Below are 56,344 nucleotides of genomic sequence, written 5' to 3'. Positions count from 1 at the left end.
CGGGTTTCTCCCGGCCTGCGCCGTTGTTTGTCTGCCATCTTTTACCCGTACCGCGTTTATCAGGTTCACAAGTGTACACATTAGACCGTAGAAAAACCCTTCCAGCTTGTCATTTCGAGCCAACACTCCGGGCAGGTAATTGTTGAAAGTCAAACTTGTGTGTACAGTCGTACACATTAGTGAACACTTGTACACATAGACCCGTACAAGGCACCCGACAAACACGGAGAACGAACATGCTGGCACGACTGACACAAACCAAGGCATTGCACTGGCTTGGCCGGCAATTACTGAACCGGGACGACCCCGCGGCGTGGCTGGACCCCCTCGCGGGTGCCATCAACCCGATGTGGGTACAGGAGTACACACCAGCCCGGGTAGAACGCATTATGGCCGAAACCGCCGACACCAAAACCTTCGTACTCAAGCCCGCCAGCCGGTGGACCGGCTTCGAGGCCGGGCAGCATGTGAACATCTGTACCGAGATCGACGGTATTCGGCGCACCCGCACCTTCAGCCTGTCCAGCTCACCGGAGCTGTGGCACAAACAGGGCCTGATTACCCTGACCATCAAGCGTCTGCCGGGCGGCCTGGTTACCAACTGGCTGCACGACTCCCTGAGCGAAGGCGACGTCATCGGCCTTGCCGATGCCTTCGGGGAGTTCCTGGTTCCGCAGCCCGCCAAACCCGTGCTGTTTATCGCCGGCGGCAGCGGCATTACCCCGGTTCTCAGCCAGCTGGAAACCATGGCCGCCAGCCACTACCCGGCGCCGGTTACCCTGCTGTATTTCGTGCGCACCGGTAACGACATTATTGGCCGGGAAAAGCTGGAGGCCATCGCCGCCCGTTATCCCGGGCTGACCCTGAACATCATTGCCACCCATGAAGGCAAGGAATCCCGCTTCCTCTGCGATGCAGACCTGGAAGCGATTGACGGACTAAAGGAACGCGAAGTCTACCTGTGCGGCCCGAAAGGCCTGATGGACCTTGCGACGGAATTGCTGCAGCAGCGTGGCCTTGCCGAATCGAAGATGCACAGCACGTTTTTTGCGCCCCCTGCCCCGGCCGCCCTGGATAACGACCAGCTGGGTGGCGAGGTCAGCTTTACCCGCAGCAGCGTGAATGTGGGCTCCGAAGGCGATGCCAACCTGCTGGAAATTGCCGAAGCCGCAGGCCTCAAGCCCCGTTACGGCTGCCGCATGGGCATCTGCCACCAGTGCAGCTGCCGCAAGACCAGCGGCACGGTGGTTAACCGTTTGACCGGCAAGGTATCCGGCCCCGGCGAAGAAAGCGTCCAGCTTTGTGTTTCCGTGCCCCGCGGGCCGGTTCAGATAGACGTATAACCCAAAATTTTTGCGTTGCGGCCGGAGCGCCGCATGGAGAAAGCATTATGAAAAAGCTTAGCGAAGAACAACTGAACGGCCTCCAGCAAGACCTGGATGCCATCCGCGATGAAGTGCTGGCTGACCTGGGCGAGCGGGATGCCACCTACATCCGCAAGATTATCCGCCTGCACCGCACTCTGGAAGTGGGTGGCCGGGTGATGATGCCTTTTGGCTTCATACCGCCGGTCTTTGTAGCGGCCACCGCCAGCCTGGGTATCGCCAAGATCCTGGAAAACATGGAAATCGGCCATAACGTGATGCACGGCCAGTACGACTGGATGAACGACCCGGCCCTGAATTCCCAGACCTACGAATGGGACACCGTGTGCACCAGCGAATCCTGGCGCCAGACCCACAACTACGAGCACCACACCTACACCAACATCATCGGCAAGGACCGGGATTACGGCTATGCCGTGCTGCGCTTGGGCGATGATGTGAAGTGGCACCCGGGGCACCTGCTGCAGTTCGTGAACTACATCCTGCTGACGGTACTGTTCCAGTGGGGCGTGGGCGTGCATGAACTGGAGAGCGAGAAAATTCGCCGGGGTGAGTTGCGCTGGCGCGACAAGCTGCCGTTCCTGAAGGACTTCGCCCGCAAGGGTGGCCGCCAGGCCTTCAAGGATTATGTTTTCTTCCCGCTGCTGACCCTGCCCGTGGCCCCGATTGTGCTGGCCGGTAACGTAGGCGCCAACCTGATCCGGAACATCTGGGCCTCCACGGTTATCTTCTGCGGGCACTTCACCCAGGATGCGGAAACCTTTACCGAGGAAGAGTGCGAAGGCGAGAGCAAGGGCCACTGGTACCTGCGTCAGCTGAGCGGCTCATCCAACTTTACCGGCGGCAAGTGGCTGCATGTGCTGAGCGGTCATCTGAGTTACCAGGTGGAACACCACGTGTTCCCGGACCTGCCGGCCCACCGTTACCCGGAGATTTCCGCGAAGGTACAGGAAGTGTGCAAGAAGTATGACATTCCCTATAACACCGGCAGCTTTGCCAAACAGTACGGCACCGTGCTGAGCCGGATAGCCCGATTCTCCCTGCCAGATGCGGTCAGAACCCGCCTGGAACAGCGGGGAAGTGGCCAGCTTCAGGCAATCTGAAGCAGGCGTACCAACTGTGGCCGGTGCTGATCGCGGATCACATCGGCCAGGGTGTATTTATCGAGCACATCCAGGAACGCATTCAAGGCTTCGCTGAACATGTGCTTGAGGCCGCATACCGGGGTAATCTTGCAGGCATTGTTGGAGGACAGGCATTCCACAATACTCAGATCCTGCTCGGTTTCCCGCACCAGGATTCCCACATTGATTTCGTCCGGGGACATGTGCAGGCGCATGCCGCCTTTCTTGCCGCGTACAGTCTCTATGTAGCCTTTCTTGTTCAGCTGGTGCACCACCTTCATCAGGTGGTTCTTGGAAATCTCGTAGCTGTCGGCGATTTCCTGGATAGTTGCCAGCCGGTCACCCTGTTCGGCCAGATAGATCAGAACCCGGAGTGAATAGTCTGTGTAACGGGTGATATGCATTTAATACTCCAAGGGGCCGTGCGGTTCAGCAGGACGGCCGGCTTATCAAGTAAGCGGCGATTGCCGAAAGACACAGGCCGGAAATTGTCAGTACCAGCAGGGGCGAGCCGAGTGCCAGCAGCATAGTCCAGCTCAGAACCATCATTCCCAGGGCCAGCAGTTTCGCTTTCAGGGGGATGGCTCGCCGTTCCCGCCACTGTTCAATGGCAGGGCCAAACGCCGGGTGCTGCTCCAGCCACAGGGCAAACGCCGGCGACCCTTTGCTGGCAAAAAAGGCGGCCAGCAACACAAAGGGCGTGGTCGGAAGCAGAGGCAACACTACGCCAGCTAACCCGAGCAATGCCGAGATATACGCAAGAATCCGGAAACCGGTTTTGTTTGGCTGTGCGGCCATCACGCGGGCCTCGTGACCGTTCATACCTGTATCCATTCTACCGTGATTAAGGAATAGGGTCTTGCTTTCAGTTTAGCGCCTATAACCTGCATAAAAAATACCCATTAATGGTTGTACGGTGGTAGCGGTGTTTATCCTTACTCAGGTCTCGGAATCTGTCTCAGGCTTTGCCATACTGCATCTATACTCATAACCATGTGTTGCAACAGGAATCCCCCAGATGCCCGCAAACCAACTGACAGACCGCTTCGGCCGCACGGTGAACTATGTTCGCCTGTCGGTGACGGATCGCTGTGACTTCCGTTGTGTTTACTGCATGGCTGAAGAGATGGTGTTTTTGCCCCGAAGCCAGATTCTCTCGCTGGAAGAGATTGCCCGGGTGGCCCGTAACTTTGTGGATCTTGGCACCGAGAAGATCCGCCTGACCGGGGGTGAGCCCCTGGTTCGCAAGGGTGTCCTGGACCTGGTCAGGGAAATCGGCAGTTATGGCCTGCGGGACTTCGCCATGACCACCAACGGCAGCCAGTTACCGGAGATGGCGGATGAGCTGCGCCGGGGTGGGCTGTACCGCCTTAATATCAGCCTGGATTCACTGGATGCTGACAAGTTTCACCGTATAACCCGCACCGGCAAATTGAGCCAGGTGCTTGATGGCATTGAAGCCGCCCGGGAGGCGGGCTTTCGGGGTATCAAGCTGAATACGGTGGTGATGAAGGGCCGGAACGACGTGGAAGTGCCGGAACTGATCGAGTTCGCCCGGAAGAAGCAGCTGGATATCACGTTTATCGAGGAGATGCCGCTGGGGGAAATTTCCGAGCACGACCGTGGGCTGGCCCTGTGTACCAGTGCCGAGGTGCGGGACATTATCCGCCAGCGCCATGAGCTGATTCCCGCTACCGAGGATTCCGGCGGGCCTGCGCGCTATTACCGGATGCCGGACAGTCCGGTTCGGGTGGGTTTTATTTCTCCGCATTCCCATAATTTCTGCGACACCTGTAACCGGGTTCGGGTTACGGTGGAGGGGCGGCTTTTGCTGTGCCTGGGGAATGAGCATTCGATGGATTTGCGGGAGGTTCTGCGGGAGTTTCCCGGGGACGATGAGAAGCTTCGGCAGGCGATTATTTCGGCGATGGATTTGAAGCCGGAGCGGCATCACTTTTCTTCGGAGGGGGAAGTGCAGATTCTCCGGTTTATGAATATGACCGGCGGCTGACCCTTAGCCTTCCAGATCCGAGGCTGGAGCGGATGAGGACAGACTGTCCAAAAACCGCTCCTTGCGGCACATCCTTGTGACGCTTCTGCTCCGCCATCCATGGCTCCGCACATTTTTGGACAGTCTGTCCTCACCCGCTCCCTCGAGCTTTGGTGGCATAGTCCGAAGAACAGACTACTACTGTATCCCTGCTCTATCCTGAACTGTTTTTCCCTGTTTCTGCTTCAGTGGTCCATATTGTGACCGCTGTGGTCTTCTTCCATGTTGTGGTCGCCAGCCATTCCGGCTTCTTCGGCCATGTCCATATCGTGTCCATCATGCATACCTTCCATGCCACCCATGTCGTGCATGGTCATGCCGGCGTTGAGGTGCTCCATGGTGATATCTGCAAAGGCGAAGACTTCTCCGCCATGTTCTGAGGCAAAGTCAGCCGCTTCGGTCTCGGTGGCGAAGGAGGCCAGGGTCGGGCCCATGGCGCCGGTGCGTTCGGAGCCGACGACGTAGAAGGCTTCACGGGCGTCGATCAGTTGGGTGTCGTCCGGGTGTTCCCAGTCGGTCTGGGCCATGTTGTGGACGTACAGGGTGTGATCGCGGTTTTCGTTTTCCGGCTGCAGGAACCAGGCGAACATGTCTTTGGTGGAGCAGAACTTGCGGGTGTGCTGTTCGCGCTCGGTGAAGGCCTGGCCTTTGGGGCCCGGGAAGTTGGTGATGACCATGCCGCATACGTGGCATTCGTCGCCGGATTCGAAGTGGACGGGGTCGGGCTTGGCGACGACTTCCTGTTCACCGCCGGAGCAGCCGGCGAGGATGACGGCAGCCAGGGCGGCGAGGAGCCATTTGCTGAAGTGGGTTGTCATGGGTCAGTGCTCTCCGGTGAGGGTCAGATTCTTCGGTTTTTGAACAGTAACAGGGCGCCGCCCAGGGGAACGGCACACCATACCAGCAGGCCGAGCCACAGGCCGCCGGCGCCGATGGGCAGGTCGGAGCCCAGGCTTAGGACGCCGCTCAGCTGGCTGCTGTCGCCGAAGGCGACTATGTTGAGCAACCGGTAGATGTCGGTGGGGTTGAGCATCAGCAGCCAGGGCAGTAATTCGGGGTTGAGTTTGCCTTCGCTGGCCACCAGGACGCCCAGCAGCATCAGGTCAAAGATCAGGACAAAGAAGAACCAGATCGCCAGGGCCATGCCGGCGGCGACGGGCTTTTCGCTGACCCGGACGCTGACCAGGTACGCCAGGGCGATAAAGCCCCAACCCAGCAGGATAGTGGAGCCGATGAAGCGCCCCATGGCCACGGCCAGGGCGCCGATGCCGACGTCTTCTACCAGGACGGCAATGGCAATGCCCGCTACGCCAAAGCCGATCAGGGTGGCGAGGGCCAGGGTCAGGCCATGGCCCATGAATTTGCCCAGCAGCAGCTGGCTTTTGCTCAGCGGGTAGGTCATCAGCAGCAACAGGGTGCCGCCTTCTTCTTCACCGACGATGGCATCGTAGGCCAGCAGCAGGGCGATCAGGGGAATCAGGAAGATACCCAGGCTGGCCAGGCTGGCGATGGTGGCGGGGGTGGAGGCATAGCCTACCTGCCCGGAAGCGGCCGCGCCGAACCAGGCAATGCCCAGTGCCAGGGTGGCGAAGACCACAGAGATTGCTACCAGCCAGCGGTTACGCAGGCTGTCGCTCAGTTCTTTTCGGGCGATGGTCCAGATTGCGTTCATTGGCTGCCTCCACGATGTGCCAGGCCGCCGGAGCCGATGAAGTGCACGTAGATGTCTTCAAGGCTGGGCTGGTGAATACCCAGGTCGGCTACTTCGCCGGAGTTCATCAGGGTCTGGATCAGGGGCATTTTTTCCAGGGGTCTCACGTCTGCCTGCAGTCGTCCGTTATCGGTTTTCATCATCAGGCCGGTGCTCTCCCCTGCCTGTTCGATCACTTTTTCGAGCGCCGCCAGGCTGTTGCTGGGCAACAGGCTCAGGGTAACCGGCATGTTGGCTTGCTGTCTCAGGGATGGCAGGTCGCCGGCGGCTTTCAGGGCGCCTTCGGTCAGAATGGCGGCGCGGTCGATGTAGGGTTCAACACCCGGCAGTACGTGGGAGCACAATACGATGCCGGTGCCTTCGTCGCGCAGATCACGCAACAACCGGTACAGGTCTGCGGTGGCCACCGGGTCCAGGCCGACGGTGGGTTCGTCCAGCATCAGCAGTTTGGGCTTGCCGAGCAGGGCCTGGGCCAGGCCCAGGCGCTGGCGCATGCCTTTGGAATAGGTTTTGGTGCGGGCGTCCATGGCGTCACCAAGGCCCACCTGTTTCAGCAGTTCCGGCACCTGGCGCAGGGGTGCGCCTTTCAGACGGGCGAAATGGCTGAGAATTTCCCGGCCGGTCAGCTGCGGGTAGAACATCACGTTCTCCGGCAGGTAACCGATATGCTGGGTCACATTCGGGTCGCCGGCCTCGCCATCGAGGACTGACACTTTGCCTTCGGTAGGCTTCATCAGCCCCAGGATCAGTTTGATCGAGGTGGTTTTGCCAGCCCCGTTGTGGCCGAACAGGCCGAGGATTTCTCCCGGTTCCAGCCGCAGGTCAACACCGTGCAGCACCGTCGCCTTGTCGTAACGGTGGCTGACGTTATCAAGTCGAAAACAGTTCATCGGATCTCCGATTCCAGGTACTCGGGAATTCGCATCAGCGGATGGGGGTCACTCACACCGGCAGATTTCACTACCGGGAAGGCATCCTGCACCCAGCGCAGGGTGTCGACCGCAGGGCTGAACATCAGCACCTTGGCTTCCGGGTATTTCCACAGCAGCCGGTCCACGTTGTCGTTGGGCTCATAGGGTACATCGCCCAGGCCGTCCTGGTTGCGGTCCCAGCCCAGGTAGTCACTCCAGAAATTGCCTTTGCCCTCTTTGGCCCAGGACTGGGTGCGGGTGGCCACATACTTGACCTGGCGCTCGTTGTTCACGAAGGCGTTGTCGAAAACTTCGTTGTCTTCAGAGCCGGCGGTCAGGTGAATGCCGATGTTGCTGTCGGCAAACAGGTTGCCTTCGAAGGTGTTATACAGGGAGTTGTAGATAAACACCGCCTTGCCTTCGCCCCCGGTAATCATCACGTCACCGGTCTGCCCTTCAGACACACCCTTCACCACGTTACCCCGCAAGGTGGAGTTGGTAATGAAGTTCATCAGGATTCCGTAGTTCTGGTCGTCTTCCGAGCGGTTGTTGATGACGGTCAGGCGCTTGCTCTGCATCAGGGCATAGCCGGTGCGGGTGCCTCGGGTAAGGTTGCCTTCCAGCAGGTTGTTCATGGAATACATGTAGTGGATGCCATACCGCAGATCCGTCATCACATTGTTGAGGATCTTGTTGTTATTGGCGGTTTCGATGTAGATGGCATCACGGGTCTGGCTGATGTCGTTGTCTTCAATCAGCGCCCCGGTGGTATTGAACAGGTGGATACCGTTGCCCCGGTCCTGGGACCGCAGGCTGATATCGCCTCGAATTCGGTTGTTGCGCACCGTCACATCCGGTGTCGCATCCAGCCAGATGCCGAAAGCCGGCCCCTGCAGCTGGTTGTTCTCGATGGTGGATCCCCTGGCTTCCCGGGCGACAAAAATGCCCGCGTCCAGTTCGTTCAGGTCCTTGCCCCAGTTGCGCACCGTGCAGCCGGATAAAGTGACTTCCTCGGCCAGGATATGCACAGCGTTGCCCTTGCCCCCGCCATCAATCACAGTGTCTGGCGCGCAGGACACAGTAACACCCGGCACCCTGACAGCCAGTGGCGAAAGTGTTTCGGGAGGAAGTTCGATGGCCGAACCCGGTTCCAGGTTATCAAGCTGCTGTTGCAGGTTCGCATGAGCGGCAAGCGATAAGAGAGCGACTGACAGGGCCACCCCATAACGCAGAATCTGGTACATCAAATGTTCTCGGAAAAAGGTGAAGGCAGGAGCCCCGAAACCGGGACTCCTTGCCAGGAGCAGTGATCAGGCCTTTTCGACCAGCATACGACCGCCCATTTCCATGTGCAGCGCATGGCAGAACCAGTTGCAGTAGTACCAGTACACACCGGGCTTGCCGGCCGTAAAGGTAACAGACGACGTCTGCTGCGGGCTGATTTCCATGCTAACACCGTGGTTTACCATACAGAAGCCGTGGGTTACGTCTTCAATGGTATCCAGGTTGGTTACGGTAACCGTCACTTCGTCACCTTCTTTCACCTTGAACTCGGTCATACCGAACTGCGGCGCTACAGAGGTCATGTAAACACGAACCTTGTTGCCGTCGCGGATAACCTTGTTGTCGGCTTCCAGGGTGATGCCGTCTTTCTTGGCACGCTCCACAGTCGGGGCGAAGAAGGCATCGTCACGGTCCCAGATCTTCTTGGTCTTGATCTGGTCACGACGCACCAGGATACAGTCGTGCGGCTCGGCAAAGGTCGGGCCATCGTGTACCAGCTTCATTTCCTCACCGGAAATGTCGATCAGCTGGTCGTTCTCCGGGTGCAGCGGGCCAACCGGCAGGAAGCGGTCCTTGGAGAACTTGGACAATACCACCAGCCACTTGCCGTCGGCGTCGCGGGACTCGGTCAGAGACGCGTGGTTGTGGCCCGGCTGGTAGTGAACATCCAGCTTCTGGCGGATGTAGTTCACCTCTTCGCCATTGTAGTGCTTGATGGCATCGGCAATGTTCCACTTACATACCTGGCTGTCGATAAACAGCGTGGTATAGGCGTTGCCACGACCGTCAAAGGTGGTGTGCAGGGGCCCGAGGCCCAGCTCTGGCTCGGCCACGATGGTGTCACGCAGCTCGATCTTGTCATCGAACAGGTCGTCCAGCTTGTCGATCTGGATGACCGAGGCGGTCGGAGACAACTTGCCGTTGGCGATGAAGTACTTGCCATCCGGAGAGGTGTTCAGACCGTGCGGGTTCTTCGGTACCGGGATGTAACGGGTAACGTCGGACTTGCCGCGGCCGTCTACAACCGGAACCTTGGAGTTACCGATGGTCTTGAAGTTACCGGCCTTGATGGCGGCTTCAATGCGCTCGACGTTGAACACAACGACCCAGTCGCGGTCGTTACGCATGGTGCCAGCCAGGTCGTTGGCTTTCTCGGAGTTGTAGCAGGTAGAGGCTGCGTACTTACCGGTGTAGTCGGCATCGGTGTTATCCAGGTTGCCGTCTACGATGACCTGCCAGGCTACTTCCATGGTGTCCGCGTCGATCGCGTTGAACATGGTGTAGCTGTTTTCCAGGCTGTATTCGCTGCCGTCGTTCGGCTGCGGAATGACAAACTCGGCGTTGCAGAAGACATACTTGGTGCGCGGCACTTTCTGCAGACGCAGACCGTGAATGGCCTGGACGTTCGGAATATGGGTAATCTTGTCCGTCTTCATGATGTCCAGACGGATACGGGCTACACGGGTGTTGGCCTTGTCGTTGATGAACAGGTACTTGCCATCATAACGGCCATCTTCCATGGAGATGTGCGGGTGGTGGCAGTCGCCGTTCAGGTACTGCTGGTCGCCGCCCAGGATCTCTTTACTCTCGTTGGTGATACCCCAGCCAGTCGCCGGGTCCACGTTGAATACCGGAATCCGCATCAGTTCGCGCATGGACGGCACGCCCAGAACACGTACTTCACCCTGGTGGCCACCACTCCAGAAACCGTAGTATTCGTCCAGTTCGCCGGGCTCGACGTGAATCTTGTTCTTGGCTTCCTTGGCGGCAGCGGCGAACGATTCACGGGTCATGATGGATGAACCAAGACCGGTTGCGCCGGCTACGCCTGCGAGCGCTGCGGCGCCCATAAAGCGACGACGGCTCAGACCACCTTCCGGTGCCTCCGGCGTATCCTTGGTCAGATCATCTCTTTTTTTCATAGCATCCAACTCCGTTATTGGTTATGGCGGTTATTGCTTCTCATGGCTTTCCGGGGCCTTATGTTTGGCTCCTCGGGACTACTCAGCTCACCTGTACCACCGGGATTTCTTCCGGGCGGCCGGGTGCGTTCTGACCACGGCGCTTGCCACGGCGCTTAACAATCAGTGGCGGGCACTTGTGGTCATCGAAATAGGTCATCTGGCAATCCAGGCAGTAGTGGCATTCCATGTAGTTGATGGTGCCATCCGGGTGGATCGCCTGTACTTCACACTCGTGGTCACACAGCCGGCAAGGGTTACCGCACTCCTTGCGGCGCTTGAGCCAGTCGAACACACGCAGCTTGGTGGGCAGCGCCAGCGCGGCACCCAGCGGGCACAGATAGCGGCAGTACACCTTGCGGGTGAAGATATTCACCACCAGCAGCAGCACGGCGTAGGTCACAAACGGCCAGCTACGGTCGAAATGCAGGGTGATAGCGGTTTTGAACGGCTCCACCTCGGCCATCTGCTCAGCGGTGGCCATGGACTCCAGGGACACACCGAACAGCACCAGCAGGATGATGTACTTGATCGCCCACAGCCGCTCGTGCCACACGAAAGGCACGGTGTACTGGGGCACTTTCAGTTTGCGGGCAATTTCGTTGATCAGCTCCTGCAGGGCGCCGAACGGGCACAGCCAGCCGCAGTACACCGCACGGCCCCAGAGCAGCACGATGCCGGCAACCACAGACCAGAGGATGAACAGCATCGGGTCGATCAGGAAGGTTTCCCAGGTAAAGCCGCTGATCAAACTGTTCACGAAGGTCAGCACGTTCACGATAGATAGCTGCCCGAGCGCGTACCAACCGATGAAGAACAGGGTGTAAACCAGGAAGCCGTGACGGATCCAGCGCATCATCTTCGGCTTCTGCACCAGCCAGTCCTGGAAGAACAGTATGAACAGCAGCACGGCAATGCCTGCGCCCAACACCATCAGCTGGAACTCTTTCTGGTACCACACCTGCACCCACAGGGGCTGCTCTTCCAGCCATTCCTCTTCGGTCAGAACCGGCTCGGCACGGGTGTAATACTGGTCCGGCAGCTGGTATTCCAGCGGGAATACCGCGAATTCGCTGTCCAGCGGGCCGGTCTGGCGCTTGACCGTCAGCTCCAGGGACCAGGGAGTACCCGGGTCAAACTTATGCTGCTGCCGGGCAATAAAAATGGCCATCTCGGAAAAGTCAGGCATGCCCTCGGCATAGACATCGCTGAGGCGGTAAAAGTCGAGATCCCGGAAGTTGAAGGTGTCACCAAACTGGCGAATCTGCACCCGGTCAAAGATACCGCCACGAACGTAGCCGGAACCTTTGAAGGAGTACTCACCATTGGCCATCACCGCGATGGCATGCTCACCGTCTTTCAGCTCGGACATCAGCCACTGGTACTGGCTCTCGCCCAGCAGGTTGCGGCCGATGGTGGGGGCATTCAGATAGGTGGCGTACAGGTCGATCAGCGGGTCATCCCGCTCATCCGGTGCGGCAGCTTCCACACCTTCAGCGGGGCCGCCCTTGAAAGCGTCGTCTACGGTACCGCGGGCCAGCAGCAGCCGGCGAACGGAACCATCTCCGGTCAATTCTTCCCAGGTCTTGTCCTGGAACGATTCGGTGTCTACTTCCGCTACCGGCGGGCGCTTGCTGCCTGCATTCACTTCGATCAGGCCCAGCTCGCCACCTACGCGGTGGGCGGTGCGCATGATCACTTCGTTGATCACCATCACGGTCACCGTGGCACCGGACAGGCCATCTACCGCCACACGGCGCTCGGATGACTTGCCACCTACCGTTACACGCTGGTCTGCTTTCAGCCCGGCGTACTGGTCAGTGAAGTCATGCATTTTTTGCTCGGGAATACCGATCAGCAGGATCGGTTCGTCGTGGTGGATAACCTTGGAGCCTTTGATCACCCCGTCGGTATCCAGCACCACCATGGCGTTCAGGGGCTTGCCGGAGTAGGCCGGAGTCTGGACAAAATCGATCGTCTGGTAGGCATAGCCCACCAGCTCTTCCCCGGCATAAAGTTCCTGGACGGCCCGGTTACCCTCAACCGGGCTGAAATCAGTCACCCCGGAAATGGCTCTCTCGATCACCTGGCGCCCGGCCAGCGGGTCGTATTCAGAGAGGGGTTGAGCGGAAACGGCGCTGGCCAGAAACAACAGCAAAAAAGACAAAGCAATCCGGGTGACAGCAATCACAAAGAATTCCCCAAACATGTTTGAATGACTACAAGGTTGGACGAGATTCCTGAAAAATCAAATACCTCTATGGGCATAGAGGCCCGAGGGCCTCAACCGGAATCAGAGACTCAGATCCATCAACCGCTGGGGGTCGGCGATGAACAGGCGGCTGCGATTAACCCGCACCAGCCCGCTGGATTTCAGGTCGGCCAGAATCCGTGAGAAGGTTTCAGGCTGCATGGCAAGGCGGGAGGCTACCAGGCACTTGGGCAACGGCAATTCCACTTCGCCGCCGTTGCGAGTTCCCTCCGGCAGCAGATCGATGAGATAGCGCACCAGGCGGTCACGGGCGCTCTGTACCGTCATGATTTCCAGGTCATGGAACCGGGTTACCGCACGCTGGGCATAGTGGCGCAGCGCAGCCTGTGCGTATTCCGGGTGCTGGGTGAGCAAATTCTGGTAGGCCTTCACCGGGATCATCAGCACTTCGCTGGATTTCAGCGCTTCGGCATAGCAGGCGTACTTGGGCGGGTCTGCATAGATCATCACCTCGGCAAAGCAGTCACCGGGCGCAAGGCTGTCCAGGGTGCGATCGATGCCGGAGGAGTCCAGGCGGTACAGCCGCAGCCGGCCGGAGATGACAAAGAAAAAATGGTGAGCCGGCATATCCTGGCGATACAGCAGCTGGTGATGGCCCAGGCGAAGCCGGCGGGACTGCTGGATCAGCCCGTCGAGATCTTCGTCTCGCAGAGTGCGGAACAAGGTGTGGTTACGGAGCGCATCAACGCCGTCCTGTTCGCTCAGGGTCTGGTTTACGGCTACCAGTACGGGCTTGGAGTATCGGTTGTCTGCAACTTGCATCATGGCCATCGGTGTATCCCCTGTGCATTTTCATGCATACAAAATCATTGTTTTAATACTAGAGGGTAGACACGCCGAATTCCCTCCCCCGATGGGGGTATCCGGGCAATTACCGCCTGACATTTGATCTAACTCAAATATTGATAAACGCGATGGCGGGTGCCTACCGCAAACATCAGCAGGCAAAGCCCTAAAAGACCGAACAACAGCATGAAAACCGCCGTGCGGATGCCCAGCCACTGGTTAATGGCACCAAAGGCCACGGGCAGCAGGAAGGCCACGGAGCAAGCGCTCACCAGCAGCAGGCCGGCAAACAGCGAGGCCTCGGCCCGGTTGGCCAGTATGACCTCCCGCTGCAAACTGCCCATGGCGCAGCCCAGGGCCACCCCCAGCAGGATTACCAACCCCCGTTCCAGGATAACCGGCAACGCGAAGTTGACCACGATATCCCCTTCCACCCCGCGGATGTGCAGGGTCATGGGCGGGTAGGACAACACAAACAGGGCAACCAGGCTGGCAATCAGTGCCAGGGCGGTCACCGGGGTGCTGCCCAGCCGGTCTGACAGCGCACCGCCGGCAATCTGGGCCAGCGCGCCGGGGATAACAAACCACTGGGCCATGCGGGCACCTGCCCCCAGCTGCAAGCCGAACTGGGCAGAGAGAAAGTCCGGCAACCAGAGGGCAAGGGCAAAAAAGCTGCCGGCCACCACGCCGAAATACAGGCACAGCGGGAGCGAGCGCCCGTTACGCAACAGCTCGGATACTGGCCGGCCCGTGGAACGAGCACCCTCCCCGGCGCCGTACTGGCGTGCGTCCGTGAGTAGTAGCACCAACGCAATCACCAGCAGCAGCACGGTCAGGTAGGCAAGGGGCACCCCCTGCCAGGAGTATGCTTCGTGGAACAGCGGAACCAGGTAATAGTTGAAGGCCGCACCGGTAACCCCGGCGCCAAAAATTCCGAGAACCAGCCCCAGCCTTTGCCGGCAATGGCTGGTCACATAATGCAGGCCGGCACTGTAAAAACCGCCCGCCAACCCAAGGCCCGCGGCCACAATCAGGTGTGCAGGGTAACTGTTGGCCACCAGCAGAAGCGCCATACACAAGGCCAGGCCGGTAAGGCAAAACAACATGACTGCCCGGGCACCGAAACGCCGGGCACACAGGCCCGCCGGAATGGCCAGCAGGGCGCTGACCGCCATCGGCGCCGCCAGCAGCACTCCGAACTGGACACTGGACAGCGCCAGCTGGGCCTTCACATGCACGCCCGCCACCGCAAACAGCGTCCAGCAACCGGCAGCCACCACAAAGCCTGCCAGTGCCAACGGCAATACCACCGCCAGCGAGGCCAGTTCTTCGTCGTCCTGTTCCGGAAGCGCGTGCATTTATTCACCCTGCAAAAAAACCAATTCTCAGTCTCGGCTTTTACGTAGCGCAAGGTCAAAAGCTATGATGGGTTACCAACTATCGGGGTAATTGACTATCCTCAAAGAGGTATCCCGAGTAGCGGCTTTCAGCCATAATCCGCCCGAAGCTGCCTTTTATATGACCATTATCCGGAACACCTGCTACGAATGACTTCCAGAAGCCCGCTGGTAAACCGACTGGCCGTTGCGATCGGCGCTATTGTCCTGACGGCTATCGTCAGCATGGCCACTACCCTCGGCATTTCCAGCAGCATCGAGGGCAACGCGACCGCCATTAACCAGGCCGGCGCCCTGCGCATGGCAGCATTCCAGCTTGCAGCCCGCTCCGCCACTACAGACCTGACCAACGGCGATGCCAGTATCGAAGCCCAGACAGCCAGTTACCAGAACCGGCTGGAAACCTCCGCCATTGTGCGCTCCATACCACGCAGCACCGACCACCCGCTGGCTCTGCAGTACCAGAAGGTCAAGCAGTTGTGGCTGACCCGGCTGAAGCCGGAAATCGAGCAGCATGAGGCCGGCACACCGCTGACCCCCGCTATCGTGGCGTCCATCGAACAGTACACCAGCGAAGTCGACCTGCTGGTTTCCATGCTGGAGCAACGCACGGAAGCCCGTATCGACCTGCTGCTGCTGATCCAGATCATCAGCATGATTTTTTCCATCCTGATTGTGATGGCACTGTTCCTGGACCTGAAAAACCGGGTACTCCGCCCGCTGCGCAAACTGATCCACATTGCCACTGCCGTGGGTGAGCAGGACTTTTCCCACAAGGCCAACCTGAAAGGCAACGACGAACTGGCCCGGTTGGGCCAGGCCTTTGACCAGATGACCAGCGAACTGGCTCTGACCTACTACGAGCTGGAAAACCGGGTACAACGGAAAACCGAAGAACTGGAAATCAGCCACTCCGCCCTGCAGGCCATGCACGTTGCCAGCCGCGGCCTGTTCGCCAACCACGACCTGTGCAGCGGTGCCATTCCAATCCTGCAGGAGCTGGAGCGGCTTCTGGGCATCGGCCCTATCCGCCTGTACCTGCATGAAAAAGGCTCACCAGAACCCATCGAGGCGGTAACCACCGCCACCAGCAAGCGCCCGTTCTACTGCCGGGACCACCACTGCAACGCGTGCCTGGTCACACCCGAGGTGTACGACGACCTGCCACTGGAAGGCAACGACGGCCGTCGCCTGTTGCTGCCCATCCGCACCCCGGGCCAGTTGCTGGGCACGCTGGAAGTCTGGTATCCCGCTGACAAGGGCTTGCCGGATATGTCACGCCGACTGCTGGAAACCATGACCGACCAGCTGGCCACGGCCATATTCCTGGAACGCCAGATTACCGAAGAGCAGCAACAAACCCTGGCCGAGGAGCGCACCGTCATCGCCCGGGAACTGCACGATTCCCTGGCCCAGTCCCTGTCCTACCTGAAAATGCAGGTAACACGGCTGCGCCGGCTCAATATCAGTGGTGACCAGGAAAAACTGCACAGCGAGATCCTGGACGAACTCAGCACCGGCCTGAACAGTGCCTACCGCCAGTTGCGGGAGCTACTGGCCACCTTCCGCCTGAAACTGGATACACCGGACCTGGCCAGTGCCCTGAGCAAAACCATCGATGAGTTCTCTGAACGGCTGGGCCGGCCGGTGGCACTGGAGTACAACCTGCCGCCCCAGACCCTGTCGCCCAACGAAGAGATCCACACCCTGCAGATTATCCGGGAAGGCCTGGCCAATGCCGTCAAGCATGCCGATGCCACCGACATTGCTGTAGAGGTCGTATTTGAATCTCCCAGAGTCTGTGCCCGTATCAGGGATAACGGCAAAGGCCTGCCCGGAGGCGGACAACCCGTGAACCACTACGGCATGGTGATCATGCAGGACCGGGCCAGGACTCTGGGCGGAACCGTAGAAGTGAAAAACCGGGAGGAAGGCGGCGTGGAAGTTGAGTTAACATTCGTTCCCAAAAGCCGGAACCTGATTGCCGTGCAGTCATCAACCGCCTGAACCGACAAATGCCTTAAACGAGAAAGAATATGTCTGAAACACCCGCAAGTATCCTGCTGATAGACGATCATCCCTTGCTGCGCCAGGGCATCAAGCAATTGATCAGCATGGAACAGGATATGGAAGTTGTCGGCGAAGCCAGCAACGCCGCCGACGGCATCCGGATGGCGACCGAGATAGAGCCCGACCTGATCCTGATGGACCTGAACATGCCGGAGATGGACGGCATTGAAGCCCTGAAAAGGCTCAGGGCCCAGAACATCAGCTCCCGCATTATCATGTTCACCGTTTCAGACCAGGAAGACGACGTGGTTGCCGCCCTGCGCGCCGGCGCTGATGGCTATCTGCTCAAGGACATGGAACCGGACGACATGATCGCCCAGCTGCACCAGGCAGCCGTTGGCAAAATGGTGATCAGCGACCGGCTGACCACCCTGCTGGCCGAAGCCCTGCGCTCCAACAAGCCGCAACAGGCCTCGCGCCCGGATTTCGACAGCCTGACCCCACGCGAAAAGGACATCCTGAAACTGATCGCCGAAGGCCTGTCCAACAAGATGATCGGCCGCAAACTCGACATCAGCGACGGCACAGTGAAAGTCCACGTAAAACACCTGCTCAAGAAACTGAGCCTGCGCTCCCGGGTAGAGGTTGCCGTGTGGGCTGTGGAAGAAGGCCTGCACAAGGGCTGAGTTATATCAAATCACCCCCGGGTTTTTTGCTTTACTCTGGGCGGGTTTCTGACCGCCCGGAGTAAACCATGGCCTTTTCGCTACCCCCCATTGCTGCCCTGCACAGCCCCTTGATGGATCAATCCCTGGCAGTGCTGAAAGAGTTCCTGCCCTCGCCGGCACCGGCTCTGGGCACCATTGAACGGTCAATCCCCATACCTTTCAAACAGCTGGTCGCGGAAGCTCCGCTTAACCGGCTGTTTGCCGAGGCCATGGCCGAGGGGGAATTTGATGACTTCGAGGGCCGGCGAATCCGGCTGGAAGTAAACGGCGGCCACCCCGGGATAACCTTCGGTTTCTGGGCCGGGCGTTTGCGCATTGTCGACGGCCCGGGCGAAGCCACCATCCGTGGCTCCCTGGCCGCGTTCAAAACCCTCGCCGAGCGCAAGCAGGACCCGGACCAGCTGTTTTTCCAGCGCCGCCTGGTGATTGAAGGCGACACCGAACTGGGGCTGGCCCTGAAAAACCTGCTGGACAGCCTGGAATGGGATTTCAGCCCACGGAAACTGCTCTTCACCAAGTCCTGAACAAGCTCAGGCGCGGCTAAGCGCCTGCAGCTCGTCCAGCGACAAAAGGTCTGACCGGGACAACTGATCAAGCGCCGTTTTGCCCATCAGCGAAAGTGTCAGCTCGGTTTCATACCGGATATTGGTCAGCAGGTTTTCAACAGCCGCCTGACCACCGGCCGCCAGGGCATAGCCCCAGGGGCGCCCTATCAGGCAACCACTAGCCCCCAGGCACAATGCCCGGACAACATCCTGGCCGGTCTGAACACCACCATCCACCAGCACCTGGCATTCCCCGGCCACTGCATCCACCATGGCGGGCAAGGCGCTCAGTGAAGCCGGCGCGCCGTCCAGCTGACGACCACCATGATTTGATACCACAATGGCGTCGGCCCCGACCGCCACCGCCGAGCGGGCGTCCTCCGGCTCCATCACGCCCTTGATCACCAGCTTGCCCGGCCAGTTTTCCCGCACCCAATCCAGGTCTTTCCAGGTAACCGATGGATCAAACTGACTTTCGACCCAGGCCTTGAAGTCCTCAGGTTTACGCCCGGAGGGCACCACACTGGCCAGGTTTCCGAAGGTCAGCGGCTTGCCGCCAAGAGCAACACGGGACAGCCAGCGCGGATGGCCCAACAGGTCCGCTGCCTTGCGCAGCTTGCCAACGGCAGACAGGCCTCCGTTCATACCGTTACGGACATCCCTGTATCTCAGCCCCAAGCGGGCCAGGTCGACGGTAAACACCAGCACCCGATAACCGGCCTGCCAGGCCCGGCGCAGCAGGTCTGCAGAGAAGTTTCGGTCCTTCAGGACATAAAGCTGGAACCAGCGGTCTGTCTCCGGCGCAGCCTCGGCCACTTCCTCGACAGAACAGATAGAGACCGTGCTCAGGCAGAAAGGTATTCCTGACTGGCCCGCGGCCCGGGCAGCCTGGGTTTCGCCCCGGGTAGCCAGCATACCGGCCAGCCCCATGGGCGCCAGGCCCAGCGGCAAGGCCACCGGCTGGCCCAGTAACGTGGAGGAGGTATCCACCGCCGAGACATCCTGCATGACCCGCTGCCGGAAACGCCATTGCCCAAAGGCCTCACGGTTTGCGCGCTGGGTGGATTCAGAAAAGGCGCCGCCATCCAGGTAATCAAACAGCATGCGGGGTAAACGGCGCCTTGCAAGCAGCCGGTAATCATCAACGGAGGCCGGAGCCAGCATGGAAAACTCCTGTTTTTATTGTGTTTGCTACGGAATTCTCTATAACCGCGTTCGCGAGCGCAAGCCTGCCGAAACAACCAGTCAGTTAATCGGTTTTTCCTCCTTCAACCCCATTTTCTTGAGGATCATCATAGCCGGGCACCACTTGGTGAACGATGACTGAATCAGGTTCAGGGCAATAAAGCCGGTGAACAGCAGCCAGTAAGGGCTCACATAGTGGGCGAGCAGAATGGAAATCAGGATGAACACGCCTGCCATCAGGCGGAGTCCTTCGTTGATTGTCATAGCAAACCTCCTGAAGAAACTGGAATTACAGTTATACACCCGGGTGCCGGTCAGCGCATATCAAAAAACTCCCGGTGCATCCGCCGGGCCGGCATACCCCATTTCCGGAACTGGTTGAACAGCGTATTGGCCAGCCCCACCGGGCCGCAGTACCACAGGCTGGCATTCTGCCAGTCGGGTACCGCATCCCGGATTTCCTCCGGCGTCAGCCGGCCTTCGGTGCGGCTGCATCGAATGACCAGGTTAACGCCCGCGGCTTCCGCATCTGCCCGCAACTTTGCGAGGGCCTCCTCGCTGACATCCGCAGTAGGATGGAACAGATAGACAGTGCGGCTGTCAGGACGGCCCGCCAGGCGACCCATCCGGGCAATAAAGGGAGTAATACCGATGCCCGCCCCTACCCAGATCTGGGTGCGGCAATCATCTTCAAAATCAAAGCCGCCATAGGGCCCCTCCAACGTAACAGGCATACCCTCGCCGATCCGGCGGCTGGCCCGGCGGGTGTGGTCCCCCAGTTCCTTGACCACAAACTTCAGGCACCGGGTTTCCGGGTTCCAGTCTGATGCAATGGTGTAAGGGTGCGGGCCTTCCGCAGCATCCGACGTGATAAAGGCAAACTGCCCGGGGTTATGGCCAGACCACCCCTGCGTTACCTTCACCAGAAATTCGAAAACTTTCAGCTCCGGATATCGGGTGACCGAAACCACCTCCCCCGGTACCTTCCGAACCTTGCCCGGCCAGCCCACCAGCAGCAAAACGGCTGCAACACTGCCAGCCACAACAGCGGCCTGAGTCAGCCAGCCAATGGGCGCTGCCCAGTAATCAAACTCCATCAGGATAAAGCTGTGCCAGGCTAGGGGCAGGAACACCACCGCCAGCAATTTGTGGGTTTTACGGAACAGGTGGTAGGGAAAAGCCTTCGCCAGCGCCAGCACAATCAGCACCGCAGCCGCATAGAAGGCCCACTCGCCCAAAGTTTCTGCCAGCCCCCTTTGGCTGCGGAACCAGGCTTCAAGACCGGTGAGTTGCTGCCCGGCCCCTTTGCCGGCCGGCTTCTCCAGCCAGCCCCAGCCCACCATCCACTTGGTGCCCTGCGCCCACCACCAGTGCAACGTGGCCAGTACCAGCGAGCCAATGCCCAGCCATTTGTGCAGCCGGTACACCTTGTCCAGGCCACCAACCCAACGCTCCAGAATCCGGAGCCGCAGCACCAGCACCAGAGCCACCGCCATCATGACCACAGCAAGAACCCCCGAATACTGCACAAACACCGACCGGAACGGGAAGTAAGCAAACGGGCTCACCCAGAGGCTATCGGCTACGAACCAGACAGCACTGACGACTGCAACCAGCCCCCAGAAAAACAACGGAATACGCGACATGGCAATTTCCTCTGCGTCGCCATCAACAAATAGCAAACTACGCTTACCACCGATCGTAATGCTTGAGGTAAATCAAACCGGGTGACCTTTACACGGCTTTTACCTACACCCTGAACCACGGCTTGTTCACCTTGCTTCTTGCGTAATCGGCAATCACCTACCAGAATAAAGCAATTGATTACTTTCTTTCAGGGAAGCTCCAATGGCAACCACAAAAGCGCCCGATAAACGCACCTACCAAAGCACCGAACTGCGCCAGTCCGCCACTATCGAAGCGGTTATTCAGCTGTGTGCCGAGCAGGACCCGGCTACCCTGACCACCGCCCGGATTGCCGATGAAGTGGGGCTGTCGCAGGGGGCGCTGTTCAAGCATTTCCCGAACAAGAACCGGTTGTGGGAATCCGTGGCAGGCTGGGTCTCGGAGCAACTGACCAGCCAGGTGTTCCGGGAGGCGGACCGGCACGAACACGCTGATCAGGCCCTGGAAGCCATGTTTCGCGCCCATGTGGGCTTTATCGCCCGACACCCGGGCATTCCCCGCCTGATGCTGGGTGAGCTGCAAAAACCCGGCAACGGCCCCGCCAAAACCATCGTCCGCCAGGCCCTTGCCCGCTACCGCAAAAAGGTGGTCGGTTTACTGAAGCTAGGCATCGAACAGGGGCGCATAGCCGCCGGTATCGATACCGAAGCGGCGGCGGTGTTGTACCTCGGCGCCATTCAGGGGCTGGTGGTTCAGGCAATGGTCAGCGGAGAGATTGCGACGCTTGAGCAGACTGCCCCCCGAGTTTTCAAACTTTACAGCGCCAGTTTTCAGGAGATGAGCAATGACCCGGAAAAATAAACTGACCCTGGCGCTGGCCCTGATTGTCGGCATTGCCTTTGTGGTGATCATGATAAAACTGAAACAGCCACCGGAAAGGGGCGAGGCACAGGCAAGTGCAACGCCGGTGCGGATAATGGAAATCACTCCCCGTAAGTTCCGTACCGAAGCCCGCGGCTATGGTCAGGTGCTGCCGGCCCGAAGCTGGAATGCGGTGGCCAACGTGGGTGGCCGGGTTATCTGGAAACACCCGGATCTGGAGAGCGGCAATATGATCCCAGAGGGCACGCGGCTGCTTGAAATCGACCCTACCCGTTACGAGCTGGCCGAAGCTTCCGCCAGGGCGGACCTGACAGGCATTGAAGCGGAACTGCGACAGCTTGAGCAGGAAGAACTCAATACCGGCGAGTTACTGAAGCTGGAAGAACGCCGGTTGACACTGGCCCGTCGGGAGCTGGACCGGGCAGAAACCCTGGTGGCGCGGGGTGCCCTGTCGCAAACCCGGTACGACGAGCAGCAACGGGCCACCTTGCAACAGGAGCAGGCGGTCCAGTCCCTGCGCAACCAGCTGAACCTGGTTCCGGTCCGACGTGACACCCTGCAGGCCCGCAAGGCCCGAGCGGAATCTTCCCTGGCCAGTGCCCGGGAAGACCTGGACGACACCCGTTTTGAAGCGCCCTGGGATCTGCGTGTCCACCAGGCCGACATCGACACTGGCCAGCATGTCAGCCCCGGGCAGACGCTGTTTATTGCCGACGACATCACCCGCGCCGAAGCCACCGTGCAGCTGGTAGTGGCGGAACTGCGCCGGGTGCTGTCGCAGCTGTCCGGGCGCAGCCTGCCGGAAACGGGCTCCACCAACCACTTCACCGACTTTCATGACCAATTGCCCCTGGGCGAACTTGATATCCGGGTAACCCCCACCAACGTGCCGGATGCCCACTGGCCCGGCAAACTCACCCGGGTCACCAGCAGCCTGGACCCGGCCACCCGCACAGTCCAGGCCGTTATTTCTGTAGACGAACCCTACCGCAACGCCAATCCGCCAGCACGCCCGCCCCTGGTCCGCAATATGTTCGTGCAGGCCAGCATTACCGCGCAGACTCCCGAGCCCGTCATCGTCATCCCGGCCAGCGCGGTGCATCAGGGTGTGGTCTACCTTGCCGATGAGGACAACCGCCTGCAGCGCCAGCCAGTGTCTGTCGCCTGGCAACAAGGTGAAGATGTCATTATCGATGACGGACTGGCACCGGGAGACCGGCTGGTTCTGGATGACCTGGTTCCTGCCATCGACGGCACCCTGCTTGCTCCGGGAGATCAGCCATGATCCGCTGGTTCGCGGGGCATCCGACCGCCGGCAACCTGCTGCTGATCCTGATTCTGGCAGTAGGCCTGTTCGCTGCCCCCAACCTGACCCGGGAAACCTTCCCCGACTACCTGCCGCCGGAAGTCAGCATCACCATGGAATACCGGGGTGCCACCGCTGCGGATGTGGAGGAAGCCATCTGCCAGCGGCTGGGTGAAGCACTGCAGCGGGTGGATTACATGAAGGAGGTTTCCTGTACCGCCCGGGACAACCAGGCCCAGACCATAGCCAGCATGGAACCCCGGGGCGACATGGGCCGGTTCCTGGATGATATCCGCACGGAAATCGAAGCCCTGACCGACCTGCCCGAAGAAGCCGAAGACCCGGTCATCCGGGAGCTTTATCGCACCAGCCTGGTGGCGGCCATCGCCGTGTACGGGCCCATGAGTTTCTCTCACCTGGAAGCCTACACCAGCCAGCTGGAAGACCGCCTGTTCGCCATGGACGGTGTGGCCGATGTGATTCCCGTGGGCCTGTCCCAGCGCCAGTGGCACATCGAAGTATCCCGCGACCAGCTACGCCAGTATGGCCTCGGCGTACGCGACATAGCCCGGGCCATCAACAGCCAGAACCTGGACATGCCCCTGGGCACCATCGAGACCGACAGCCAGGACATCCAGCTGCGGTTTGTGGATGAACGCCGTTCCCTGCAGGCCCTCGCCGAGTTGCCGGTTATAGGCGGACAAGCCGGCGCTGTGCTGACGCTGGGCGACATTGCCACCATCACCGAGGCCCACGAACGGGAAGAAGAACGGGTGGATTTCAACGGCCAGCGCGCCATCGTTCTGGAGATCCACAAGAACCGCCACGACGATGCCCTGCGGGTGATGGATTCCCTGGAAGCCTTTATCGACGAGGAAAAAGCCCGCCGTGGTGGCAATGTCGAGCTGGAAATCACCCAGAACATGACCTCGATTGTGAAGGACCGCCTGCAAATGCTGGTGGGCAACGGCATCACGGGGCTGGTGCTGGTGGGCCTGGTGATGGCCCTGTTCTTCCGCCCCCGCCTTGCCTTCTGGGCCCTGTTCTTCCGCCCCCGCCTTTGCCGGTGCCTTTGTGGTGATGGCCCTCACCGGCCTGTCCCTGAACATGATTACCCTGGTGGCACTGCTGATGGCCATCGGTATTGTGATGGACGATTCGGTGGTGATCACCGACAACATTGCCCAGTGGCACGCCGACGGCAACAGCCCGCTGGAGGCGGCTGCCAAAGGAACCCAGGAGATTCTGCCCGGGGTGTTGTCCTCCTTCCTGACCACGGTGTCCGTGTTCATCCCGCTGGCGTTTCTGGCCGGAGAGCTGGGAGCGGTGCTGGAGGTACTGCCAGTGGTGCTGATTGCCGCGCTGGCCGCCTCGCTGATCGAAGCCTTCTGGATACTACCTCACCATCTTAAAAGCGGCCTGGGCAAAAGGCGCGAGAAGGCCCCTTCCCGCTTTCGTTCCGCCTTCGACAACGGCTTTGAAAACGTCCGGGAGAAAGTGGGGCAACTGGCCGACCGCGCCATCCGGTTCCGCTACGGCGTACTGGCCGCCATGCTGCTGATACTGCTGGGTTCGGTGGGGCTGATGGCCGGCGGCCATGTGCGCATGGAAGCCATGCCGGAAATCGACGGCGATGTACTCGAAGCCCGGGTACTGATGCCCCAGGGCACTCCCCTGCACCAGACCCGGGCCATTACCGAACGCATAACCTCGGCCATGCTGCGGCTCAACGAGGAATACACGCCAGACCAGCCCGACCAGCAAGCGCTGGTGCAAAACATCCAGACCCGCTTCAACCAGCACGCCGGCGCCGGTGAAAAAGGCGCCCACGTGGCCACGGTGATGGCCGATTTGCTGACCGCGGAGCTGCGCACCGTGGACCTGGCTACCCTCACCGACCGCTGGTATGAAGAGATCGGAGATATCCCCGGCCTGATCGCCCTCAACATCCAGGAACCCGGTTTCGGCCCCGCGGGCATCCCCATTGAAGTGCGCCTGCAGGGTACTGACCTGGATGAGCTGAAAGCCGCCGCCCGGTATCTGAGCGACGAAGTTGCCCTTTATAACGGTACCTTCAACGTGCTGGATGATCTTCGCCCCGGCAAGCCCCAGCGCACCCTGTCGCTGAACGACCGCGCCCTGTCGCTCGGATTGACGGCATCCGACGTGGCCAGCCAGATCCGAACCGGGCTGCTCGGGGATATTGTGGATACGGTGCAGATTGGTGATCAGCACATCGAAATCCTGGTGCGCCAGACCAGCGCCGAACGCAACACCCGCCAGTTCCTGGAAGACACCGTGATCACCACCGGCAAGGGCCAGATGGTGCCCCTGCGGGAGGTGGCCGATATAACCGAGGAACGCCAGTGGGCGCAGGTGACCCGGATTGACGGCCTGCGCACGGTCACCGTGTCTGCCGATGTGAACGGCCGGACGACCAACGCCGATGCCATCGTGGCGGATTTGCAGAGCCAGGTATTCCCGAAACTTCAGGAGCAATGGCCGGAAATCACCCTGCAGGTCGAAGGCCAGACCGCCCGCTCCCGGGAAACCGGCCAGTCCATCGCCCGGGGCTTGCTGATCGGCCTGCTGGGGATCTTCCTGATTCTGTCGTTCCAGTTCCGTAGTTACCTGGAGCCGGTCATCGTGATGCTGGCCATTCCGGTCGCATTTATGGGTGCCGTCTGGGGCCACCTGCTGATGGGCTACAACCTGTCCATGCCCTCACTGATCGGTGCCGCGTCACTGGCCGGGATTGTGGTGAACAACGCCATCCTGCTGGTGCAGTTCATCAAGAGCTACCGGGAACAGGGCATGAGCGCACAGGAAGCTGCCGGTGCCGCCAGCCGGGCTCGCTTCCGGGCCATCCTGATTACCACCAGCACTACGGTCGCTGGCATGCTGCCGCTGCTGGCGGAAACCAGCACCCAGGCCATGGCGGTGATTCCACTCGTGATCTCGGTGGTGTTCGGCTTGCTGGTATCCACCGTGCTGATCCTGGTGGCCTTGCCAGCGCTCTATGCCATTCTTGAGGATCTGGGTTGGGCCCGGAATAACGGGCCCTGACGCAAAAGGCCGGGTTCAATGCCCCGGCCTTTTGCTAGTGCTCAGGCACCTACCAGGTCCATGCCCGGCTTGCCATACCAATACCCGTTGCAGGGTGGTGCCTCTACCAGCTGCAGCGGGTCGGCGGCCGGCACTTGCCCCCGGCGGACCTGATCAAAACGTTTGACCACCTCGTCCATGCCCTGATGTTCCGGGCTCAGGCGCACAGTGCTGACCCCCATGCGCTCCATATCCGGTAGCTCCCGCATCAGGTCATAGCGGGAACCGGAGAGTGTGGAGATGCCGTTAATGCGGAACAGTTCCTGGCTCTCCCGGGAGCGCAGTTCCATGCCATCCGGATGCTCCAGGCAACGGAACTCGCAATTGTCCTTGGGCAGGTTGTAATGGCGGGCGGTAAAGCAGCGGGACGACCAGGCCAGCGGCAGGAAGCCCCAGGAGAACACTTCGGCAGGCAGGTCCAGGCCTTCAGCCTTCAGCTCGCTGATTAACTGCCCCAGGGTTTCCTTGCCCAATTCCACCGGCAGGTTCCAGCCCTGCAAGCCCTGCCTGGCCAGGATTTTCAGGGTGGCCACGTTGTAGATGTTCATGGACGGGCCGGTGATAAACGGAATCTTGTTGCGGACAGCCACCTGCAGGGCGCTCTGGTCGTTCGCTTCCACCAGGAATTCGTCCTGTTCACAGAACCGGCGCAGACGGCGCAGGTCCGCTTCGGATTCAATCAGCGTGAGGGTGGAGAGCACCACATTCTTGCCACAGGCTTTCAAATCCCGGGCCAGGTCCAGCCAGTCATCAGGTTTCAGTTCCCGGCGGCGGGAGCACACCACCTCGCCAAGATAGATGGTATCGACCGGCCATTCCGCGGCCTTGGCATAGAAATCAAACACGCTTTGCTTGGACCAGAACCAGAGGATCGGGCCCAGGGATAGCTTCATCATGATGGATACAACCTTATTTCCACTTGCGATGGTAGGCGCCGATGGTGGTCAGGCCACCTTCGGAAAGGCCAGACAGGGTGTTACGCCAGGCATCCTCTACCGTGAACATGCCCGGGTGCGCCGCCAGCCCGTCCAGCGCCTGGCGCCAGGTGCGGGCCACGTCGGCAATGTAGGCGGGGCTGCGTTGCCGGCCTTCGATTTTCACCGCGCTGATGCCCAGTTCCTGCAGCTCCGGCAGGATATCCATGGTGTTCAGGCTGACCGGTTCTTCAATGGCGTGGTACACACTGCCTTCCACTTCAAAGCGGCCTTTGCACAGCGTGGGATAACCTGCGTTTTCACCGGGGCCGTAGCGGTCGATCAGCACATCGTTCAGGCGCGACTCCAGCCCCTGCGGGGTTTCCTGCCAGCGCACGGCCTTGGCCGGAGAGCAGGCACCACGGGTGTTCGGGGATTCATCGGTGAGATAGGACGACAGATAACAACGGCCTTCCGCCATGATGCACAGACTGCCAAAGGCAAACACTTCCAGTTCAACAGGGCTGTGTTTAGCGACACCCCGTACCTGGTCCAGCGACAATACGCGGGGTAATACGGCGCGGCGGATATCGAAGTTGTCTTTGTAGAACGAGAGGGCCTCGTGGCTGGTGGCCGACCCCTGTACCGACAGGTGGCGGGGGATGTGCGGGTATTTGTTGGCGGCGTAGTCCAGCAGGCCCATATCGGCCAGGATGATGGCATCCACACCAATGGATGCTGCCCGGTCTACCGCACCTTTCCAGTGCTCCCAGCCGTCTGGCTGCGGATAGGTGTTGATGGCACAGAACACACGGCTGCCTTTGGAGTGGGCGTATTCAATGCCCTCCCCGGCGCGTTTCTCGTTGAAATTCAGGCCGGCAAACTGGCGGGCGTTGGTGCTGTCTCGGAAACCGAAGTAAACCGCATCGGCACCATTGTCCACAGCGGTTTTCAGGGCCGGCAGGCTACCGGCAGGGCAGACAAGTTCCATTACACTCCTCCACGTGGTGAAGGAGCTAACCTACTGCCCCGGGCCTGCCGGCGCATTGACCATTGTCAGACCGGGGTCAGATCAGGTCATCATCGTTGTTGCGGGCCTGGCGGACATCCCGGGCTACCGCGCCGCAGATCACGCCCAGCACCACCAGGGTGATGGCCGGCCACACCAGGATATAAGCACCGTAAACCAGTTCGTTTGTCATTTCGCACCCTCCGGAATCAGGCCGGCAGTGCCTTCACTGTCGGCGTCGTCATAGTCACCAACCCGTTTCTTGATCAGGTCGAAGTCAAAGCGTTCTTCCTTGCTGAGCAGGGTCATGGCGGTACACACCACGGCACTGGCACCGTAGGCCGTCAGTGAGGCTACCAACACCATGTAGTCCCTCAGGAACCCGGTGGCGAACATCAGCATGGCCACCAGTGTTATGGCACCGGCAACCAGTCCTGCCGCGCGGCCAAAGAAACCGAACACCATCATGCCGATCACCACGGCTCCGCCGACAGACGCCAGGATCTCGAAGGCCAGTACGGTCATACCGGTCATTTCCAGCAGCTCAAAGCGGGCAATACAGAACAGCGCCATGGCCACCACCACCGACCAGGTGAAGGCGGAATTGGTGACCCTGTCCCAGTAGCAACTGACGATCACCGGAAACACGATGGCACCCCAGAGTGCGCCGACGAACACCAGCATCACCAGGATATCCAGCGAGAAGCTGGCAAAGATCAGCCCCGCCACGGTAGCCACAATCATGGTGATGCGGCCAACCAGCATCATCACTTTCGGGTTTGGGTTGTCCTTGGCGATGTTCTTGCCGTAGACATCCGCCATCATGATGGTAGACAGCGCGGACAGGTCAGAATCCGCGGTGGACGACAGCGAGCCGATCACCAGGATAAAGAACAGGGCCACGAAGAACGGCGACAGGTAGGTAGACACCATCTGCGGAATCAGGTTATTCATCTTGCCGTCGATGGGCTCTACACCAACCGACAGCGCCATCAGGCCAATCATGCCCAGGCCGATCACAATTGCACCGTAACCGATGGTGGCGGTCACGAAGGTAGACTTGATGTTCTTCTCGCGCACCGCAAACAGGCGCTGGGAAATGGTCTGGTTACCGATGGCATAGGCCAGAACCGCCACAAAGAAAGGTGCGCCCTGGTTCATGATGGCTTCCACCGAGAACAGGTTGGCCTGCTCGTCGGTCATCTTGCTCAGGCCTTCCACCATGACGCTGGGGCCGCCTGCAGAGTAGAGAACCGCAGGGATAATAATAATGGCAATCGCCATCAGCGCCACCAGCTGGGCAAAGTCGGTAAACACCGAGGCCCGGAAACCGGACGTCAGCGTGTAGGCCAACACGCCCACACCGGCCACAATCACACCGGTTTCGAAAGACAACGGCGACAGCACCGACACCAGCGCACCGGCGGCCGTGAAGTTGACCATCAGGCTGATAATGCTGCCCAGCACGTTGGACCCGGCCAGGATCAGCTGGCTGGAAGAACCATGACGGGCGTGGATCAGCTCACCCAGGGTATGGCCGTTGGGGGCCAGCTTGCGGAACCGGCGGCCGAAGGGGTAGATGAACAGGATCATCAGCGCGCCCCAGAGGCCATAATGGATCGGCCCGGACACCCCGTAGGTGTACCCGGAGGTGGCTGCCGCGTAGAAAGACGCAGCCCAGATCCAGGTGGCGGTCATACTGGCCGCGCCCATACCGAAACCGACATGGTGACCGGCTACCATAAAGCCGGAGGTATCTTCTTTTTCCTTGCGAATCAGCAAGGTAAGCAGGTAGGTACCGCCGTAGAAGGCGGCAAGCAGTAACAATACGGTGATTGTCGAAAATTGGGTAAATCCGTTCTCGTTCAAATCTCAACCTCTGTTCAAAACGACAGAAACCCACCGGCAGTCTGCAACGCACAGGTTGCTCGCCAGGGTGGAGCCATTCGTCTGGAAAGTCCGCACACGCGGAGGTGTTGCAGCGGGGCAACGAAAGGTGGGCAGGGGCGCCCGGAGGTCAGACTTGCTAAGGGAAGCTCAGATGGGCCAGCTGGCCACGAAAGTCTTTAGATGTCATGGTATTTTCTGTCCTCTTCACCACAAATAGAAACAGCCCGGAGGAGGGAGCGCCAAACCATACGCATTTGGCACCCCCTAGTCCAGTCTTTAGAGGACAGAATATTAGTGTACGATCAGATAATCCGTGAGAACCGCTGGCTGGCGCCCTCTTTACGGTACAGATCGAAGATCTGGCAAATGGCCCGGATCAGCAGCCGTCCGGCCGGCTGAACCTGCAGCACGGAACCGGAATCCGCAATCAGCTCGTCCTGGATCATCGGCTTCAGGCGGCTCATTTCATCCGCGAAGTAGCGGTCGAAATCTTCGTTCCATTTATCGGCAAACTGCTTGCGATCGAGCCGGAACTGGCAGATCAGCTGGCCGATCACCCAGCGGCGAATACGGTCGTCGCGGGTCAGGCCTACGCCACGGATGATGGCCAGCTGGCCGGCATCGATGGACGCTTCCCACGACGGCAGGTCGTGGTTGTTCTGGAAGTAGGCATCGTCGGTCTGGCCGATAGCAGACACACCCAGAGACACCAGGTCGCAATCAGAGTGGGTGGTGTAACCCTGGAAGTTCCGGTGCAGGCGGCCTTCGCGCTGGGCCACCGCCAGGCTGTCGTCCGGCTTGGCGAAGTGGTCCATACCGATGTATTCGTAGCCGGCTTCCAGCAGGCGATTGATGGTGTTGTGCAGAATGGTCAGCTTCTGCTGCGGGCTCGGCAGGGTGTCAGCCTGGATACGGGTCTGCGGGTAGAACCGGTCCGGCAGGTGCGCGTAGCTGAACACCGAGAGGCGGTCCGGAGACATCTCGATCACCGACTCCAGGGTTTCGGCAAAGCTTTCCGGAGTCTGGTGCGGCAGGCCGTAGATCAGGTCCAGGTTGATGGAGCGGAAGCCGATACGGCGGGCTTCGTTCAGCACTGCTTCGGTCATCTCCCGGGGCTGGATGCGGTTCACCGCTTTCTGCACTTCCGGGTTCACATCCTGCACGCCCAGGCTGATGCGGTTGAAGCCCAGTTCCCACAGGGTCGACAGGGTATCTTCGTCCACTTCACGGGGGTCGATTTCCACGCTGTAGTCCCGCTCATCGCCAGACTGCAGGTTAAACAACTCACCGTAACCAGCCATCAGGTGCTGCATCACATCCCGGGGCAGGAAGGTGGGTGTGCCACCGCCCCAGTGCAGCTGCTGGACGGGCCGGTCGGCACCGAACAGTTTCGACTGGATGGCCGCCTCTTTCAGTACCCGCTCAACATAAGGCATGGCCTTGTCGCGCTTCTTGGTAATCACCTTGTTGCAGGCGCAGTAGTAGCAGAGGTGCGCACAGAACGGCAGGTGGGTGTAGAGCGAGATTGGCCCGCCGGAGGCCTTGCTGCGGCCTGCCGCTTTAACCATGTCTTCAATGGAATAGTTCGGGGTGAACTCCACCGCCGTGGGGTACGACGTGTAGCGTGGGCCGCTCAGGTCATAGCGGCGGATAAGCGCCTCGTCCCAAATAAAAGCGGGCAGGTTGTTTGCTGCAGCAGTATCAGAAGCCATAGTAAAACTCTAACGTCGAATAGGATTGGCAAGCCGGAAAGCGCGGATTATGCCTGACCGGCGACAGTCACTGTTTGATGCGAATCAGCTGAGTGTACCAGCTTAACCAATGAACCACCCTTGCGCCCATGGCGTATTCTGCCTACCTCTAAAGGATAAACTCAGCCGGAGCCCGACATGGCCAATCTCATCCTGATTCTGGGCGATCAGCTCAGCCCCCGACTCTCTGCCCTGGATGGCGCAGACAAGGAAAACGACCTGATCGTGATGGCCGAAGTTCACAGCGAAGCCAGCTACACCAACCACCACAAGAAGAAGCTGGCATTCATATTCAGCGCCATGCGGCACTTTGCGCAGGAGTTGGAACGCGAAGGCTGGCGGGTGCATTACCAACGCTACCACCCGGACAACCCGGCTCAATCTGTTGAACAGGTGATAGCGGAGCTGGCCCGGGAACACCGACCGGAACGCGTGATCACCACGGAGTGCGGTGAGTGGCGTTTACACAACCAGGTCAGCCAGTGGCATAAAACGCTGGGCCTGAATGTCGAAATCCGCCCGGATACCCGCTTCGTGTGCGCCATTGACGAGTTCGCCCGCTGGGCCGAGGGCAAGAAACAGCTGCGCATGGAGTTCTTCTACCGGGAGATGCGCAAGAAAACCGGCCTGCTGATGACGCCAGATGGCCAACCCGAAGGTGGCCACTGGAACTTCGATGCGGATAACCGCAAGAAATGGACCGGCAAACCTCCTGCCCCGGCTCCGTTCCGGGAGGAACCGGATGCCATCACCACTGACGTAATCGAACTGGTGAACGAGCACTTTTCGGAACATTTCGGCACCACAGACGACTTCCACTACGCCGTCACCGCCGAACAGGCCCGCCAGGCCCTTGGCCACTTTGTCGACTTTGCCCTGCCCTGCTTCGGCGACTACCAGGATGCCATGTCAGACAACGAAGACTGGCTGTTCCACTCCATTCTGTCGCCCTACCTGAATACCGGGCTGCTGGAGCCGACGGAGGTTTGCGAGGAAGCGGTACGAGCCTGGCACGCCGGCCGGGCGCCACTGAACGCCGTGGAAGGCTTTGTCCGCCAGGTCATCGGCTGGCGGGAATTCGTGCGGGGCATCTACTGGCTGCTGATGCCCGCCTACGCCGAGGAAAACCGCCTGGGCAATACCCGGGAGCTACCCTGGTTCTACTGGACCGGCGATACAAAGATGCGCTGCATGCACAAAGCCATCGACGCCACTGCCCGTAACGCCTATGCCCACCACATTCAGAGGCTGATGGTGACCGGCAACTTTGCCCTGCTGGCCGGGGTGAAACCGGAAGCCATCTGCGACTGGTACCTGGCGGTGTATATCGACGCCTTCGACTGGGTGGAACTGCCCAACACCCTGGGCATGGTGATGCACGCCGATGGCGGCTACCTGGGCTCCAAGCCATACGCCGCCAGCGGCAAGTACATCCAGCGCATGTCTGACCACTGCCAGAACTGCCACTACCGGGTGCAGGACGCCACCGGCGATAAGGCCTGCCCGTTCAACAGCCTGTACTGGCACTTTATCGACCGGCACCGGCAGGATTTTGCCAACAATCCGCGCATGACCATGATGTACCGGAACTGGGACAAACAAGCCCCGGAACGCCGGCAAGCGATTCTGGCCCGGGCCGACGAGCTGTTAAAGGACATCGAAAACCTGTGAACCGGGGCCCCGCTGCCAGCAGAAATATTGGGCAATCACTGCTATGCTTCTGGCACTTTTCACAAATTGGTCACAGGGATGCTCGCCAAACTATGCAGATTCGGTCTCTGACAATCGGATTGTTTCTGGCTGTGGCTGCCGCCCAGGCGGCAGCGGACCATCGGGTTTACACCCTCTACACCTTTCATTCCCCGCCCTACCAATACGCCAATGAGACACCCAATGGCCCGGAGGTTGCCGGGGAAACCGCAGACACCATACGCTGCGCCATGGAACAGGCCGGAGCCCATACCCAGATCAGACTGGTCCCCCAGAACCGCGCCCTGTATTCGCTGAAGCGCAACCTGGTGGACGGCTACTTTGCAGTCGACCGCTCACCGGAGCTGGACCAGAGCGCCTGGGCAAGCCACCCGGTTGCCCTGGAGAAATGGCACTGGTTCTACACCGGCGAGCAACCGGTACCTGAAAACGCCCGCATTGGCGTGGTGGGTGGCAGCAATGAAGAACTCTGGCTGAGGCAGCAAGGGCTCGAAGCCTTTGTTGCTGTGGGCAGCGCCAGCCAGTTGCCGGCATTGCTGAAACGAAAACGCATCGACCTGGCCCTGCTGGACGAGCGAGTGATGTCCGGGCTGCGGGAAAACCAGCCGGAGCTGCATCAGGGTATTCAGCACACCTTTCTGCGCTACGCCCCGTTACACCTGTACCTGAACCCGCAATTTGTCACCCGGCACCCGGATTTCATGAACCGGTTTAACCTCAGCCTGCCCGCCTGCATGGGTTCCCAGACACAATTATCCGGCGAGGAGCACCAGCAGGTAACCAGGATAGCCGGAGAACTGGCCCGCAGCCTGGCAGGCGAGGTAGACCTGCAAAGAGCCCTGCACCAGGGCAGCCACTACAACACCGTTACCGACATCCTCACCCAGGACACCGTCTGGCAGGCACTGGCCCCGGCCAGCATGACACCCCTGGCCCGCCAGATCCTGGAACTTCCAGCCTCCCGGGCCCTGGCAAACTGGCAGTCGAAGCAAACCCCTCTGGTTACCGAGATTCTGTTGATCGACAGCCAGGGTGCCCTATCAGCCATGAGCCAACTGTCCTCCGATTACTGGCAGGGGGATGAAGCAAAGTTCCAGGACCTGGTTGAAGAAACCAGCCAGGGCTTAACCCGCAAGCAAGACTTCTGGGTATCCCCGATTCGCTACGATGCATCCACCAGCCGGTTCCAGGTGATCGTCAGCTTTCCCCTGCCGCTGGACGAGCCGAACAACGGCGTAGAAGGCGTATTGTCCATCGGGCTTGCCATCGAAGAAGCCCTGAAAGGCGCCAGCGATTAAGGCGGGCCTACCTCACAGGCCAGCACCAGCGCCCAGAACTCCGAGAAATAATTCACCACCACATCCGGTTTATCCGGATGTTTGTGGGTGCCCGGAAAAATCCGGTTCAGCCATGGCAAGTCCCACTGGGCACCGTTAAAGAATACCGCCGTCATCCCTGCCCGCTTGGCCGCAATCACATCCGTGGTGGAGTCTCCCACGTACCAGACGCTGGGGTCCGGCGGGTAATCCAGTTTCTGTACCGCCAGTAACAGCTGGTCCGGGTGCGGTTTGCGCAAGGGGGTGTCGTCGCCGCAAACATCCACCTCAAACAGGTGGGTCCATCCGGTGTCTTCCACCGCTGCCAGTTCGTGCTCGAAAAACTCCCGGTCCCGGTTGGTAATTACCCCCACCTGGATGCCCAGCCGGCGCAATCCCTCCAGCACATCCCGCACCCGGGGCTCGAATGCTTTCACCGTACCGTAGTGGTTACGGTAGTGATGGTTGAAGGCCTTGTGGGCAATCTGCTTGGCGTCCTGGTCGTCGCCGAACAGCACTTCAAAAATATCCGTGCGGGAGATTTTCCGGTCTGCCTTCACTTTCGGGTGTAGCTTGGCAAATTCCCGCACGTACGCCACCAGCCGGGCATCTTCCGGGGTCTTGCTGTCTTCCGGCGCCACCATCCGGTCCATCAGTCCCAGCTTGTGGAAGTCCGGCAACATGTCGTCCACGGCGTGGTACATGGCATCGAGGGTATCCACCAGCGTGGCGTGCCAGTCGAAGATCAGGACCGATGGGGGCTGCAGTCCTTCGTTCAGTTTGGTCATAAGAAAACCTTTGCCGTTTCAGTCACGTATATCCATCAAAACCCATACCCTCAGTAAAAACCAAAAACCGCGGATGCACAAAAAACCACACCTACCCGAAAAAACCTGCCCGGTCTGCCAGCGCCCCTTCACCTGGCGCAAGAAGTGGGCAAAAGACTGGGACAATGTTCGCTATTGCAGTGAACGCTGCCGCCGCGCCCGGAGCACGCAGCCATGACCACCGTGGCCTGGTTCAAGCGTGATCTACGCACCCGCGATCACGCCCCGCTGGTGGCTGCCGCGACTCTGGCTGAACCGGTGATTCCGTTGTACGTCATTGAAGACGAATACTGGCAGCAGCCAGACACCAGCGGCCGGCAATGGGGTTTTATCCGCGACTCCCTTGATGATCTGGATCGACAATTGCGAACAGCGGGCAACCAACTGGTAGTCACCCGGGGGTCGGTTATCGAAGCGCTCCGTCAGCTCAAAGCCAGCCATGGCATCCGGAGAGTGTTTTGCCATCAGGAAACCGGCGGCCAGTGGACCTTCGAACGCGACAAGGCTGTTCTCCAGTGGTGTTCCGACAACCAGGTGGAGTTCAGAGAGTGGAACCAGTTCGGCGTGATTCGCCGGCTTAAAGACCGGGACATCTGGGACAGGGCCTGGACAGAACTGATGAGACAGCCCGCGCTTGAGGCACCCCGCCGCCTACCCGCTGTCGGCTCTATTCCGTCTGTGGCATGGCGTAGCCTTGAACCGGGCGCCACCGGAGCAGACCCGTGCCCGGGCCGGCAAACCGGCGGCAGCAGCCCCGGTGAGAAGTTACTGGCGTCGTTTCTGGAACGCCGGTGCGTGGGTTACCAGTACAACATCTCCAGCCCGAACACGGCGGTTCGCGCCTGTTCCCGGCTGAGCCCCCATATCGCCTACGGCACCGTCAGCCTCCGGGAGATCTACCAACAGGCCAAGGCGGCCGGCAATCATCGGAATACCCTGCCCCGGAAACAGAAAAGCCTGACCAGCTTCCGCTCCCGTCTGCACTGGCATTGCCACTTCATCCAGAAACTTGAAGACGAGCCGGAGCTGGAGTTCCGCGCCATGCACCGGGAACTGGAGGGCATGAAAACCGGGCCGAACAATTCCGAACGGCTACAGCGCTGGCAGCAAGGGCAAACCGGTTGGCCTTTGGTGGATGCCTGCATGCGCAGCCTGCAGCACACCGGCTGGCTCAACTTCCGGATGCGGGCAATGCTGATGGCCGTGGCCAGCTATCAACTCTGGCTGCACTGGCGTGACCCGGCCCTGCACCTGGCACGACTGTTCACCGATTTCGAGCCGGGCATTCACTATTCCCAGGCCCAGATGCAATCCGGCCTGACCGGCATCAATGCCCTGCGAATCTACAATCCGGTGCTGCAAAGCCAGAAGCTGGACCCGAACGGCGAATTTATCCGGCGCTGGATTCCCGAGCTGGCCGGGGTACCCCGGGAAATGATCCATACCCCCTGGTTGATGACGCCCACCCAGAAAGCGAAGTTCGGCGGCAACACCTACATTGCCCCGGTGTGCGACCATGAACAGGCGGCCCGGGCAGCGCGCAAGGCGGTGGGCGACTTCCGGAAACAACACATAAGCCGGGAAGAGACTGGCCGGGTACTGGATCGCCACGGCAGCCGCAAGGGGCCGCATCAAACACGGCCGAAAGCGGCAGCCAAGCAGACACAGGACAACCAGCTGTCTTTATTTGATTAAATCACTCAACGGAAAAACAACAAACTCCAAGTTTGTTTACCGCCCTCTCTGGCTCTGCGCCTGGTGCTCCAGCATTTGCTCCATCATCAGTTGCATATGCTCCATACGCTGCTCCATCATTTCCAGGCGCTGTTCCGGATCCATACCGGCACCGCCGGAACGGGGGCCCATACCACCGGCCTGGCCTTTGGGCTGGTTACCCATGCCCTGACCACCATCCGACGGCCCCTGGCGCTGTCCCATCATGCCCGGGCCTGCGCCTCCACGCATCAACTGCATGTGCTGCTGCATGGACTCCATGTGCTGCTCGCGGATACGCTGGCGCTCGGCGTCGGACTTGGCGTTGCGCATTTCCTGCATCATCTCCTGCATCTGAGACATGTTCTGATGCATTTGCTGCATCTGTTCCTGGTTCATCATGCCCCCCTGATTCATCATGCCTCCACGGGGCATTTGTCCAGAGTTGCCCTGGGCAAAAACCAGCAAGGGGGCTGAAACCAGAACGGAGCATGCGACTATTCGCGTAAACCTGTTCATGAGATCCTCCTCTTCATCATTATTGATGAGCATCTCTTACAGTTAAGACCATGATCCTTCTTTGCGCAAACTGTCTTGACCCTGCAGTAACTAACAGGTTTTCTAATAGGATGACCCGATTCATGAACCGGAGCTATGAATGAGCACTTCCTGCAACAACTGCTGCAGCAACAGTAAACCTGCAGCAGGCGAAACGGCCCGGAGCGATATCAATGACGCGTCCGGCGATTGGCTGAGCACCTACCGGATCCCCAGGATGGATTGCCCCTCCGAAGAGCGGATGATTCGCATGGCGCTGGGCGGTTTCAGCGCCGTTCAGGGCCTGTCGTTCGATTTGCCGGGCCGCACCCTTGAGGTACTGCATAACGGAGAGGCCTCGCCAATTACCGACAAGCTCTCCACCCTGGGGCTCGGAGCGGAGCTCCGGGATACCCGCAAGGCCAGTACGGAAACCATTCAGGCAGCTGCCGATTCCGGGGCAAGCCAGCAACAGGAAGCCGGCACGCTTTGGATCCTGCTGGCCATCAATGGCCTGATGTTCGTGTTTGAGATGGTGATGGGGCTGATCGCCCAGTCTGCCGGGCTGATAGCAGATTCGCTGGACATGTTTGCAGATGCCGCAGTCTATGGCCTGGCGCTTTACGCCGTGGGCCATGGCGTGAAGATGCAGGTGCGGGCAGCCCATGTTGCCGGCATTTTGCAGCTTATCCTGGCGCTCGGGGTGTTGCTTGAGGTGGGCCGGCGGTTTGTCTTCGGCAGCGAGCCGGAGTCCACGCTGATGATGGCTATCGCGGTAGTCGCCCTGATCGCCAACACCGCCTGCCTGCTGCTGATTTCCCGGCATCGTGAAGGTGGCGCCCACATGAAGGCCAGCTACATCTTCTCCGCCAACGATGTGATCATCAACCTGGGCATCATTGTTGCCGGCGCCCTGGTGGCCTGGACTGGCTCCAATTATCCGGACCTGGTCATCGGCACCATTGTCGGCTTCATTGTACTGAGCGGAGCCCGGCGCATCCTGGCACTGAAGGGCTAAGCCGCCGCCAGAACATTCCCCAAACGAGGAAACCATGCACAGCCACGACCATAGCCACGGCCACGATCACAGCCACCAGTTCGACACCCACAACCGCGCCTTTGCCATTGCGGTGATCCTGAACACCCTGTTTGTAGTGATTGAAGCGGTGTACGGCGTGCTGTCCGGCTCCCTGGCGCTGATTGCCGATGCCGGGCACAACCTGAGTGATGTGATGGGCCTGCTCCTGGCCTGGGCCGCAAGCTGGCTTGCCAGCAAAGCGGCCACCACCAGCAAAACCTATGGCCTGAAGAAAACCACCATCCTGGCAGCCTTGTTCAATGCCCTGATTCTGATTGCCGCGGTGGGCGGTATCACCTGGGAAGCCCTCCAGCGGCTCGGCAATCCGGGAGAAATCGCGGGCCTTGTGGTGGTTGTGGTGGCCGGCATCGGCGTTGTGATCAACGGCATCACCATGATGCTGTTCATGAAAGGCCAGAAGGGTGACCTGAACATTCGCGGGGCCTTCCTGCATATGGCCGCCGATACTGCGGTATCGGTCGGGGTGGTGATTTCAGGCACGATACTGATATTCACCGACCTGGCCTGGATCGACCCGGTGATCAGCCTGATTATTGCCGTGGTGATCTTCCTGGGTACCTGGCAGTTGCTGAAAGAATCCATCAACCTGGCGCTGGATGCCGTTCCCAGGGGAATCGACCCGGCTGCCGTGCGGGAACACCTGGAAAACCTGCCCGGCGTGCAGTCTGCCCACCACCTGCACATATGGGCCTTGAGCACCACCGAGAATGCCCTGACGGTGCACCTGGTCAAGCCAGATCCCGAGGGCGATGACGAGGCCATCCACCAGGCCTCGTCCATGCTGGCGGCCGAGTTCAACATCCATCACACCACCATTCAATGGGAGCGGGGCGGCGCCCCTTGCCCGAACGGGACAACCCACTAACGGATGCCCTAGAACGCCAGTGAGATCATCACCGGGATAAACGCCAGTGCAAACAGCGTCGTCAGCAGTACCGTGCCCGCGGCTTGCCTGGGCGAAGTATCCAGCAGGGTAGCAATCACCACCGTGTTGGCCGCGATCGGTGTAATGGAAATCAGGAACATGGCCTGGTGCACGGCCGGCTCGTAGACGCCCAGAATTGTGGAATCGACCCACCAGAACAGGATCGCCACCAGCGGCCAGACCACAAACTTGCCGAAAAACGCCAGCGCCGTGAACCGGACGTTACCCGCCAGCCCCCGGAAGCTGGTAATGCTCATGCCAATAATCATCATGCCCAGCATGCTGTAGGCGCCGCGCAGGTTGTCGAACAACGGCACGAAGATATCCGGAATGCCCACCCCCGCCAGGTTCAGGGCCACGGCCGCCAGGAAAGCGTACACCGAAGGCAGCTTGAGCACCCGCCAGAGCGCATCCTGGATACTGTATCGGCCCCGGGCCGCCAGGTAGAAGCCCACCGAGTTCTCGAACAGGGTGGTGCCCAACATGCACACGATATAAAGCCCCAGCCCTTCTTCTCCGAACAGCAGCAGCGCCACCGGCACCCCGAAGTACCCGGTATTACCGGAACCCACGCACAGGGGGATGATGTTGGCACTGCCATCGGTAAGGACTTTCCTCGCCAGCTTCAGCTGAACAATGCCCAGTAACGAGGAAATTCCAAACACCAGGAACGGCAACAGGATGACTTCCGGCGACAGCGGCGCCGCCATGACACCGGAAAACACCACAGACGGCGTGACGATGTAGAGCATGATGCCGGCAATGTGCCGGCCGCTGGCCTCCAGGTAACGGCCGGCAATCCAGCCTAGCCCAACCGTGACGTAAAGCGGGATCAGCTTGAAGAAAAGGGCAAGTGCAGCGGCCATCGACACTCCATATGGGCAGATTGTTTACAGACAGGACGGCGGCGAAGTCTAACACCTACCCATCTGGAGGTAACTCCCCGGCGCAATAGAGAAACACCGGGCATTCTTTGATAATCATCAACAGCATTAGGAATGCATCTTTATATCCTAGTGGGGCAGTCAGGTATTTGAAACAACCAAGGAGAGAGACCAATGGCCGAGCGCTTTACCAAAAGCATGGCCAGGAACATATATCTGGGGGGAAGTACGTTCTTCGTCCTGTTGTTCCTGGCCCTGACTTTTGACACTCAGCTGCGAGCTATGCCCGAGCGGGATAACCGCGACCAACTGACCGAGCAGGTAGTCAGGGGCAAACACCTGTGGGAGAACAACAACTGTGTTGGCTGTCACTCCCTCATGGGCGAAGGTGCTTACTTCGCTCCGGAACTGGCTAACGTATTCGACCGCCGTGGCGGTGGTGATACCGAGGTCTTCAAGTCCTACATGAAAGCCTGGATGAACGCCATGCCCACCAATATCCCGGGCCGGCGCCAGATGCCTAACTTCAATCTGAGCGATTCCGAGATCGAAGACCTGGCCGCCTTCCTGGAGTGGACATCCAAGATCGACGACAACGGTTGGCCACCCAACATCGAAGGGTAAGGGAGCAGACATGAAATACGAATCTCAAAGGGTAGCAATGCCCTACTTCATCTTTGCCCTGATTCTGTTTGCCGGCCAGATTGTGTTCGGCCTGATTCTGGGTCTCCAATACGTTGTGGGCGATTTCCTGTTTCCGGAAATTCCCTTCAACGTTGCGCGGATGGTTCATACCAACCTGCTGATTGTCTGGCTGCTGTTCGGCTTTATGGGCGCAACCTACTACATGGTTCCGGAAGAAGCTCAAACTGAATTGCACAGCCCGCTGCTGGCGTGGATTCTGTTCTGGGTGTTCGCTGTAGCCGGCACCCTGACCATTCTGGGCTACCTGTTCGTGGACTACGCCACCCTGGCGGAGGTCACCATGAACAAGCTGCTGCCCACCATGGGGCGGGAGTTCCTCGAGCAGCCCACCATAACCAAGATCGGTATTGCCGTTGTGTGTGTTGGCTTCCTGTACAACATCATAATGACTGCCCTCAAGGGCCGTAAGACCGTCGTTAACATCATACTGATCACCGGCCTGATCGGCCTCGCAGTACTGTGGCTGTTCTCCTTCTACAACCCCAGCAACCTGGCTACCGACAAGTACTTCTGGTGGTTTGTGGTACACCTGTGGGTAGAAGGCGTGTGGGAACTGATCATGGGCGCTATCCTGGCCTATGTGCTGATCAAGCTCACCGGTGTGGACCGCGAAGTGATCGAGAAGTGGCTGTACGTGATCATTGCCATGGCACTGATCTCCGGCATCATCGGTACCGGGCACCACTTCTTCTGGATCGGGCCGCCTGAATACTGGCTGTGGCTGGGCTCTGTGTTCTCTGCCATCGAGCCTCTGCCGTTCTTTATGATGGTGGTGTTTGCCTTCAACATGATCAACCGTCGCCGCCGCAACCACCCCAACAAGGCCGCCATGCTGTGGGCCATGGGTACTACCGTGATGGCGTTCCTGGGTGCTGGCGTGTGGGGCTTCCTGCATACCCTGGCCCCGGTGAACTTCTACACCCACGGCAGCCAGATTACAGCGGCCCACGGCCACATGGCGTTCTACGGCGCCTACGTGATGATCGTGCTGACCATCATTTCCTACGCAGTGCCGATCATGCGTGGCCGTCCTTACGGCAACAGCAACACGGCGCAGATTGTGGAAATGTGGGGCTTCTGGCTGATGACCATCTCCATGGTGTTCATCACCCTGTTCCTGACCGGCGCCGGCGTACTGCAGGTTTGGCTGCAGCGTATTCCGGAAAGCGGTAGTGCCATGTCGTTCATGGCAGGCCAGGATCAGATTGCCCTGTTCTACTGGATGCGATTCGTAGCCGGTGCCTTCTTCATGGCCGGCCTGGTGGTTTACCTCGGCAGCTTCTTCATCAAAGGTCAGGCCAGCCCTGCCGAAGAAGTCCGTGGTCCCGCCACTGAAGATGCCTGATAAGGCATAACCGCCGGGGCCTCCGGGCCCCGGCACATTTCCGAAATTCTGGACAAGCCCTGTGCATGCGCAAACCGTCAACCCGAAAGACACCCTTCAGCAGAAGCGCCTGATTACCCGCAGCGCCTTCTTCCTGCTGTTCCTGCTTGCGCCTGTTCTCAATATTTTCCGTTACGACCTAACCGAAACCCGCTTCATCCTGCTGGGCTTCCCCCTGTCGTTTAACCTGAACCTGGACTGGGTTGCCCACAGCACCCCGGCCGAAGTAGCGGGCCAGATACTGTTCTGGTTCATTCTGCCCATCCTGGTACTGGTGCCACTGGTACTCTGGATTGCCTTCAAATGGGGCCGTCTGTATTGCGGCTGGCTGTGCCCGCATTTTTCCGTGGTAGAAACCATCAACGACCTGATGACCCGCGTTACCGGTCGCCCTACCCTGTGGGAAGCGCTGAAAAAAGGCAGCACCGGCAAGGCCATCCACTGGGCCGGCCTGACCCTGGTGTGCACGCTGATCGGTTTTTCCTGGGCACTGGCGCTGCTGTCTTACCTGCTGCCGCCTATCCCTCTGTATACCGACCTGGTCACCGGCCAACTCAGCCTGTACCCGGGCATTTTCCTGGCGGTAGCCACCGCGGTGTTTACCTTCGATTTTCTGTTCGCCCGGCACCTGTTCTGCAAATACGGCTGCGCCGTAGGCCTGGTGCAGAGCATCGCCTGGATGACCAACGGCAAGGGCCGGGTAGTGACCTTCGACACCAAGCGGGCCGCCGCCTGCCGGGATTGCACCAAGGCCTGCGACGAAGCCTGCCCCATGCGCCTGCCCACCCGCAGCCACAAGCGGGCAAAATTCAGCTGTACCCAGTGCCTGCAGTGCGTCAGCGCCTGCCGCGAGGTGCAGAAAGAAAACCCTGAAGGCTCCCTGCTGACCTGGGAGCCCGGCGAACCTGGCAAGCAGACGGTGCTGATTCCCGTGCGCCAGGTGGAATCTACCCCGCGCCAGACACGGGCCTGATACGAGGACACGAAATGGAAGAGTGGGTCGGACTTAAATGGCACGACTACGTAACCCGCCAGGCCATGGGCGAGTTCCCCGAGTACGCCGTGCACCTGAAAGACGAAGCCCGCACGCTGGGCGTGCTGTTCCGGGCCATGGGCGGCGATCCCGCCCTGAGCCTGGTGACGGCTGAACCCCGGCATTTCCAGATTCGCCGGAAGTTCCTGCAGAAGCTGGCCGGAACACACCGCAAGTTCGAACTGGCCTGGCGGGACGAAGAAAGCCTGCGCCTGCCAGACCGCCTGGCGCTGTTTCCCTCCCGCAAGGTGAACCGGGAGCTGTACCTGTGGCTTGGCGCCCTGGCCTCTCTGGGCGAGATTAACCACCACAGCTGGCTCAAAGGTAATCAGGCCATGGTGCAGCAGCTACTTGAGCGCTGGCCCGGCCTTGAGCCCATGTACCAGCGCCTGGTCAAACACACGCTGCGGTGGCGGCCTGCGCCGGAGAGCCTGCCAGGCACCGAAGGCAAGCGTGAAGCCGCCATTCGCCAGGCCCTGATTCACCCGGGCAGCGTAGACGACCTGCCGGACGCCCTGACCGATCCCTGGCCGGTGGTGCTCTGGCTGTATCCGGTACTGGGCCGTGGAAAACTCAAAGGTCAGATCATTGGCGACGACAACACCATGTCGAAATCCGGCGGCCTGGCCAAAAAACGGAAACGCCGCCGCGCCGAGCGGGTGGATGCCTTCGACAAAGATCAGGGGCTGATGCTGTTCCGGCTGGAAAGCCTGTTTTCCTGGTCTGAATTCATTCCCATCGACCGCGCCGGCGACGACAGCGAAGAGGAAGACGCCGACGCCGTGGCCGACGACATGGACATGATCTCCGTGTCCCAGGACCGCCGCGAAGCGTCTTCCGCCATCAAGTTTGACCTGGACCTGCCCTCGGAAGAAAACGACGACCTGCACCTGGGGCCGGGCATTCACCTGCCGGAATGGGACTGGCGCCGGCAGGACTACCGGGAAAAATTCTGCTGCCTGCAGCCCCTGCTGAGCAAAGACGCTGTGCCCTCGCCCTTGCCCGAGCACCTGAACCGCTCTGCCCAGACCCTGCGCCGCCAGTTCAGCGCCCTGAAGCCCCTGCGCCAGTGGGAGCGCCGGCAACTGGAAGGCGAAGAGCTGGACCTGGACGCCTGCCTGGAACGCATGGTGCAGCACAAACGCGGCATCGGCGAGGTAGACCAGAAACTCTTCCGCCAGTGCAAACAGAACCAGCGGGACCTGGCGTGCCTGGTGCTGACCGACATTTCCCTCTCTACCGACACCTACATCAACAACCACCAGCGGGTGATCGACATTGCCCGGGACGGCCTGCAACTGCTGAGCGAAGCACTCACCGCCAGCCGCGATCCGTTTGCACTGTTTGCCTTCTCGTCACGGCGACGGGACCACATCCGCTTCCACCACATCAAGAGCTTTGAAGAGCAATACAACGACACCACACGGGGCCGGATACAGGCCCTGGAGCCGGGCTACTACACCCGCATGGGCGCGGCCATCCGCCAGTCCATCAAACTGCTGCAGGCCCGCCCGGAACACCAGAAAATCCTGCTGCTGCTGACCGACGGCAAACCCAACGACCTGGACCTGTACGAAGGCCGCTATGGCGTGGAAGACACCCGCATGGCCGTGCAGGAGGCCCACAAAGCCGGGCTGACCCCGTTCTGCGTGACCATCGACGAAGAAGCCAACGAATACCTACCCTACGTATTCGGCAGCAGCAACTTCGTGGTCATCAAAGACCCGACCCAGCTGCCCGGCCAGCTACCCAAGCTGTACATGAACCTGACCCGTTAACGGAGACTGTAATGGCTGATGTTCAAGCCGCCCGCGGGCGGCACCTGCCCGGCGACATCGCCGTGTGGTTTTTCATCTTTGCCGAACTGGCCGTGTTCGCCATCCTGTTCATCGGCTACGGCGTAGCCCGAAGTATGGACCCGGCCACCTTCTCCGCTGGAAAGGCGGCCCTGCATCCCTGGACTGGCCTGGTCAACACCATCGGCCTGATCACCGCCAGCTACCTGGTCGCACTGTCCGTCCATCGCCTGCGCGACCGCAAAACCGGCACGGCTGCCCTGCTCTGGGCCGCCATCGCCGCGTCGTCCATCTACACCTTCGGCAAGCTCTACGAATACGCCGACCTCTACGCCAACGGCTACAACCTGGGCACCGACACCTTCTTCATGTTCTATTTCTTCCTCACCTTCTTCCACTTCATGCACGTGGTACTGGGCCAGATCATCCTCGTGGTTCTCGCGGTAAAGGTGAAAAAAGGCGACTACAACGGCGACGACATGAACGGCATGGAATCCGGCGCCTCCTACTGGCACATGGTCGACCTGGTGTGGCTGGTGCTGTTCCCGATGCTCTACGTTCTGGCCTGAGGAGACTTTCTGATGCTAGCGGTTTATATCGCCCTGATGATCTGCACCATGGCTCCTGTTGTGGCCATGCAGGCTGGCGCCGACATGTCGGTTCTGGTGTGGTTGGTGTTCGCCTTAGTAATCGTAAAAGCGGTCTTGCTGGTAGACCACTTCATGGAAATGAAACACGCTCCCTGGGGCTGGAGAATGGCCGCTCAAGGTTGGGCGATTGTGGTAGTTTCAGTTTTGGCTGGCATTCATCTGACAGGCTAAGTCCAGCCGCCGCGGAATCCAATGAGCCAGTTCAGCCGGCAGGGTCGGGTAGGGCCTTCCAAAAATTTGTGGAGCCATGGATGGCGGAACAGAAGCGCCACATGGATGTGCCGCAAGGAGCGGTTTTTGGAAGGCCCTACCCGACCCTGCCCAGCACCGAACCCGAACTTACAGCAGCCGCCGCGGAAAAGCAGGCGGCTTGTTGCCGATTGCCTGAGCCAGGGAAATCATGCCCCAAAGCACAAACGATGTGTGCAGTACGACGGCCCAGACGATTGCGTAGGTCCAGAACAACCCGGTGTTGCCGTAGATGAGCCAGCAAACGGCAACGCCGCCGCTGATCAGCATCGCGCCCAGTATGGACATATAGACTGCCGCCTTGCTGTGAGCCTTCCGTAAAGGATGACCACCACCGGATTTCATCGCAATTGTCAGCAACACAATGAAACCGATAACCGGCAACGCCAGCAGGTTCAGCAAGTACCAGATAACCGGGGCAATCGCCCCGGGAGATTCACTCTTCGGACTGCCCGAATACGGCATACACCACCTCCATCAGTGCGTTAACAGTGACCGCGTCATCCGATAGCGGTTCGATCATCCCGGCCCGGCAGGCTTCGATGTGGGGCATACCGGATGCGATCAGATAGGCCGTATGGATCAACAACCGCGTCGATGCTGCCTCCTCCAGATCGTGATCTTTCAGTTTACGCAACGACGTGGCCAGCCCCACCAACTGCTTTGCAAGATCCGTATCACAGCCGGATTCCTGTTGAACAATGGTCTGCTCCACATCCGGCGTCGGGTAATCGAAGCTCATGGATACAAACCGCTGCCGGGTACTGGGCTTCATGCCTTTCAGCAAGCTCTGGTAACCCGGGTTGTAGGACACCACCAGCATAAAGCCCGGAGCGGCTTTCAGCAGTTCGCCGGTGCGTTCGATGGGCAGTTCCCGGCGGTCATCCGCCAGCGGGTGCAGTACCACGGTGGTGTCTTTCCGTGCTTCCACTACTTCATCAAGGTAGCAGATTCCGCCTTCCCGCACCGCCCGGGTCAGGGGGCCGTCTTGCCAGTAGGTGCCGTCGGGGCCGATCAGGTGGCGGCCAACCAGGTCAGAGGCGGTAAGGTCGTCGTGGCAAGCCACGGTGTAGACCGGGCGACCGAGTTTTTCCGCCATATAGCGGACAAAGCGGGTTTTACCACAGCCGGTGGGGCCTTTGATCAGTACCGGCAGGCCGTTGTCTGCAGCGGCGGTGAACAGTTCCACTTCGTTGCCGGCGGGTTGGTAGAAGGTCATGTACAGGTTCCTTTTATTGCAGGGAATCGGGTGGGGCAAAGCCGTGCACCCATTCCGGGAAAAGATTGAATATCTGGCGATCGTCGCTGAGTTTCAGTTCAAGCAGTGCTTTCAGGCACGGCTGCAATCCTGGGTTCGTGGTGTCGGTGCCGGCATACCAGCCAGCACCCGAAACGGGTTCTCCCTGCCAGGTAATGGCCAGGCCCTGGGATTCCAGGAACGGCGTAACCAGCCCGAGTTCCGAGACCGCCGCATGGGTGTTGTTGTGCAGCAACAATCCCAGGGCAGAGCTGAAATCACCGGCCTCGTAACGCTGGCCCCGTTTCGGCGTTACGCCCTCGGCAGCCAGGGCCTCCAGTGCAAGCCGCCCGGAGAGCGGGTCGGTTCCTGCTACCAGGGATACGTCCCGCCCTTCCAGCTCCCCCAGCGTTCTCACACCGGCGGTTTTCCGGGTTACCCAGACCGGAACCGGATCCTGGCCATCGGCGTTGACGGCCCGGAGCTTGAGCCTGTCTGCCAGGCCATCCTGCCGGTACACCAGGTCACTCTCACTCTGACCTTCACCCTGCCCCTCACCCTCACTCTCACCGGCTTGATTGAACACCAGTTCTACCTTGCAGTTCTGCGTGTCGAGATAACGCTGCAGCCGGTAACTGGCGACGGTGACAGACCTGGCTTCAGTGTGAACTTCAAGCCGCACCGGTCCGGAAAACTGGCCGGCGCTGACGGCACTGGTGCAAAGCACGAACAGCCAACCGCCGGCGGTAACCCTCACCTCACAAGCCCAGCTGATGTGCCCGGTTGGTGAAGAAGATGCCCGACGGCTTTTGCGCCGGCAGGGTAGCGACTTCTTCCAGTGTGCGGGTGTTGTAGATGGTCACCCGGTCACTGTCCCGGGAAGATACCCACACTTCCTCACCGCGAGGGGTGAATTCCATGTGCAACACGGACTTGCCCGGCTCCAGGGTACGGATGATTTCCCGGGTGCGGGAATCAATCACCTGAACCACGTCGTTCTTCGGGTGCGCAAAGCTGACCCAGATCTGGCGGTTGTCCGGGCTGGCCATGACAAACACCGGCTGGCCCTGTACCGGAATGCGCTGCACCATGCTCCAGTCTTCCATATCGGCGACCAGTACCTCGTGGCGACCGACTGCCGGCACGAACGCGTAGCCATCGGCGATGGCCCAGCCTTCCAGGTGCGGCATCTTGTACACCGGCAAGCGCTGCTCGCCCTTGCCGTAATCCGGCAGGATAGTCTGCGCGCCCTGCTCCGGCTCCCACAGATCCATCATCGACAAGCCGTCTTCCCCGAACAGGCCGGCTATATAGAAGCGGCCGTCGGGTGTGATCAGGGCATCGTAGGGTTCTTTGCCGGCCTCATGGCGGGTCACACCCGGCGGATTGCTGTGCATATCCACGGTCCAGATTTCACCGGCCTCGAACAGGCTGAAGACAAACTGGTTGCCCGGGGCGTCTACCAGGCCCACGGTCTTGGACTGATCCTGCTCGCCCTGCGCAGTGGTGTAGAACGCTGGAATTTCCACCACGGTGTCCAGGGTTTCACTGTCGAAAATATTTACCCCGCCGGGCTCGTAGTTGGACACCGCCACATAACGGCCATCCTGGGAGATGGCTCCGCCAATGCTGTTGCCGGACTGAATAACGCGATCGGTCACCGTGCGGGTGAGCAGGTCAACCTTGGTGAGCCCACCGTCACGGCCAAACACATAGCCGTAGCGGGCATCTCGAGAGTACACCACGGAGGCGTGGGACAAATCGCCCAGACCTTCTACCCGGCCCAGGATTTCATGTTCGGAGTGGTCAACCACCAATACCGAGCCGGTTGCCCGTTCGATGATCAGGCCCAGGTCACCCGTGCCACGCAGTTCAACCGGCTCCGGCGCAGACAAGCTCTGGCAGCCGGCAGTCAGGGTAGCGGCGATGGTCAGTGCAATCGGTGCAAACAGACGTTTCATCGTGGGTCCTTCAGTTATCGGCTTCGGGGGGAATCGGATTCGGGAGCAATCAAGGCACCGGATTTGAGCTGCTGGCTGATCCAGGCAATTTGCTGGTCGGTCAGCAAGGCTTTCCAGGGTGGCATGGCCGTGCCCGGCACGCCTTCCCGGATGATGGCGGAAATCGCAGCTTCCGGCAGGGCTTCAATGTCTGCTGGCCGCAGGGGTGGTCCCAACCCGCCTTTGAGTTTCAGGCCGTGGCAGGAGCCACAATCCTGGATGACGAAGTTCTTCAGCTCGGCCTCGCTTTCGGGCGCGCCGGCCAGGGCCTGAACGGAGGTGATCGCCAGCGCCGTCGCCAGTACCAATGAGTGCCAGGAGCAGGCCTGACCGGTCGTTTTCATTGCGGGTCTCCGGGAAGCTTCAGCACATGCTGCAATTCCAATATTTCCATGGCATTGATATTGATTAAGTTCTCCTGCGGTATCCAGTGATCTTTGGTTATACGCCATCTACCCATGGGGAGGTACTCTCTTGATTACCTGTATTTATGTGACATAAATCAATGTCTGAGAAGCCCAACAAGAGAACCCTAGGACGTACTCTTGAATCCCAAGGAGAGAACCTGATGAGAGTAACCGATATGATGATCAAGCCACTGGCCTTCGCGGTGGCCATTACGTCCATGGGCGTGATGACTGCGCAGGCTGCCCCCAAGAATGGCGATGACGCAACCATGGCATACGAAGGCACCCCCAGTGCCGTTGATGCCGGTTCCGCACGAGTCGTCCGCACCCCCGGTGCCCCTGACCTGACCGACGCCGAGTTCGAACAGGCCAAGGAAATCTACTTCCAGCGCTGCGCCGGCTGTCACGGTGTACTGCGTAAAGGCGCCACCGGCAAGCCGCTGACCCCGGATATTACCCAGGAACGTGGCATCGACTACCTGAAGGCCTTTATCAGCTACGGCTCCCCGGCCGGTATGCCGAACTGGCTGACCTCTGGTGACTTCGACGAAGAAACCGTGGAACTGATGGCCAAGTACATCATGCACGAGCCGCCACAGCCTCCCGAGTTCAGCCTGGCTGACATGAAGAACACCTGGGAAGTGCTTGTTGCTCCGGAAGATCGTCCGAAGAAACAGATGAACGACCTGGACCTGGAAAACATCTTCAGCGTTACCCTGCGTGACGCCGGTAAGATTGCCCTGATTGACGGCGATTCCAAGGAAGTCGTGAAGATCATCGAAACCGGCTACGCGGTGCACATCTCCCGGATGTCTGCCTCTGGCCGTTACGTGATGGTTATCGGCCGTGACGCCCTGATCAACATGATCGACCTGTGGATGGAAGAGCCGCAAACCGTAGCCAAGATCAAGGTTGGTATGGAAGCGCGTTCTGTCGAGACCTCCAAGTACAAAGGCTGGGAAGACAAGTACGCCATTGCCGGCACCTACTGGCCGCCCCAGTTCGTGATCATGGACGGCGACACCCTGGAGCCGAAGAAAATCGTGAGCACCCGTGGCATGACCGTGAGCAACCAGGAATACCATCCTGAGCCGCGTGTTGCCGCCATTGTGGCGTCCCACGCGCATCCGGAGTTCATCGTCAACGTCAAAGAGACCGGCAAGATCCTGCTGGCCAACTACGAAGACCTGGACAACATGAACATCACCACCATCGATGCGGCTGAGTACCTGCACGATGGTGGCTGGGATGCCAGCATGCGTTACTTCCTGACCGCCGCCAACAACTCCAACAAGATTGCCGTTGTTGACGCCCAGGACCGTAATCTGGAAGCCCTGGTCGACGTAGGCAAGATCCCGCACCCAGGTCGTGGCGCCAACTTTGTTGACCCCGAGCATGGTCCGGTCTGGGCAACCTCTCACCTGGGTGACCAAACCATCCAGATGATCGGTACCGACCCGGAAGGTCATCCGGACAAGGCCTGGAAAGTGGTTCGCACGGTTGATGGCCAGGGTGGCGGTTCACTGTTCGTGAAGACCCATCCGAAGTCCACCAACCTGTGGGTAGACACCGCCCTGAACCCGGCTGAAGCTGTGAGCCAGAGCATTGCCGTCTTCGACATCAACAACTTTGATGCCGGCTACGAAGTGCTGCCGATTGCCGAGTGGGCTGACCTGGGCGAAGGCCCCAAGCGTGTGGTCCAGCCGGAATACAACAAAGCGGGTGACGAAGTCTGGTTCTCTGTGTGGAACACTTCAGACAAGAATTCCGCCATTGTTGTGGTTGACGACAAGACACGTGAGCTGAAGAAGGTCATCAAGGGCGACTACATGGTTACCCCGACCGGTAAGTTCAACACTTACAACACCCAGCACGACGTGTACTGATCCGGCCCCTGGCCCGGAGGAGATAACCTGATGAGACTGGACACCGTCGACCAACAACTGATCAACCACTACCAGCGCAACCTGCCGATATGTGAGCGCCCTTACCGCGAGATGGCCGACACACTGGGCATTTCCGAGGACGAAGTGATCAGCCGGCTGGCGGTGCTCCAGCAACAACAGGTACTCAGCCGGGTTGGCCCGGTGTTTGAACACAGCCAGGCGGGCGCAAGCCTGCTGGCTGCCGTGGCGGCGCCGGTCGAGCAGATCGACCTGGTGGCCGCACGGATCAACAGCGCTCCCGGCGTAAACCATAATTACGCGCGGGAGCACCTATACAATCTCTGGTTCGTGATGACCGCCCCGGATGAAGACACCCTGGATGAGCGGCTGGACGAGCTGGAACATCAACTGAAGTTGCCCATACTCCGGCTGCCCATGGTTGAGGGTTACCATATTGACCTGGGCTTCGACATCGACTGGGACGCACTACCATGAACCACCCAGCGCCACACTCGGACCGCCACAACGGCAGCTATCTGTTTGATACCGAGGCCTTCAGTGCCTGGGGCCTGCTGAGGCTCCGCCAGAAACTGGAAGAAGGCCTGCCCTTAACACCCCGCCCGTACCTGGCGCTGGCCGAACAAACCGGCCTGACCGAGCAACAGGTTATGGACGCCGTCCGCCACTGGCAGGATCAGGGCCTGATCAAGCGTTCCGGCCTGATCGTGAAGCACCGCACCCTGGGTTACAGGGCCAACGCCATGGTGGTGTGGGATGTGCCCGACGAGCAGGTGAGTGAACTTGGCCGCGCACTGGCTGCCGTACCCTTTGTAACCCTGTGCTACCAGCGCCCCCGCAGACTGCCCGACTGGCCCTACAACCTGTTCTGCATGATTCACGGCGTTAACCGGGAGCGGGTACTGGGCCAGCTGGACCAGATGATTGCCAGCCACCACCTTGAACAGATTCCCCACGCAGTTCTGTTCAGCAACAAAGCCTATCTTCAACGGGGAGGACGCTATGTCAGTAACAGCTGAGCCTGCTGCCCGCCGGGAGTCACCAGACGTAGCCCCTGCCTTTACCGATACTGAAAAAGCCATCATCAACCGCCTGCAATACGGCCTGCCGCTGACCCCGAACCCGTACCGGGACGTTGCCGAAGAACTGGGCATCAGTGAGCAGACCTTGCTGGATACCCTGCAAGCCCTGCTTGCCAATCGCACCCTGACCCGTTTCGGCCCAATGTTCCACGCCGGTGAAATGGGAGGCGGCCTGACCCTGGCCGCCATGCGCATTCCCGAGCAGGACTTTGACCGGGTAACCGAACAGGTAAACAGCTTTGCAGAGGTGGCCCACAATTACCGCCGGGAACACGAACTGAACATGTGGTTTGTCCTGGCCACAGAAACCCCGGAAGGCATTGCCGAAACCATCGGGCGCATTGAAGCGCTGACCGGCTACCCGGTATACAACATGCCCAAGGAGCAGGAGTTTCATGTCAACCTCCACTTTGAAGTCTGAGCAGGCCCGGCTCACCGACCAGGACCGGGAACTGATCCTCGCTACCCAGGAAGGCCTGCCACTGGTATCCGATCCCTGGGGCGAACTGGGTCGTCAGCTCGGCATGCCGGCAGACGAAGTGCTGTCCCGCTTTCAACACATGCAGGAAACCGGCGTTATCCGCCGCGTGGCTGCCGTACCCGACCACTATAAGCTGGGCTATCGCTACAACGGCATGACCGTGTGGGATGTCTCTGACGACGCCATCAGCACCATGGGCCAGCAAGTTGGTGACCTGCCGTTCGTCAGCCACTGCTACCGTCGCCCCCGGCACCTGCCCTATTGGAGCTTCAACCTGTTTGCCATGGTGCACGGCACCAGTCGTGAAGAGGTGGAGCACAAGGCCGCACAGATTCGTGAACTGCTGGGCGACACCTGCTCCGGCCACACTATCCTGTACAGCTCTGCCATCCTCAAAAAAACCGGATTGCGGCTGAGAAAACAGGCAGATAAGCCATAGGGACTACCCCTCGAAGTACTCCATGAAAGGTATGGATACCCAGCGCCCACGGGGGGATAGTACAAGGGCAGAGAGCCGGTAAAGGCCAGCCCGGAGAGGCAACCAGGCCACTCCCGATGAGAGAGAGAATTTTATGTTTCGCATGACCCGCTACATCAAAACCCTGATGAACCCGACACCCGTCCGCCCGGTGCCCAAGCCCAGTGGCCCGGTGGTGATCTGGAACCTCATCCGCCGCTGTAACCTGACCTGCAAACACTGCTACTCGATCTCTGCCGATATCGACTTCAAGGGCGAGCTGAGCACTGAAGAAGTCTACACCGTGATGGACGACCTCAAAGCCTACGGCGTGCCGGTACTGATCCTGTCTGGCGGTGAGCCGCTGATGCGCCCGGACATTTACGAGATTTCCCACCGGGCCAAGGAAATGGGCTTTTACGTTGGCCTGTCTACCAACGGCACCCTGATCACCGAAGAAAACATCGACAAGATTGCCGCGGTTGGCTACGACTACGTGGGTATCAGCATTGACGGCCTGGAGGCCACCCACGACGAATTCCGCCAGAAAAAAGGCGCCTTCCGGGAATCCATGCACGCCGTGGCCCTGTGCAAACAGGCCGGCATCAAGGTGGGCCTGCGCTTCACCCTGACCCAGGACAACTACCCGGAACTGCCGGCCATGCTGGAGATGCTGGACGAGCACCAGATCGACAAGTTCTACCTGTCGCACCTGAACTACTCCGGCCGCGGCGGCCGCAACAAGAAGCGCGACGCCTGGTACGACATGACCCGCGACGCCATGAACCTGCTGTTCAACCACTGCCACGACGAACTCAAGCGCGGCATCGAGCGGGAATACGTCACCGGTAACAACGACGCCGACGGCCCCTTCCTGATCGAGTGGGCCAAGGAACACTACCCGGACCAGGTAGATGCCCTCACCCAGCGGCTGACCAACTGGGGCGGTAACTCCTCCGGTGTGAACATTTCCAACATCGACAACCTGGGCGTGGTGCACCCGGACACCTTCTGGTGGGATCACAACCTGGGCAACGTGCGGCAGACCCCGTTCTCGAAGATATGGTCTGAAACCACCGACCCGCTGATGCAGGGCTTCCGCCAGCATCCGCGCCCGGTGAAAGGCCGCTGCGCGGACTGCAAATACCTGAACATCTGTAACGGCAACACCCGGGTGCGGGCCTACAACGTGTCTGGCGACTTCTGGGAAGAAGACCCCGGCTGCTACCTCACCAACGAGGAAATCGGCGTGGTGGAAAGCACACCGCGCAGAGTGGCCGCCGCCGCTATCGAAATCCCGGTCAACAACCTGTAAGGACGCACGCCATGACAACTAACCAAAGCAAGAAGTGCCTGGTGGAGTTCCAGCTGGCGGAGCAACCCTTACGGCCGGGCGAAGTGGCCATCGTGGGCGCAGGCCCCGGCGACCCGGGCCTGCTGACCCTACGGGCCCTGATGCTGATCCAGCAGGCCGATGCCATTGTCTACGACCGCCTGGTATCGCCACAGATTATGGAACTGGTGAACCCCAGGGCCGAGCGCATTCACGTGGGCAAGGCCAGCGGTTGCCACTATGTGCCCCAGGATGAGACCAACGAACTGCTGGTGAAACTGGCCGTACAACAACGCCGGGTTGTGCGCCTGAAAGGCGGCGACCCGTACATCTTCGGCCGTGGTGGTGAAGAAGCCGAATTCCTGGTAGAGAACGACATCGACTTCCAGGTGGTGCCGGGGATTACCTCCGCCGCCGGTTGCTCTGCCTACTGCGGCATCCCCCTGACGCACCGGGACTACGCCCAGAGCGTGACCTTCGTAACCGGCCACCGCAAGGGCGACCAGGCCCTGGAGCTGAACTGGCAGGTGCTGGCCGCGCCAGGTCAAACCCGTGTGTTCTACATGGGCCTGCACAACGCCCCGACCATCGTCGAGCAGCTGACCGCCCATGGCCTGTCCGAGAATTGCCCGGTGGCACTGGTAGAGCGCGGTACCACACCGCTGCAGCACATGACTGTCACCACCCTGAAAGACCTGGTCGACACCATTGAACGGGAAGATTTCCAGCCGCCCACACTGATCATTGTGGGTGAAGTGGTGCAACTGGCCGACACCCTGGCCC

At 59.9% G+C, this 56,344-nt stretch carries 55 protein-coding genes and 1 pseudogene (2 of these 56 only partly in view); 29 read left to right on the top strand and 27 right to left on the bottom strand.

Going from position 1 to position 56,344, the window contains the following annotated elements:
• On the bottom strand, nt 1-38 hold the start of the coding sequence (locus tag LWH94_RS04100) for a TetR family transcriptional regulator (protein WP_232901333.1). Its footprint begins 607 nt before the window's first position; 38 of the gene's 645 nt are visible here — the first part of the coding sequence; its start codon is at nt 36-38; its stop codon lies beyond the left edge, outside the window.
• Between the two features lie 198 nt (nt 39-236).
• On the opposite strand from LWH94_RS04100, the gene LWH94_RS04095 reads away from it, so the two are divergent.
• Both LWH94_RS04095 and LWH94_RS04090 read left to right on the top strand, forming a co-directional pair.
• Complete coding sequence (locus tag LWH94_RS04095) at nt 237-1,343, top strand: ferredoxin reductase (protein WP_232901332.1); 1,107 nt, start codon at nt 237-239, stop codon at nt 1,341-1,343.
• Nucleotides 1,344-1,390: 47 nt separating this feature from the next.
• Nucleotides 1,391-2,488 carry a fatty acid desaturase family protein gene (locus tag LWH94_RS04090; RefSeq protein ID WP_058341663.1) on the top strand — a complete coding sequence of 366 codons (1,098 nt, stop codon included), beginning with the start codon at nt 1,391-1,393 and terminating at the stop codon, nt 2,486-2,488.
• On the opposite strand, the gene LWH94_RS04085 is transcribed toward LWH94_RS04090, so the two are convergent.
• Together LWH94_RS04085 and LWH94_RS04080 are read right to left on the bottom strand one after the other, a co-directional pair.
• Nucleotides 2,476-2,913, bottom strand: a complete 438-nt coding sequence (locus tag LWH94_RS04085; RefSeq protein WP_022987876.1) for an RrF2 family transcriptional regulator — start codon at nt 2,911-2,913, stop codon at nt 2,476-2,478. The genes LWH94_RS04090 and LWH94_RS04085 overlap by 13 nt on opposite strands.
• Nucleotides 2,914-2,938: 25 nt before the next feature.
• Nucleotides 2,939-3,331, bottom strand: coding sequence for a YbaN family protein (locus tag LWH94_RS04080; RefSeq protein ID WP_232901331.1), 393 nt, complete (start codon nt 3,329-3,331; stop codon nt 2,939-2,941).
• Between the two features lie 196 nt (nt 3,332-3,527).
• Between LWH94_RS04080 and moaA the strand changes: the two genes are divergently transcribed.
• Nucleotides 3,528-4,520, top strand: a complete 993-nt coding sequence (gene moaA / locus LWH94_RS04075) for a GTP 3',8-cyclase MoaA (RefSeq protein ID WP_232901330.1) — start codon at nt 3,528-3,530, stop codon at nt 4,518-4,520.
• Nucleotides 4,521-4,744: 224 nt separating this feature from the next.
• Here moaA and LWH94_RS04070 read toward each other — a convergent pair whose 3' ends face one another.
• The 8 genes from LWH94_RS04070 to LWH94_RS04035 form a co-directional block, all read right to left on the bottom strand.
• The gene (locus LWH94_RS04070) at nt 4,745-5,377 is read right to left on the bottom strand and encodes a nitrous oxide reductase accessory protein NosL (RefSeq protein WP_232901329.1); all 633 of its coding nucleotides are present in this window, start codon (nt 5,375-5,377) and stop codon (nt 4,745-4,747) included.
• 23 nt (nt 5,378-5,400) lie between these two features.
• The gene (locus LWH94_RS04065) at nt 5,401-6,231 is read right to left on the bottom strand and encodes an ABC transporter permease (protein WP_022987872.1); all 831 of its coding nucleotides are present in this window, start codon (nt 6,229-6,231) and stop codon (nt 5,401-5,403) included.
• Nucleotides 6,228-7,160 carry an ABC transporter ATP-binding protein gene (locus LWH94_RS04060; RefSeq protein ID WP_232901328.1) on the bottom strand — a complete coding sequence of 311 codons (933 nt, stop codon included), beginning with the start codon at nt 7,158-7,160 and terminating at the stop codon, nt 6,228-6,230. The genes LWH94_RS04065 and LWH94_RS04060 overlap by 4 nt, the downstream gene beginning before the upstream one ends.
• Complete coding sequence (locus LWH94_RS04055; protein ID WP_199456604.1) at nt 7,157-8,425, bottom strand: nitrous oxide reductase family maturation protein NosD; 1,269 nt, start codon at nt 8,423-8,425, stop codon at nt 7,157-7,159. The genes LWH94_RS04060 and LWH94_RS04055 overlap by 4 nt, the downstream gene beginning before the upstream one ends.
• Nucleotides 8,426-8,491: 66 nt before the next feature.
• Nucleotides 8,492-10,387, bottom strand: a complete 1,896-nt coding sequence (nosZ, locus tag LWH94_RS04050) for a TAT-dependent nitrous-oxide reductase (RefSeq protein ID WP_232901327.1) — start codon at nt 10,385-10,387, stop codon at nt 8,492-8,494.
• Nucleotides 10,388-10,469: 82 nt separating this feature from the next.
• Complete coding sequence (gene nosR, locus LWH94_RS04045) at nt 10,470-12,635, bottom strand: transcriptional regulator NosR (protein WP_232901326.1); 2,166 nt, start codon at nt 12,633-12,635, stop codon at nt 10,470-10,472.
• A gap of 84 nt (nt 12,636-12,719) precedes the next feature.
• On the bottom strand, nt 12,720-13,469 hold the full coding sequence (locus tag LWH94_RS04040) for a Crp/Fnr family transcriptional regulator (RefSeq protein ID WP_199456601.1): 750 nt from the start codon (nt 13,467-13,469) through the stop codon (nt 12,720-12,722).
• Nucleotides 13,470-13,588: 119 nt separating this feature from the next.
• Nucleotides 13,589-14,842 carry an MFS transporter gene (locus LWH94_RS04035; protein WP_199456600.1) on the bottom strand — a complete coding sequence of 418 codons (1,254 nt, stop codon included), beginning with the start codon at nt 14,840-14,842 and terminating at the stop codon, nt 13,589-13,591.
• Nucleotides 14,843-15,031: 189 nt separating this feature from the next.
• Here LWH94_RS04035 and LWH94_RS04030 point away from each other — a divergent pair, with 189 nt between their 5' ends.
• The 3 genes from LWH94_RS04030 to ubiT all read left to right on the top strand — a co-directional run bounded on the left by LWH94_RS04030 (nt 15,032) and on the right by ubiT (nt 18,143).
• Entirely contained in the window at nt 15,032-16,888 is a 1,857-nt protein-coding gene (locus tag LWH94_RS04030; protein ID WP_199456599.1) for a histidine kinase, read from the top strand.
• Between the two features lie 29 nt (nt 16,889-16,917).
• The gene (gene narL, locus LWH94_RS04025) at nt 16,918-17,577 is read left to right on the top strand and encodes a two-component system response regulator NarL (protein ID WP_058341673.1); all 660 of its coding nucleotides are present in this window, start codon (nt 16,918-16,920) and stop codon (nt 17,575-17,577) included.
• A 68-nt stretch (nt 17,578-17,645) separates the two neighbouring features.
• Complete coding sequence (gene ubiT / locus LWH94_RS04020; protein ID WP_232901325.1) at nt 17,646-18,143, top strand: ubiquinone anaerobic biosynthesis accessory factor UbiT; 498 nt, start codon at nt 17,646-17,648, stop codon at nt 18,141-18,143.
• Nucleotides 18,144-18,149: 6 nt separating this feature from the next.
• Here ubiT and LWH94_RS04015 read toward each other — a convergent pair whose 3' ends face one another.
• The 3 genes from LWH94_RS04015 to LWH94_RS04005 form a co-directional block, all read right to left on the bottom strand.
• The gene (locus LWH94_RS04015) at nt 18,150-19,328 is read right to left on the bottom strand and encodes an alpha-hydroxy acid oxidase (protein ID WP_232901324.1); all 1,179 of its coding nucleotides are present in this window, start codon (nt 19,326-19,328) and stop codon (nt 18,150-18,152) included.
• Nucleotides 19,329-19,409: 81 nt separating this feature from the next.
• Entirely contained in the window at nt 19,410-19,613 is a 204-nt protein-coding gene (locus tag LWH94_RS04010; protein ID WP_232901323.1) for a YgaP family membrane protein, read from the bottom strand.
• 50 nt (nt 19,614-19,663) lie between these two features.
• A complete protein-coding gene (locus LWH94_RS04005; RefSeq protein ID WP_232901322.1) occupies nt 19,664-20,995 on the bottom strand; it encodes a ferredoxin reductase family protein in 1,332 nt (443 codons plus the stop codon).
• Between the two features lie 202 nt (nt 20,996-21,197).
• On the opposite strand from LWH94_RS04005, the gene LWH94_RS04000 reads away from it, so the two are divergent.
• From LWH94_RS04000 to LWH94_RS19380, 4 genes and pseudogenes are all read left to right on the top strand, one after another.
• The gene (locus LWH94_RS04000) at nt 21,198-21,836 is read left to right on the top strand and encodes a TetR/AcrR family transcriptional regulator (RefSeq protein WP_232901321.1); all 639 of its coding nucleotides are present in this window, start codon (nt 21,198-21,200) and stop codon (nt 21,834-21,836) included.
• On the top strand, nt 21,820-23,142 hold the full coding sequence (locus LWH94_RS03995; protein ID WP_232901320.1) for an efflux RND transporter periplasmic adaptor subunit: 1,323 nt from the start codon (nt 21,820-21,822) through the stop codon (nt 23,140-23,142). The genes LWH94_RS04000 and LWH94_RS03995 overlap by 17 nt, the downstream gene beginning before the upstream one ends.
• A pseudogene (locus LWH94_RS19385) lies at nt 23,139-24,122 on the top strand (efflux RND transporter permease subunit); the annotation flags it as partial. The gene LWH94_RS03995 and the pseudogene LWH94_RS19385, both read left to right, overlap by 4 nt.
• A 121-nt stretch (nt 24,123-24,243) precedes the next feature.
• Nucleotides 24,244-26,229 (top strand): efflux RND transporter permease subunit, encoded by a 1,986-nt coding sequence (locus tag LWH94_RS19380; protein ID WP_269802473.1) that lies wholly within the window; start codon nt 24,244-24,246, stop codon nt 26,227-26,229.
• Between the two features lie 41 nt (nt 26,230-26,270).
• On the opposite strand, the gene LWH94_RS03985 is transcribed toward LWH94_RS19380, so the two are convergent.
• From LWH94_RS03985 to hemN, 5 genes are all read right to left on the bottom strand, one after another.
• Complete coding sequence (locus LWH94_RS03985; RefSeq protein ID WP_232901319.1) at nt 26,271-27,164, bottom strand: U32 family peptidase; 894 nt, start codon at nt 27,162-27,164, stop codon at nt 26,271-26,273.
• A 13-nt stretch (nt 27,165-27,177) separates the two neighbouring features.
• On the bottom strand, nt 27,178-28,173 hold the full coding sequence (gene ubiU, locus LWH94_RS03980) for a ubiquinone anaerobic biosynthesis protein UbiU (protein ID WP_058341700.1): 996 nt from the start codon (nt 28,171-28,173) through the stop codon (nt 27,178-27,180).
• 76 nt (nt 28,174-28,249) lie between these two features.
• Nucleotides 28,250-28,384, bottom strand: a complete 135-nt coding sequence (locus LWH94_RS03975; protein WP_213016947.1) for a putative transporter small subunit — start codon at nt 28,382-28,384, stop codon at nt 28,250-28,252.
• Nucleotides 28,381-30,060, bottom strand: coding sequence for a sodium:solute symporter family protein (locus LWH94_RS03970; RefSeq protein ID WP_094623709.1), 1,680 nt, complete (start codon nt 30,058-30,060; stop codon nt 28,381-28,383). The genes LWH94_RS03975 and LWH94_RS03970 overlap by 4 nt, the downstream gene beginning before the upstream one ends.
• Before the next feature lie 323 nt (nt 30,061-30,383).
• A complete protein-coding gene (hemN, locus tag LWH94_RS03965; RefSeq protein WP_058341702.1) occupies nt 30,384-31,793 on the bottom strand; it encodes an oxygen-independent coproporphyrinogen III oxidase in 1,410 nt (469 codons plus the stop codon).
• A gap of 177 nt (nt 31,794-31,970) precedes the next feature.
• On the opposite strand from hemN, the gene LWH94_RS03960 reads away from it, so the two are divergent.
• The gene (locus LWH94_RS03960) at nt 31,971-33,503 is read left to right on the top strand and encodes a cryptochrome/photolyase family protein (RefSeq protein WP_232901318.1); all 1,533 of its coding nucleotides are present in this window, start codon (nt 31,971-31,973) and stop codon (nt 33,501-33,503) included.
• Nucleotides 33,504-33,595: 92 nt separating this feature from the next.
• Nucleotides 33,596-34,840 (top strand): substrate-binding periplasmic protein, encoded by a 1,245-nt coding sequence (locus LWH94_RS03955; protein ID WP_232901317.1) that lies wholly within the window; start codon nt 33,596-33,598, stop codon nt 34,838-34,840.
• Here the strand turns inward: LWH94_RS03955 and LWH94_RS03950 are convergent.
• A complete protein-coding gene (locus tag LWH94_RS03950) occupies nt 34,837-35,646 on the bottom strand; it encodes an HAD family hydrolase (RefSeq protein ID WP_232901316.1) in 810 nt (269 codons plus the stop codon). The genes LWH94_RS03955 and LWH94_RS03950 overlap by 4 nt on opposite strands.
• A gap of 73 nt (nt 35,647-35,719) precedes the next feature.
• On the opposite strand from LWH94_RS03950, the gene LWH94_RS03945 reads away from it, so the two are divergent.
• Together LWH94_RS03945 and LWH94_RS03940 are read left to right on the top strand one after the other, a co-directional pair.
• On the top strand, nt 35,720-35,863 hold the full coding sequence (locus tag LWH94_RS03945) for a DUF2256 domain-containing protein (RefSeq protein ID WP_081697541.1): 144 nt from the start codon (nt 35,720-35,722) through the stop codon (nt 35,861-35,863).
• Nucleotides 35,860-37,380: an FAD-binding domain-containing protein gene (locus LWH94_RS03940; RefSeq protein ID WP_232901315.1), complete on the top strand. Its 1,521-nt coding sequence runs from the start codon at nt 35,860-35,862 to the stop codon at nt 37,378-37,380. The genes LWH94_RS03945 and LWH94_RS03940 overlap by 4 nt, the downstream gene beginning before the upstream one ends.
• A 36-nt stretch (nt 37,381-37,416) precedes the next feature.
• On the opposite strand, the gene LWH94_RS03935 is transcribed toward LWH94_RS03940, so the two are convergent.
• A complete protein-coding gene (locus LWH94_RS03935) occupies nt 37,417-37,818 on the bottom strand; it encodes a DUF4175 domain-containing protein (protein WP_227508328.1) in 402 nt (133 codons plus the stop codon).
• 238 nt (nt 37,819-38,056) lie between these two features.
• Between LWH94_RS03935 and LWH94_RS03930 the strand changes: the two genes are divergently transcribed.
• Together LWH94_RS03930 and LWH94_RS03925 are read left to right on the top strand one after the other, a co-directional pair.
• Nucleotides 38,057-38,953: a cation transporter gene (locus LWH94_RS03930; RefSeq protein ID WP_232901314.1), complete on the top strand. Its 897-nt coding sequence runs from the start codon at nt 38,057-38,059 to the stop codon at nt 38,951-38,953.
• A 34-nt stretch (nt 38,954-38,987) separates the two neighbouring features.
• Nucleotides 38,988-39,899, top strand: coding sequence for a cation diffusion facilitator family transporter (locus LWH94_RS03925; RefSeq protein WP_232901313.1), 912 nt, complete (start codon nt 38,988-38,990; stop codon nt 39,897-39,899).
• Nucleotides 39,900-39,907: 8 nt separating this feature from the next.
• Here the strand turns inward: LWH94_RS03925 and LWH94_RS03920 are convergent, their stop codons facing one another.
• On the bottom strand, nt 39,908-40,825 hold the full coding sequence (locus LWH94_RS03920) for an AEC family transporter (RefSeq protein ID WP_232901312.1): 918 nt from the start codon (nt 40,823-40,825) through the stop codon (nt 39,908-39,910).
• 192 nt (nt 40,826-41,017) lie between these two features.
• On the opposite strand from LWH94_RS03920, the gene LWH94_RS03915 reads away from it, so the two are divergent.
• The 6 genes from LWH94_RS03915 (at nt 41,018) to LWH94_RS03890 (ending at nt 46,582) form a co-directional block, all read left to right on the top strand.
• Complete coding sequence (locus LWH94_RS03915) at nt 41,018-41,467, top strand: c-type cytochrome (protein WP_232901311.1); 450 nt, start codon at nt 41,018-41,020, stop codon at nt 41,465-41,467.
• A 10-nt stretch (nt 41,468-41,477) separates the two neighbouring features.
• Nucleotides 41,478-42,893: a cbb3-type cytochrome c oxidase subunit I gene (locus tag LWH94_RS03910; RefSeq protein WP_232901310.1), complete on the top strand. Its 1,416-nt coding sequence runs from the start codon at nt 41,478-41,480 to the stop codon at nt 42,891-42,893.
• A gap of 61 nt (nt 42,894-42,954) precedes the next feature.
• Nucleotides 42,955-43,905: a 4Fe-4S binding protein gene (locus tag LWH94_RS03905; protein ID WP_232901309.1), complete on the top strand. Its 951-nt coding sequence runs from the start codon at nt 42,955-42,957 to the stop codon at nt 43,903-43,905.
• Nucleotides 43,906-43,919: 14 nt separating this feature from the next.
• A complete protein-coding gene (locus tag LWH94_RS03900) occupies nt 43,920-45,743 on the top strand; it encodes a nitric oxide reductase activation protein NorD (RefSeq protein WP_232901308.1) in 1,824 nt (607 codons plus the stop codon).
• An 11-nt stretch (nt 45,744-45,754) separates the two neighbouring features.
• Nucleotides 45,755-46,330, top strand: coding sequence for a cytochrome c oxidase subunit 3 (locus LWH94_RS03895; protein WP_058341714.1), 576 nt, complete (start codon nt 45,755-45,757; stop codon nt 46,328-46,330).
• Between the two features lie 12 nt (nt 46,331-46,342).
• Nucleotides 46,343-46,582, top strand: coding sequence for a cytochrome C oxidase subunit IV family protein (locus LWH94_RS03890; protein ID WP_199456576.1), 240 nt, complete (start codon nt 46,343-46,345; stop codon nt 46,580-46,582).
• A 168-nt stretch (nt 46,583-46,750) separates the two neighbouring features.
• Here LWH94_RS03890 and LWH94_RS03885 read toward each other — a convergent pair whose 3' ends face one another.
• From LWH94_RS03885 to LWH94_RS03865, 5 genes are read right to left on the bottom strand one after another with little or no spacing between them, the layout of a single operon-like run.
• Nucleotides 46,751-47,062: a hypothetical protein gene (locus tag LWH94_RS03885; RefSeq protein ID WP_232901307.1), complete on the bottom strand. Its 312-nt coding sequence runs from the start codon at nt 47,060-47,062 to the stop codon at nt 46,751-46,753.
• 34 nt (nt 47,063-47,096) lie between these two features.
• Complete coding sequence (locus LWH94_RS03880; protein WP_058341717.1) at nt 47,097-47,879, bottom strand: CbbQ/NirQ/NorQ/GpvN family protein; 783 nt, start codon at nt 47,877-47,879, stop codon at nt 47,097-47,099.
• A 13-nt stretch (nt 47,880-47,892) separates the two neighbouring features.
• Entirely contained in the window at nt 47,893-48,654 is a 762-nt protein-coding gene (locus LWH94_RS03875; RefSeq protein WP_232901306.1) for a phosphate/phosphite/phosphonate ABC transporter substrate-binding protein, read from the bottom strand.
• 1 nt (nt 48,655) lies between these two features.
• Complete coding sequence (locus LWH94_RS03870) at nt 48,656-49,858, bottom strand: cytochrome D1 domain-containing protein (RefSeq protein ID WP_232901305.1); 1,203 nt, start codon at nt 49,856-49,858, stop codon at nt 48,656-48,658.
• Between the two features lie 14 nt (nt 49,859-49,872).
• A complete protein-coding gene (locus tag LWH94_RS03865; protein WP_094623693.1) occupies nt 49,873-50,241 on the bottom strand; it encodes a c-type cytochrome in 369 nt (122 codons plus the stop codon).
• 281 nt (nt 50,242-50,522) lie between these two features.
• Between LWH94_RS03865 and LWH94_RS03860 the strand changes: the two genes are divergently transcribed.
• The 7 genes from LWH94_RS03860 to cobA all read left to right on the top strand — a co-directional run.
• Nucleotides 50,523-52,190 carry a cytochrome D1 domain-containing protein gene (locus LWH94_RS03860; protein ID WP_416225924.1) on the top strand — a complete coding sequence of 556 codons (1,668 nt, stop codon included), beginning with the start codon at nt 50,523-50,525 and terminating at the stop codon, nt 52,188-52,190.
• A gap of 30 nt (nt 52,191-52,220) precedes the next feature.
• A complete protein-coding gene (locus LWH94_RS03855; protein ID WP_232901304.1) occupies nt 52,221-52,685 on the top strand; it encodes an Lrp/AsnC family transcriptional regulator in 465 nt (154 codons plus the stop codon).
• Nucleotides 52,682-53,227: a siroheme decarboxylase subunit beta gene (gene ahbB / locus LWH94_RS03850; RefSeq protein ID WP_232901303.1), complete on the top strand. Its 546-nt coding sequence runs from the start codon at nt 52,682-52,684 to the stop codon at nt 53,225-53,227. Before LWH94_RS03855 ends, ahbB (LWH94_RS03850) begins: the two co-directional genes overlap by 4 nt.
• Nucleotides 53,211-53,711, top strand: a complete 501-nt coding sequence (locus LWH94_RS03845) for an Lrp/AsnC family transcriptional regulator (protein ID WP_232901302.1) — start codon at nt 53,211-53,213, stop codon at nt 53,709-53,711. Before ahbB (LWH94_RS03850) ends, LWH94_RS03845 begins: the two co-directional genes overlap by 17 nt.
• Nucleotides 53,686-54,210: a siroheme decarboxylase subunit beta gene (gene ahbB / locus LWH94_RS03840; RefSeq protein WP_058341722.1), complete on the top strand. Its 525-nt coding sequence runs from the start codon at nt 53,686-53,688 to the stop codon at nt 54,208-54,210. The genes LWH94_RS03845 and ahbB (LWH94_RS03840) overlap by 26 nt, the downstream gene beginning before the upstream one ends.
• A gap of 133 nt (nt 54,211-54,343) precedes the next feature.
• Nucleotides 54,344-55,543: a heme d1 biosynthesis radical SAM protein NirJ gene (gene nirJ / locus LWH94_RS03835; RefSeq protein ID WP_232901301.1), complete on the top strand. Its 1,200-nt coding sequence runs from the start codon at nt 54,344-54,346 to the stop codon at nt 55,541-55,543.
• An 11-nt stretch (nt 55,544-55,554) separates the two neighbouring features.
• Nucleotides 55,555-56,344, top strand: partial view of a uroporphyrinogen-III C-methyltransferase gene (gene cobA, locus LWH94_RS03830; protein ID WP_058341724.1) — the 5' portion only. 74 nt of this gene lie beyond the right edge of the window; only the first 790 of its 864 coding nucleotides appear in the window; it begins with the start codon at nt 55,555-55,557; the stop codon falls past the right edge of the window.

Source organism: Marinobacter sp. G11 (assembly GCF_021282325.1).
In the GTDB taxonomy this organism is placed as follows: domain Bacteria; phylum Pseudomonadota; class Gammaproteobacteria; order Pseudomonadales; family Oleiphilaceae; genus Marinobacter; species Marinobacter vinifirmus.
This window is presented reverse-complemented; position numbering and strand designations above follow the sequence as displayed.

Coding starts and splice junctions, on each gene's coding strand:
- LWH94_RS04095 (WP_232901332.1), top strand. CDS start 237: ATGCTGGCACGACTGACACAAACCAAGGCATTGCACTGGCTTGGCCGG.
- LWH94_RS04090 (WP_058341663.1), top strand. CDS start 1,391: ATGAAAAAGCTTAGCGAAGAACAACTGAACGGCCTCCAGCAAGACCTG.
- LWH94_RS04085 (WP_022987876.1), bottom strand. CDS start 2,913: ATGCATATCACCCGTTACACAGACTATTCACTCCGGGTTCTGATCTAT.
- LWH94_RS04080 (WP_232901331.1), bottom strand. CDS start 3,331: ATGAACGGTCACGAGGCCCGCGTGATGGCCGCACAGCCAAACAAAACC.
- moaA (WP_232901330.1), top strand. CDS start 3,528: ATGCCCGCAAACCAACTGACAGACCGCTTCGGCCGCACGGTGAACTAT.
- LWH94_RS04070 (WP_232901329.1), bottom strand. CDS start 5,377: ATGACAACCCACTTCAGCAAATGGCTCCTCGCCGCCCTGGCTGCCGTC.
- LWH94_RS04065 (WP_022987872.1), bottom strand. CDS start 6,231: ATGAACGCAATCTGGACCATCGCCCGAAAAGAACTGAGCGACAGCCTG.
- LWH94_RS04060 (WP_232901328.1), bottom strand. CDS start 7,160: ATGAACTGTTTTCGACTTGATAACGTCAGCCACCGTTACGACAAGGCG.
- LWH94_RS04055 (WP_199456604.1), bottom strand. CDS start 8,425: ATGTACCAGATTCTGCGTTATGGGGTGGCCCTGTCAGTCGCTCTCTTA.
- nosZ (WP_232901327.1), bottom strand. CDS start 10,387: ATGAAAAAAAGAGATGATCTGACCAAGGATACGCCGGAGGCACCGGAA.
- nosR (WP_232901326.1), bottom strand. CDS start 12,635: ATGTTTGGGGAATTCTTTGTGATTGCTGTCACCCGGATTGCTTTGTCT.
- LWH94_RS04040 (WP_199456601.1), bottom strand. CDS start 13,469: ATGGCCATGATGCAAGTTGCAGACAACCGATACTCCAAGCCCGTACTG.
- LWH94_RS04035 (WP_199456600.1), bottom strand. CDS start 14,842: ATGCACGCGCTTCCGGAACAGGACGACGAAGAACTGGCCTCGCTGGCG.
- LWH94_RS04030 (WP_199456599.1), top strand. CDS start 15,032: ATGACTTCCAGAAGCCCGCTGGTAAACCGACTGGCCGTTGCGATCGGC.
- narL (WP_058341673.1), top strand. CDS start 16,918: ATGTCTGAAACACCCGCAAGTATCCTGCTGATAGACGATCATCCCTTG.
- ubiT (WP_232901325.1), top strand. CDS start 17,646: ATGGCCTTTTCGCTACCCCCCATTGCTGCCCTGCACAGCCCCTTGATG.
- LWH94_RS04015 (WP_232901324.1), bottom strand. CDS start 19,328: ATGCTGGCTCCGGCCTCCGTTGATGATTACCGGCTGCTTGCAAGGCGC.
- LWH94_RS04010 (WP_232901323.1), bottom strand. CDS start 19,613: ATGACAATCAACGAAGGACTCCGCCTGATGGCAGGCGTGTTCATCCTG.
- LWH94_RS04005 (WP_232901322.1), bottom strand. CDS start 20,995: ATGTCGCGTATTCCGTTGTTTTTCTGGGGGCTGGTTGCAGTCGTCAGT.
- LWH94_RS04000 (WP_232901321.1), top strand. CDS start 21,198: ATGGCAACCACAAAAGCGCCCGATAAACGCACCTACCAAAGCACCGAA.
- LWH94_RS03995 (WP_232901320.1), top strand. CDS start 21,820: ATGACCCGGAAAAATAAACTGACCCTGGCGCTGGCCCTGATTGTCGGC.
- LWH94_RS19380 (WP_269802473.1), top strand. CDS start 24,244: ATGGCCCTCACCGGCCTGTCCCTGAACATGATTACCCTGGTGGCACTG.
- LWH94_RS03985 (WP_232901319.1), bottom strand. CDS start 27,164: ATGATGAAGCTATCCCTGGGCCCGATCCTCTGGTTCTGGTCCAAGCAA.
- ubiU (WP_058341700.1), bottom strand. CDS start 28,173: ATGGAACTTGTCTGCCCTGCCGGTAGCCTGCCGGCCCTGAAAACCGCT.
- LWH94_RS03975 (WP_213016947.1), bottom strand. CDS start 28,384: ATGACAAACGAACTGGTTTACGGTGCTTATATCCTGGTGTGGCCGGCC.
- hemN (WP_058341702.1), bottom strand. CDS start 31,793: ATGGCTTCTGATACTGCTGCAGCAAACAACCTGCCCGCTTTTATTTGG.
- LWH94_RS03960 (WP_232901318.1), top strand. CDS start 31,971: ATGGCCAATCTCATCCTGATTCTGGGCGATCAGCTCAGCCCCCGACTC.
- LWH94_RS03955 (WP_232901317.1), top strand. CDS start 33,596: ATGCAGATTCGGTCTCTGACAATCGGATTGTTTCTGGCTGTGGCTGCC.
- LWH94_RS03950 (WP_232901316.1), bottom strand. CDS start 35,646: ATGACCAAACTGAACGAAGGACTGCAGCCCCCATCGGTCCTGATCTTC.
- LWH94_RS03945 (WP_081697541.1), top strand. CDS start 35,720: ATGCACAAAAAACCACACCTACCCGAAAAAACCTGCCCGGTCTGCCAG.
- LWH94_RS03940 (WP_232901315.1), top strand. CDS start 35,860: ATGACCACCGTGGCCTGGTTCAAGCGTGATCTACGCACCCGCGATCAC.
- LWH94_RS03935 (WP_227508328.1), bottom strand. CDS start 37,818: ATGATGAATCAGGGGGGCATGATGAACCAGGAACAGATGCAGCAAATG.
- LWH94_RS03930 (WP_232901314.1), top strand. CDS start 38,057: ATGAGCACTTCCTGCAACAACTGCTGCAGCAACAGTAAACCTGCAGCA.
- LWH94_RS03925 (WP_232901313.1), top strand. CDS start 38,988: ATGCACAGCCACGACCATAGCCACGGCCACGATCACAGCCACCAGTTC.
- LWH94_RS03920 (WP_232901312.1), bottom strand. CDS start 40,825: ATGGCCGCTGCACTTGCCCTTTTCTTCAAGCTGATCCCGCTTTACGTC.
- LWH94_RS03915 (WP_232901311.1), top strand. CDS start 41,018: ATGGCCGAGCGCTTTACCAAAAGCATGGCCAGGAACATATATCTGGGG.
- LWH94_RS03910 (WP_232901310.1), top strand. CDS start 41,478: ATGAAATACGAATCTCAAAGGGTAGCAATGCCCTACTTCATCTTTGCC.
- LWH94_RS03900 (WP_232901308.1), top strand. CDS start 43,920: ATGGAAGAGTGGGTCGGACTTAAATGGCACGACTACGTAACCCGCCAG.
- LWH94_RS03895 (WP_058341714.1), top strand. CDS start 45,755: ATGGCTGATGTTCAAGCCGCCCGCGGGCGGCACCTGCCCGGCGACATC.
- LWH94_RS03890 (WP_199456576.1), top strand. CDS start 46,343: ATGCTAGCGGTTTATATCGCCCTGATGATCTGCACCATGGCTCCTGTT.
- LWH94_RS03880 (WP_058341717.1), bottom strand. CDS start 47,879: ATGACCTTCTACCAACCCGCCGGCAACGAAGTGGAACTGTTCACCGCC.
- LWH94_RS03870 (WP_232901305.1), bottom strand. CDS start 49,858: ATGAAACGTCTGTTTGCACCGATTGCACTGACCATCGCCGCTACCCTG.
- LWH94_RS03865 (WP_094623693.1), bottom strand. CDS start 50,241: ATGAAAACGACCGGTCAGGCCTGCTCCTGGCACTCATTGGTACTGGCG.
- LWH94_RS03860 (WP_416225924.1), top strand. CDS start 50,523: ATGGGCGTGATGACTGCGCAGGCTGCCCCCAAGAATGGCGATGACGCA.
- LWH94_RS03855 (WP_232901304.1), top strand. CDS start 52,221: ATGAGACTGGACACCGTCGACCAACAACTGATCAACCACTACCAGCGC.
- ahbB (WP_232901303.1), top strand. CDS start 52,682: ATGAACCACCCAGCGCCACACTCGGACCGCCACAACGGCAGCTATCTG.
- LWH94_RS03845 (WP_232901302.1), top strand. CDS start 53,211: ATGTCAGTAACAGCTGAGCCTGCTGCCCGCCGGGAGTCACCAGACGTA.
- ahbB (WP_058341722.1), top strand. CDS start 53,686: ATGTCAACCTCCACTTTGAAGTCTGAGCAGGCCCGGCTCACCGACCAG.
- nirJ (WP_232901301.1), top strand. CDS start 54,344: ATGTTTCGCATGACCCGCTACATCAAAACCCTGATGAACCCGACACCC.